52 protein-coding genes and 2 pseudogenes (2 of these 54 running past the window's edge) are annotated in these 56524 nt (G+C 68.7%); 30 read left to right on the forward strand and 24 right to left on the reverse strand.

What is annotated here, in order from left to right; genetic code table 11:
• The 8 genes from WMF17_RS04590 to WMF17_RS04625 form a co-directional block, all read left to right on the forward strand.
• Nucleotides 1-131, forward strand: the 3' end of a protein-coding gene (locus tag WMF17_RS04590; RefSeq protein WP_437648320.1) for an ERCC4 domain-containing protein. The gene continues 325 nt to the left of window position 1, outside the view; the window shows 131 of its 456 coding nt (coding positions 326-456); its start codon lies beyond the left edge, outside the window; its stop codon occupies nucleotides 129-131.
• Nucleotides 121-1866: a DNA primase family protein gene (locus WMF17_RS04595; RefSeq protein ID WP_437648322.1), complete on the forward strand. Its 1746-nt coding sequence runs from the start codon at nucleotides 121-123 to the stop codon at nucleotides 1864-1866. Before WMF17_RS04590 ends, WMF17_RS04595 begins: the two co-directional genes overlap by 11 nt.
• 322 nt (nucleotides 1867-2188) lie before the next feature.
• A complete protein-coding gene (locus WMF17_RS04600) occupies nucleotides 2189-2686 on the forward strand; it encodes a hypothetical protein (RefSeq protein WP_437648324.1) in 498 nt (165 codons plus the stop codon).
• Nucleotides 2687-3175: 489 nt separating this feature from the next.
• The gene (locus WMF17_RS04605; RefSeq protein ID WP_437648326.1) at nucleotides 3176-3748 is read left to right on the forward strand and encodes a hypothetical protein; all 573 of its coding nucleotides are present in this window, start codon (nucleotides 3176-3178) and stop codon (nucleotides 3746-3748) included.
• Between the two features lie 134 nt (nucleotides 3749-3882).
• Complete coding sequence (locus WMF17_RS04610; RefSeq protein ID WP_437648327.1) at nucleotides 3883-5268, forward strand: hypothetical protein; 1386 nt, start codon at nucleotides 3883-3885, stop codon at nucleotides 5266-5268.
• 20 nt (nucleotides 5269-5288) lie between these two features.
• Nucleotides 5289-5591, forward strand: a complete 303-nt coding sequence (locus WMF17_RS04615) for a hypothetical protein (protein ID WP_437648329.1) — start codon at nucleotides 5289-5291, stop codon at nucleotides 5589-5591.
• 3 nt (nucleotides 5592-5594) lie between these two features.
• Nucleotides 5595-6251 (forward strand): hypothetical protein, encoded by a 657-nt coding sequence (locus WMF17_RS04620; RefSeq protein WP_437648331.1) that lies wholly within the window; start codon nucleotides 5595-5597, stop codon nucleotides 6249-6251.
• Nucleotides 6252-6267: 16 nt separating this feature from the next.
• Complete coding sequence (locus WMF17_RS04625; protein WP_437648332.1) at nucleotides 6268-6873, forward strand: hypothetical protein; 606 nt, start codon at nucleotides 6268-6270, stop codon at nucleotides 6871-6873.
• Between the two features lie 14 nt (nucleotides 6874-6887).
• On the opposite strand, the gene WMF17_RS04630 is transcribed toward WMF17_RS04625, so the two are convergent.
• The gene (locus WMF17_RS04630; protein WP_437643758.1) at nucleotides 6888-7160 is read right to left on the reverse strand and encodes a helix-turn-helix domain-containing protein; all 273 of its coding nucleotides are present in this window, start codon (nucleotides 7158-7160) and stop codon (nucleotides 6888-6890) included.
• Between the two features lie 169 nt (nucleotides 7161-7329).
• Here WMF17_RS04630 and WMF17_RS04635 point away from each other — a divergent pair, with 169 nt between their 5' ends.
• The 5 genes and pseudogenes from WMF17_RS04635 (at nucleotide 7330) to WMF17_RS04655 (ending at nucleotide 10490) form a co-directional block, all read left to right on the forward strand.
• A complete protein-coding gene (locus WMF17_RS04635) occupies nucleotides 7330-8010 on the forward strand; it encodes a sigma-70 family RNA polymerase sigma factor (protein ID WP_437648334.1) in 681 nt (226 codons plus the stop codon).
• The gene (locus WMF17_RS04640; RefSeq protein WP_437648336.1) at nucleotides 8007-8312 is read left to right on the forward strand and encodes a hypothetical protein; all 306 of its coding nucleotides are present in this window, start codon (nucleotides 8007-8009) and stop codon (nucleotides 8310-8312) included. The genes WMF17_RS04635 and WMF17_RS04640 overlap by 4 nt, the downstream gene beginning before the upstream one ends.
• Before the next feature lie 646 nt (nucleotides 8313-8958).
• Nucleotides 8959-9405, forward strand: a pseudogene (locus WMF17_RS04645) (tyrosine-type recombinase/integrase); the annotation flags it as partial.
• Between the two features lie 184 nt (nucleotides 9406-9589).
• Nucleotides 9590-10084, forward strand: coding sequence for a hypothetical protein (locus WMF17_RS04650; RefSeq protein WP_437648338.1), 495 nt, complete (start codon nucleotides 9590-9592; stop codon nucleotides 10082-10084).
• A 184-nt stretch (nucleotides 10085-10268) separates the two neighbouring features.
• Complete coding sequence (locus tag WMF17_RS04655) at nucleotides 10269-10490, forward strand: hypothetical protein (protein ID WP_437648339.1); 222 nt, start codon at nucleotides 10269-10271, stop codon at nucleotides 10488-10490.
• A gap of 50 nt (nucleotides 10491-10540) precedes the next feature.
• On the opposite strand, the gene WMF17_RS04660 is transcribed toward WMF17_RS04655, so the two are convergent.
• Nucleotides 10541-10906: a hypothetical protein gene (locus tag WMF17_RS04660; protein ID WP_437648341.1), complete on the reverse strand. Its 366-nt coding sequence runs from the start codon at nucleotides 10904-10906 to the stop codon at nucleotides 10541-10543.
• Between the two features lie 35 nt (nucleotides 10907-10941).
• Between WMF17_RS04660 and WMF17_RS04665 the strand changes: the two genes are divergently transcribed.
• Together WMF17_RS04665 and WMF17_RS04670 are read left to right on the forward strand one after the other, a co-directional pair.
• Nucleotides 10942-11574 carry a DUF6151 family protein gene (locus WMF17_RS04665; RefSeq protein WP_437648343.1) on the forward strand — a complete coding sequence of 211 codons (633 nt, stop codon included), beginning with the start codon at nucleotides 10942-10944 and terminating at the stop codon, nucleotides 11572-11574.
• Nucleotides 11575-11714: 140 nt separating this feature from the next.
• The gene (locus WMF17_RS04670; protein ID WP_437600735.1) at nucleotides 11715-11876 is read left to right on the forward strand and encodes a hypothetical protein; all 162 of its coding nucleotides are present in this window, start codon (nucleotides 11715-11717) and stop codon (nucleotides 11874-11876) included.
• On the opposite strand, the gene WMF17_RS04675 is transcribed toward WMF17_RS04670, so the two are convergent.
• The gene (locus WMF17_RS04675; RefSeq protein ID WP_437648345.1) at nucleotides 11863-12438 is read right to left on the reverse strand and encodes a YceI family protein; all 576 of its coding nucleotides are present in this window, start codon (nucleotides 12436-12438) and stop codon (nucleotides 11863-11865) included. The two genes, WMF17_RS04670 and WMF17_RS04675, sit on opposite strands and share 14 nt — an antisense overlap.
• Nucleotides 12439-12589: 151 nt before the next feature.
• Between WMF17_RS04675 and WMF17_RS04680 the strand changes: the two genes are divergently transcribed.
• From WMF17_RS04680 to WMF17_RS04695, 4 genes are all read left to right on the forward strand, one after another.
• A complete protein-coding gene (locus tag WMF17_RS04680) occupies nucleotides 12590-13525 on the forward strand; it encodes a LysR family transcriptional regulator (protein ID WP_437648347.1) in 936 nt (311 codons plus the stop codon).
• A gap of 70 nt (nucleotides 13526-13595) precedes the next feature.
• On the forward strand, nucleotides 13596-14633 hold the full coding sequence (locus WMF17_RS04685) for an aldo/keto reductase (RefSeq protein WP_437648349.1): 1038 nt from the start codon (nucleotides 13596-13598) through the stop codon (nucleotides 14631-14633).
• Nucleotides 14634-14913: 280 nt separating this feature from the next.
• Nucleotides 14914-16215: an aminotransferase class V-fold PLP-dependent enzyme gene (locus WMF17_RS04690; protein ID WP_437648351.1), complete on the forward strand. Its 1302-nt coding sequence runs from the start codon at nucleotides 14914-14916 to the stop codon at nucleotides 16213-16215.
• 174 nt (nucleotides 16216-16389) lie between these two features.
• Entirely contained in the window at nucleotides 16390-16764 is a 375-nt protein-coding gene (locus WMF17_RS04695) for a hypothetical protein (protein ID WP_437648353.1), read from the forward strand.
• Nucleotides 16765-16794: 30 nt separating this feature from the next.
• On the opposite strand, the gene WMF17_RS04700 is transcribed toward WMF17_RS04695, so the two are convergent.
• The 4 genes from WMF17_RS04700 to WMF17_RS04715 form a co-directional block, all read right to left on the reverse strand.
• A complete protein-coding gene (locus WMF17_RS04700) occupies nucleotides 16795-17646 on the reverse strand; it encodes a ketopantoate reductase family protein (RefSeq protein WP_437648355.1) in 852 nt (283 codons plus the stop codon).
• A 97-nt stretch (nucleotides 17647-17743) separates the two neighbouring features.
• Nucleotides 17744-19267, reverse strand: a complete 1524-nt coding sequence (locus WMF17_RS04705) for an amidohydrolase family protein (protein WP_437648357.1) — start codon at nucleotides 19265-19267, stop codon at nucleotides 17744-17746.
• Between the two features lie 284 nt (nucleotides 19268-19551).
• Nucleotides 19552-19683: a hypothetical protein gene (locus tag WMF17_RS04710; RefSeq protein ID WP_437600743.1), complete on the reverse strand. Its 132-nt coding sequence runs from the start codon at nucleotides 19681-19683 to the stop codon at nucleotides 19552-19554.
• Nucleotides 19680-20105, reverse strand: coding sequence for a DUF6184 family natural product biosynthesis lipoprotein (locus tag WMF17_RS04715; protein WP_437648359.1), 426 nt, complete (start codon nucleotides 20103-20105; stop codon nucleotides 19680-19682). Before WMF17_RS04715 ends, WMF17_RS04710 begins: the two co-directional genes overlap by 4 nt.
• Nucleotides 20106-20505: 400 nt before the next feature.
• On the opposite strand from WMF17_RS04715, the gene WMF17_RS04720 reads away from it, so the two are divergent.
• Complete coding sequence (locus tag WMF17_RS04720; RefSeq protein ID WP_437648361.1) at nucleotides 20506-21408, forward strand: LysR family transcriptional regulator; 903 nt, start codon at nucleotides 20506-20508, stop codon at nucleotides 21406-21408.
• 97 nt (nucleotides 21409-21505) lie between these two features.
• Nucleotides 21506-21928 carry a DoxX family protein gene (locus WMF17_RS04725; RefSeq protein ID WP_437648363.1) on the forward strand — a complete coding sequence of 141 codons (423 nt, stop codon included), beginning with the start codon at nucleotides 21506-21508 and terminating at the stop codon, nucleotides 21926-21928.
• Nucleotides 21929-22263: 335 nt separating this feature from the next.
• On the opposite strand, the gene WMF17_RS04730 is transcribed toward WMF17_RS04725, so the two are convergent.
• The 5 genes from WMF17_RS04730 to WMF17_RS04750 all read right to left on the reverse strand — a co-directional run bounded on the left by WMF17_RS04730 (nucleotide 22264) and on the right by WMF17_RS04750 (nucleotide 27813).
• A complete protein-coding gene (locus WMF17_RS04730) occupies nucleotides 22264-23577 on the reverse strand; it encodes a hypothetical protein (RefSeq protein WP_437648365.1) in 1314 nt (437 codons plus the stop codon).
• 468 nt (nucleotides 23578-24045) lie between these two features.
• Nucleotides 24046-25770, reverse strand: a complete 1725-nt coding sequence (locus WMF17_RS04735) for a CotH kinase family protein (RefSeq protein ID WP_437648367.1) — start codon at nucleotides 25768-25770, stop codon at nucleotides 24046-24048.
• Nucleotides 25771-25966: 196 nt separating this feature from the next.
• Complete coding sequence (locus WMF17_RS04740) at nucleotides 25967-26347, reverse strand: PIN domain-containing protein (RefSeq protein ID WP_437648368.1); 381 nt, start codon at nucleotides 26345-26347, stop codon at nucleotides 25967-25969.
• On the reverse strand, nucleotides 26334-26594 hold the full coding sequence (locus WMF17_RS04745; RefSeq protein ID WP_437648370.1) for an AbrB/MazE/SpoVT family DNA-binding domain-containing protein: 261 nt from the start codon (nucleotides 26592-26594) through the stop codon (nucleotides 26334-26336). Before WMF17_RS04745 ends, WMF17_RS04740 begins: the two co-directional genes overlap by 14 nt.
• A 130-nt stretch (nucleotides 26595-26724) precedes the next feature.
• Nucleotides 26725-27813, reverse strand: coding sequence for an RNA polymerase sigma factor (locus tag WMF17_RS04750; protein ID WP_437648371.1), 1089 nt, complete (start codon nucleotides 27811-27813; stop codon nucleotides 26725-26727).
• 225 nt (nucleotides 27814-28038) lie between these two features.
• Here WMF17_RS04750 and WMF17_RS04755 point away from each other — a divergent pair, with 225 nt between their 5' ends.
• From WMF17_RS04755 to WMF17_RS04770, 4 genes are all read left to right on the forward strand, one after another.
• Nucleotides 28039-29148, forward strand: a complete 1110-nt coding sequence (locus tag WMF17_RS04755; protein WP_437648373.1) for a PEGA domain-containing protein — start codon at nucleotides 28039-28041, stop codon at nucleotides 29146-29148.
• Between the two features lie 16 nt (nucleotides 29149-29164).
• Nucleotides 29165-30757, forward strand: coding sequence for a hypothetical protein (locus WMF17_RS04760; RefSeq protein WP_437648375.1), 1593 nt, complete (start codon nucleotides 29165-29167; stop codon nucleotides 30755-30757).
• Between the two features lie 37 nt (nucleotides 30758-30794).
• Nucleotides 30795-32336 (forward strand): hypothetical protein, encoded by a 1542-nt coding sequence (locus tag WMF17_RS04765; protein ID WP_437648377.1) that lies wholly within the window; start codon nucleotides 30795-30797, stop codon nucleotides 32334-32336.
• Between the two features lie 288 nt (nucleotides 32337-32624).
• The gene (locus tag WMF17_RS04770) at nucleotides 32625-32987 is read left to right on the forward strand and encodes a transposase family protein (RefSeq protein ID WP_437648378.1); all 363 of its coding nucleotides are present in this window, start codon (nucleotides 32625-32627) and stop codon (nucleotides 32985-32987) included.
• Between the two features lie 43 nt (nucleotides 32988-33030).
• Here the strand turns inward: WMF17_RS04770 and WMF17_RS04775 are convergent, their stop codons facing one another.
• Both WMF17_RS04775 and WMF17_RS04780 read right to left on the reverse strand, forming a co-directional pair.
• Nucleotides 33031-33501 (reverse strand): hypothetical protein, encoded by a 471-nt coding sequence (locus tag WMF17_RS04775; RefSeq protein WP_437648380.1) that lies wholly within the window; start codon nucleotides 33499-33501, stop codon nucleotides 33031-33033.
• A 181-nt stretch (nucleotides 33502-33682) separates the two neighbouring features.
• Complete coding sequence (locus WMF17_RS04780; protein ID WP_437648382.1) at nucleotides 33683-34378, reverse strand: hypothetical protein; 696 nt, start codon at nucleotides 34376-34378, stop codon at nucleotides 33683-33685.
• Between the two features lie 318 nt (nucleotides 34379-34696).
• On the opposite strand from WMF17_RS04780, the gene WMF17_RS04785 reads away from it, so the two are divergent.
• A complete protein-coding gene (locus WMF17_RS04785; protein WP_437648384.1) occupies nucleotides 34697-35557 on the forward strand; it encodes a tyrosine-type recombinase/integrase in 861 nt (286 codons plus the stop codon).
• A 60-nt stretch (nucleotides 35558-35617) separates the two neighbouring features.
• A pseudogene (locus tag WMF17_RS04790) lies at nucleotides 35618-36699 on the forward strand (IS91 family transposase).
• A gap of 393 nt (nucleotides 36700-37092) precedes the next feature.
• Here the strand turns inward: WMF17_RS04790 and WMF17_RS04795 are convergent.
• From WMF17_RS04795 to WMF17_RS04810, 4 genes are all read right to left on the reverse strand, one after another.
• Entirely contained in the window at nucleotides 37093-38955 is a 1863-nt protein-coding gene (locus WMF17_RS04795) for an ATP-binding protein (RefSeq protein ID WP_437648386.1), read from the reverse strand.
• Nucleotides 38952-39452: an ABC-three component system middle component 2 gene (locus WMF17_RS04800; RefSeq protein WP_437648388.1), complete on the reverse strand. Its 501-nt coding sequence runs from the start codon at nucleotides 39450-39452 to the stop codon at nucleotides 38952-38954. Before WMF17_RS04800 ends, WMF17_RS04795 begins: the two co-directional genes overlap by 4 nt.
• Nucleotides 39449-40336: an ABC-three component system protein gene (locus WMF17_RS04805; protein ID WP_437648390.1), complete on the reverse strand. Its 888-nt coding sequence runs from the start codon at nucleotides 40334-40336 to the stop codon at nucleotides 39449-39451. The genes WMF17_RS04800 and WMF17_RS04805 overlap by 4 nt, the downstream gene beginning before the upstream one ends.
• Nucleotides 40337-40842: 506 nt before the next feature.
• Entirely contained in the window at nucleotides 40843-41757 is a 915-nt protein-coding gene (locus tag WMF17_RS04810) for a hypothetical protein (RefSeq protein WP_437648391.1), read from the reverse strand.
• Between the two features lie 1615 nt (nucleotides 41758-43372).
• Between WMF17_RS04810 and hcp the strand changes: the two genes are divergently transcribed.
• Nucleotides 43373-44674, forward strand: coding sequence for a hydroxylamine reductase (gene hcp / locus WMF17_RS04815; protein ID WP_437651286.1), 1302 nt, complete (start codon nucleotides 43373-43375; stop codon nucleotides 44672-44674).
• Between the two features lie 180 nt (nucleotides 44675-44854).
• Entirely contained in the window at nucleotides 44855-46570 is a 1716-nt protein-coding gene (locus WMF17_RS04820) for a delta-60 repeat domain-containing protein (RefSeq protein ID WP_437648393.1), read from the forward strand.
• A 69-nt stretch (nucleotides 46571-46639) separates the two neighbouring features.
• Here the strand turns inward: WMF17_RS04820 and WMF17_RS04825 are convergent, their stop codons facing one another.
• From WMF17_RS04825 to WMF17_RS04835, 3 genes are all read right to left on the reverse strand, one after another.
• Nucleotides 46640-48112, reverse strand: coding sequence for an endonuclease/exonuclease/phosphatase family protein (locus WMF17_RS04825; protein WP_437648394.1), 1473 nt, complete (start codon nucleotides 48110-48112; stop codon nucleotides 46640-46642).
• A 547-nt stretch (nucleotides 48113-48659) separates the two neighbouring features.
• Nucleotides 48660-50117, reverse strand: a complete 1458-nt coding sequence (locus WMF17_RS04830) for a glucose/sorbosone family PQQ-dependent dehydrogenase (protein ID WP_437600761.1) — start codon at nucleotides 50115-50117, stop codon at nucleotides 48660-48662.
• Nucleotides 50118-50534: 417 nt separating this feature from the next.
• Nucleotides 50535-51296 carry a DUF4339 domain-containing protein gene (locus WMF17_RS04835; protein WP_437648396.1) on the reverse strand — a complete coding sequence of 254 codons (762 nt, stop codon included), beginning with the start codon at nucleotides 51294-51296 and terminating at the stop codon, nucleotides 50535-50537.
• 264 nt (nucleotides 51297-51560) lie between these two features.
• Here WMF17_RS04835 and WMF17_RS04840 point away from each other — a divergent pair, with 264 nt between their 5' ends.
• Nucleotides 51561-52349, forward strand: coding sequence for a hypothetical protein (locus tag WMF17_RS04840; protein ID WP_437600763.1), 789 nt, complete (start codon nucleotides 51561-51563; stop codon nucleotides 52347-52349).
• Between the two features lie 48 nt (nucleotides 52350-52397).
• Here WMF17_RS04840 and WMF17_RS04845 read toward each other — a convergent pair whose 3' ends face one another.
• The 3 genes in view from WMF17_RS04845 to WMF17_RS04855 are tightly spaced (each overlapping or abutting the next) and all read right to left on the reverse strand, a layout consistent with a single transcriptional unit that may run on beyond the window.
• Nucleotides 52398-53633 (reverse strand): CheR family methyltransferase, encoded by a 1236-nt coding sequence (locus WMF17_RS04845; RefSeq protein ID WP_437648398.1) that lies wholly within the window; start codon nucleotides 53631-53633, stop codon nucleotides 52398-52400.
• Entirely contained in the window at nucleotides 53623-54570 is a 948-nt protein-coding gene (locus WMF17_RS04850; RefSeq protein ID WP_437600765.1) for a chemotaxis protein CheB, read from the reverse strand. The genes WMF17_RS04845 and WMF17_RS04850 overlap by 11 nt, the downstream gene beginning before the upstream one ends.
• Nucleotides 54567-56524, reverse strand: the 3' portion of a protein-coding gene (locus tag WMF17_RS04855) for a hybrid sensor histidine kinase/response regulator (protein ID WP_437648399.1). 205 nt of this gene lie beyond the right edge of the window; 1958 of the gene's 2163 nt are visible here — the last part of the coding sequence; the start codon falls outside the window, past its right edge — the gene reads right to left on this strand; the stop codon is at nucleotides 54567-54569. The genes WMF17_RS04850 and WMF17_RS04855 overlap by 4 nt, the downstream gene beginning before the upstream one ends.

Genomic DNA, 56524 nt, shown 5'->3' on the forward strand with positions numbered 1-56524 from the left:
CGCTCGCCATCCAGCAAGACTACGACATCACCACGACGTGGGCAGGCTCGCGCGACTCCGCCGAGAGGATCGCGGCGATGATGCTCTCGCGATACCACCGGAAGCATGTGGAGGTGCGGGATGCACGCTGAACCGACCTCGGCGCAGCCGTTAACGGCCGGACCGGAGCCGCACCACGACGACGAGGCGCGTGCGGCGAACGACGTCGAGCCGAGCGAGCCGAGCGACCACGGAGAGGCGAAGGCAGACGCCGACGAGGCCGGCGATGAGGAGCCGATCTCGCGCGGCGACGGGCTCTGGTCGGATGCGTGTGGCGCCTCGATGGTGCCCGCGGAGCCGTGCACCGGAGGCGGTGCCGCGAACGGCAACGGGTCGCGGCACGTCGTCGTGACGCTGAGGCAGGGCACCGCGTCGGACACCGACCTCGCGAACGCGGAGCGCCTCGTTGCGATGTACGGTCGCGATCTGCGCCACGTCGAAGCTCTCGGCGGATGGCATACATGGACCGGCTCCCGATGGTGCAGCGATCGGGCAAAGACGGCAGAGCTCGCGAAGGAGACGACGCGCCGCTTGCTGATGGATGCCGAGGTCGCGATGAGCGAGGCAGCGAAGCAGGTGAAGCGCGCGCACGACGACGACGAGGTGGCGAAGGCGAAGGCTCAGCACAAGGAAGCGTCCGCGCTGTTCAACTGGGCGAAGCGATCGCAGTCGGCGCGCGGCATCGATGCGATGCTCCGCCTTGCGGAAACGGAGCCGATCATCCGCGCCGAGCCCGGTGACTTCGATGCCGATCCCTGGCTGCTGAACTGCCGCAACGGCGTGCTCGACCTCCGCACGGGAGAGCTGCGGGACCACAACCGCCGCGACATGATGCGCCGGATCGTTCCGGTCGCGTTCGATCCCGACGCGGAACTGCCGGTCTGGGATCGCTTCCTCGCTGACGTCACGGGCAACGATGAGGAGCTGAGCGCCTTCCTCCGCCGCATCGCAGGCTACACGCTCACCGGTGACGTCCGGCATGAGGTGCTCTTCTTCGTCCACGGTCCGCCGGCCTCCGGAAAGTCGACGTTCCTCGAAGCGCTGAAGATCACCATGGGCGACTATGCGGCGAAGGCAGACTTCGAGACGTTCATCGCCCGGCGCGACGCTGGCGGTCCGCGCAACGACATCGCGCGGCTCGCGGGCGCTCGCCTCGTGCTCTCGATCGAGGTCGACGAAGGCAAGCGGCTCGCCGAAGGGCTGGTCAAGCAACTGACCGGCGGTGACACCGTGACGGCGCGGTTCCTCTACCGGGAGTCCTTCGAGTTCAAACCGGCGTTCAAGCTCTGGCTGGCCGCGAACGATGCGCCGCGCGTGCGGGACGATGACCCGGCGATCTGGCGCCGCATCCTCCGGATCCCGTTCGAGCACACCGTCGCGAAGGAGAAGCGCGACCCGCAGGTCAAGACAGCGCTGCTCGATCCGGCGGTCGGTGGTCCGGCGATCCTGGCCTGGGCGGTGCGCGGGTGCCGCGAGTGGCGAGAGCGCGGTTTGGACGTGCCCGCGTCGATCACGCGAGCGACCGAGGCGTACCGCGCCGAGAACGACCCCTTGCGCGACTTCATCAAGGAGCGCTGCGTCGTCGCACCGGACGCATGGGTGGAAAAAGCGGTGCTGCGTCGGGAGTACGAGCGATGGTGCCAGGACAACGGCAACAAGTACCCGCTCGGGTCCAAACGCTTCGCGGATCGGATCCGAAACCTCGGCGCGGGTGAGGGCACGAAGCGCGTCCAGGGACACAGAACCCCGCGGGACGTCTGGCGCGGCATCGGGCTCCGCCACCAGGGCGACGACCAGCCGGGAGGGGCCGGCGATGCAGGCTTGTAGGCACGTAGGCACTTGTAGGGATCAGATCCGGGTACTTCCTCCAGGTAAGCGGACGGGTCAGCACCAGAGGGGTTTATGGAAACAGCCCCCTCGTTCTGCCTACAAGCCTACAGCCGGTCGAGGTGAGCCGACGCCGCACCGCCCCGTCCCGGAACGCCGCGCGCGTCGGACTGCCGCTGCCCGCCGGCCGCCCTGGCATCGGGCCTGGCGTTCGGGCTGGCGCTGGTGTCCGTCGACCTCTTGGCCGTGCTGGAGCAGGACGGGCGCGGTTGCCGCTCGCCGTGGGGTCGATCGCGCTCGCGACCTCGACCTCGACGCCCTCGTGGTCGGCGGAGCCGCTCAGCAGGGCGCCCGCGACCTCGGCGGAGCTCAGCGGCGCGTTGCGCTGACACTTCGGCCTGACGATTCGATCGCGCAAAGCCTTGATTTGAAGGCGTTTCGGCGCGCTTTGCGTCCCATCCTATGGGGGGCAGCACATCGCGACACGTCGGCCAGCGGCGCGATCGGCACCTCCGCGCTTGTGCTCGCGGTGGTCGACCTCGGCGCCCACGATGCCCTGCGCGCGCTCGCTGGACGCCCACGGACGGGCCGGCTGGTCGAGGTCGACGTGCAAGCCGCTCGGCGCGCCTGCGGCCTCGTAGAGGGTGCCTCCGGCGGCTGCGCGGCGCTGGTCGAGGCCGCGATCCGCTCGGCGCTCGCCGTCACAGTGCTGGCCGCCCTCGCGGTTATGGCAGTCGAGATCGCGCTCGTCTCCTGGCGGTCGTCGTTGCCTCCCGCGAGCAGCCCGTCGCTGCTGACGACGTTCCGAACTCGGAGGTGACCCCCGTCACCTTGACGGCTCGCAACTGGTCTCCGCGACCAGTTGAGCAACGGCGGTTCGCCGCGATGGCCGTGAAGCTGGCCGTGCATGTTCGCGCCGGGGTGCGGCGCCCGTGAGCCGCGGCGTCGGGAGCGCGCAGCGGGCGATCGTCGTCGCGCTCTCAGAACAACCGGACGGGCTATCGCCGCGCCGCTCGCATCGACTGCATCCGCGGCATCTCCGCAGATCTCTTCGAGCGCTCGTCGCTCGTGGCGTCGTTGAAGAGTGCAAGAACACTGGTGAAACAATGGCTAGAATTGTGCTTCGAGAGAATCTTAACTTGCGAGTCGATGGAGAGCTCCGCACCGAGATCGAGGCGGTTGCGGAGCTGATGTCGCGGGATGGGTTGACCGTCAAGCGCTCCGCTGTAGCTCGCTCCGCCCTCGTGCGCGGGCTGCGTGCGATGCAGGACGAGCTCAGCCGCGCAGCCGCTACCGCTGAGGTCGCGTGATGGCGCTTCGATCTGGACATGGCCAAGGTCGAGGGCGCCCCCACATCGAGGTGCTTCCTCCGGACGAACTACCGGCGGCTACAGGCGCCAAATCGGTCCGTCCCGATCGGGGCTCGGATGGTCGATTCCTCCGCGGAAACACGGCGGCACGGGCGCGACGGCTCCGCGCCGGTCCGCTCGGCGGTGCCGGTGGGATCGACTCGACCTCCGACGTCTTCAAGCCCTTCGCGAGTTGGGGCAGGCGCTACGGCGCGCACCGTCGGCGTGAACTCGCCGCGGCGCACGGCGGGGAGATCTCCGCCGGCGTCGGCGCGCTGGTCGAGTCTGCGGCGCTCGCGCTCGCATCGGCGCGCTACCTCCAGAACCAAGGGGCCGCGATCGGCGATGCGGAGCTTCTGAAGCGCGCGTCCGCGCTCGCCGCTGAGGCGAGACAGAACGAGCTGGCCGCGTGGGAGCTCGCCGCACGCGAAGCAAAGGCGCGCAGTTCCAGCCGCCGCACGGCGCTCGATCGAGTTCGCGAGCGTGCTGCGGGTCGACTGAACGAGCACACCGAGAGCGACAGCGAGAAGTGAGCGATCACGGACGCCGCATCCTCGACCATCTCCGTGCCGTCGACGCTGAGCTTGTGGCGCAGGGCTTCCCCGCGATCTCTGCGTGGTGGTGGTCGACCCTCGAACGCTTCTATCTCTCCGGGCGGCGGACCCTCGTGCTGCGCGTCGGCCGCCGTGGTGGAAAGTCGTCCACGCTCTGCCGCGTCGCGGTGGTCGAGGCGCTCTTCGGTGACCACCGCATCCCGCCCGGCGATGTCGGGACGGTGCCGATCGTGTCGACGTCGCGGGACGAGGCAGCAGCACGCCTGCGGACCATCGAGGCGATCCTCCGCGCGCTCGGCGTCGACTATCGTAAGGCCGGCGAGGCGATCGAGTTGCAGCGCGACGACGGCGCGCCGGTCGCGTTCAAGGTGTTCGCGGCGTCGATCGCGGGGGTCTCGGGTTTCACCGCGATCGCGGCTATCTGCGATGAGGTCGCGAAGTGGCAGGACCGAGATACGGGAGCCAACCCCGCGAACGAGGTGCTCGCATCGCTGCGTCCGACGATGGCGACGCAGCCGAGGGCGAGGTTGTTCCTCTCGTCGTCGCCGCTGTCAACGCTCGATGCGCACTACGACGCGTTCGAGCAAGGCGAGACGCCAACACAGTGCGTGGCGTACGCGCCGACGTGGACCGCGAATCCGTCGATCTCGGAGCAGGACACGCGTGCGCTTGAGCCTGACGCGCGGGTGTGGGCGCGCGAGTACCGGGCGCTTCCCCAGGCTGCGATCTCGGCGGCGTTCGATCCGGATGCGGTCGATCGAGCCTTCCGCGACCCGGGCTGCTCGTACCACGCTGGCGAACGCGTCCTCGTGCTCGACCCGTCAAGCGGGCGCAACGACTCCTTCTCCTACGCCGTCGTCGGTTGGTCGTGGCCGCTGCTCCCTGTCACCGCGTACGCGATGACCGACATCACGGACGAATGGGGGCGCGTGATCGCGGGTAGCTGTGCCTACGAAGTCGACGCGCGCGGCAACCGGATCGTGCGAGACGACTACACCGGCCAGATCAACCCCTTCCTCCAGGTCGAAGAGATCGGCGGTATCGACGGCGCGTTCTGGCAGAACATGCGAGGCGATGACGTCGTGGATCGACTCTTCGGAGTCTGCGAGGAGCACGCCATTCGCCGCGTCGTGTCCGACCAGCGCGAAGCTCTCATGCTCGAAGCCGCGTTCGCGGCGCGCGGCTACAAGTTCACGGCGTACGACTGGACCAACAGCAACAAGACGGCCGCCGTCGGGCTGATCCGAGGGTGGCTTCGTGATGGCGTCATCACGATCGCACCTCACGAGACCATACGGAAACAGCTCCACGCGTTCTCGGAGAAGTTCACCGCGACGGGCGCGCTCACATACGGCGCCCGCACCGGACATGATGATTACGCCGCCCTTTTGCTCACCGCCGCGATCGCGGATTCCGATGGCGCACTGAGCATGTCCCCGCTCGCGACGCGCAAGCGGAGCGGGCGCAACTTCGTTACGTGGTCTGATCGCGGCCTTTGATGCCGCAGGAGATAAAATAGATGGCACTTCCCCATGGCATGACGCACCCGCGCCAGCGCGAGCATTTCTACCCGACGCCACCGCGCGAGCCGACCCAAGACTGGTCCGATGTGTACGATCGCTTCATCGAGATCCTTAACGCGCAGCCAGTGTCGCGGGACTATGGCAAGGCCTTCGGATACGTGCGAGATCATGGCTGCTTCGTTCGCCCGTCGGATGTCCCCGCCGAGCTTCGCGAACAGGCAAAGGCGTACGTGCGGCAGTACTGCAACCCAGTGATCTGGGACTGCTTTTACGACGACGCCGACGAGTCCTGGAGGTGATGTATGCTCACAACACGCACCTTTGACCTGCACCCGCTGGGCATCGACGCCGACGTGACGTGTGACGTCGTGGCGACGTCGAGCCCGACGATCGCGCGCGTGCCGCTCAACCAACACTTCGCTGCCCGCACGCGCGTTGACGAACTGATCTCCGAGGGCATCCGGCAGCTCGCGAGCGCTGAGCGCAACACCTGGGAGCAGCGGCAGGCGCGACAGAAGATGGAGGCATGCTTCATCGAAGCTCGGCGCATCATCTCGCTTGCGTTCTACGTCACGCCGTCGATGGTTGATCCGAGCTTCGCCGCATGGGTTCGGGCGGCGCACGCCGAGGTCGTTGCGATCGAATGGGCGCGCCCCGACGCTACGGGAGGCTTCTGGCCGAAGCCGAAGGAGCCACCGCGCACGGCGGTGCACCTCCGCGAGGTGCCGAAACGCTGGAGGGATTTTCAGCGGCTGATGGAGGATGAGGAGTTCGAGTCGGCTCGTCGGGTGACTGCCTCCACAACACCGGAGTACCCGCGCGGTTTCTACGTCCAGCCTTCCGACTGCTCCGAGTCCTTCATCGCGTGGGTCAAGGCGCATGTGGAGCCGCACGTCAGTGACGGGTTGCGCGCCGATCTCGACGAGAACGGGGCCCAGATCCGCGGCTTTTTCGACTGAGTAGGAGTAGCAGCACATGAGCGAGAACATCGAGAACAGCCCGATGGCGATGAGCGCCTTTCATGAACTCGTGGCGAACGGCCAGCCCGACGCCGCGGTGAAGTTCGCCCGAGACAACGGCTATCGCATCGAGCCGCACCTCGTCCCGGCGTCGCACCTCGATCAGCTGGAGAGGTTCAAAGCCGAGGGGAAGATGACCATCGCGACGATGTACGAGGCGATCCACGCGAGGGCGATCGAAGCCGAGCGCAGCGCACGCGTGCTCGCCACGGAGATCGCGAACGCCCGCACGCCGGCCATGGCGACGACGCCGATCGACACGCCGCACCTCGCGAGACTGGCTCAGCTGCGTGCTGCCGGCCAGCACGGTGCCGCGGATGTATACGCGGCGATCCACAGCGCGGCGATCGCGAAGGAGTGCGCCGGGCGCGACGAGCAAGCGGAGCGAGCCGAGCATGCTCGGCTCGTCGGCCACGCCTCCCCGCTCGCCGGACTCACGACCAGCGAGAAGATCGCCCGCATCATGTCGGGACAGCCGGGGATGTCCGACGACGACGCCGTTGCAGCGCTATCTCGGCTTGGAGCGGAGAGCGACGCGCGGAGGTACCAGCGGCGACCGTGAACGAAAGGCGCCTGTCACTTTGGCGCCTTTCGCGGACGACCTCGTTTGACCTCAGGCATTGTTGCGGGGCGGAGTAGAGTCGCCGGAGCGACTTCGAGGGCATTGGCGATCGCCAGGAGAGCTTCAATGCTCATCTTCTGCCGCCCGCTTTCTATCTGCTGAAGGTACCGCAGATCGAGACCCGCAGATTCCGCGAGTGCCTCTTGCGTCATGCTGAGTCGCTGCCGATTCCGCCGGATGTTCGCGGCGATGTAGAGAAGCAGCGTCTCGAGTTCCAGGGGTTCCACGCTGCCGGCGTAGCTGTGCGTTCCTTACGCAAAAACGTGTTGCTGTGCCGTATTTTCTTGACGGACAAAAATGCTGGAGCGTACGCTGGAGGCTGCAAAAAAAGTGCTCCCCGCGTCGGCGCCAACCGACCGGGGAGCGTGGCCGGAACCCCGTTGCGCGAGGTCCGACATGGGCAAGTTACGTCCGCAGCCCCAAAAGGGCCAAGAAATCGGGCTGTCCGTCGACAGCCCCACCCATCAACCCGATCGCTTCCTTCACCGCCGAGCACGGCGGTCCAGTACCGAAACCAGCCGCGGCGCGGGTGCCGAGCATGAGGACCCCGCGAGGCGGCATCCTGCGGCCCATCCGAGCATGGAGGCGATCCTTGCGGAGCGGTCCGTGATCGTCGCCGTGCTCATCGCGAGCGGCGTGCCGCAGCGCGACCGCCCGGACGTGGAGCAGCAGGTGCTCATGGGGGCGTGGAACTCCGTGCGTCGGGGCATGTACCGGCCGGACCCCACAGAGGACGCCCGCAAGGCGCTCCGGAAGTGGCTCTACGGCGTGTCGTGGCGCAAGACGGGGCACTACATCAACAGCGCGTGGGTGCGCCGTGCGGTGCTTCATGCGCAGCCTCTCGGCAGGCTCCGCGAACCCGTCGGCCCGAGCCTGGAAGCGCAGGTTGCCGCGCGCGAGACGCTGCTGGCCGTCGAGAGCCTGAAGCCCTGGCAGCGCGACATCCTGCTCGCGGTCGACGATCCCCGCTCGCTCGTCGCGTTCGCCAAGGCCAACGGCATGCGCCCGGGGACCGCGGCGAGCCGTCTCCGCCTCGCCCGCGAGGCGCTGGCCCTCGAACTCCGGAGGCGCCGATGAACGACCGAGCCAAGCGGAGGCGCGCCCGCAGGAAGCTACCGAAGCCGCCCACGCCGATCTTGACAGACGTCGTGCTCACCGAGGCGGACTTGAGCGCCGTCGCAGAGGCCGCGCTGGCGCTCCTCCCGTTCCCCGTCCGGCCATGGAACCGCGAGAAGCTCTGGACGGCCGTGCTTGACGCCCAGATGAACGCCAAGACGCACGCCGAACGCGTGCTCGTCGCAGAGGCACGCGGCGCCGTGCAGGTGCTCGACGCCATCGAGCGGTTCTTCGTGCGTCGCGAGCGGGACGAGACGCGATGAAGCGGCGGCAATATCCAACCGATATGAGCTTCCATATTTACAGGGAGTAGACAACATGGCACGTCAACGAACTGGCACGGTCTTTCGACATGGAGATCATTGGGACGTCCGGGTTACGCTGGATGATGGGAGTCGTCCCGTCTACCACCTTCCGGCTGGCTGCTCGGAGGCGATGGCGAGGGAGAAGGCGAAGTATTGGAGCGAGAACGCGAAAGGGCTGGAGCTGAGACCAAAGCACGGCGGCAACGCGTCGGCGGTCAGCCCTGGCGAGACTGTCTCCGAGTACTTCGGGCGCTGGAACGCCGCTCGCGACAAGCGCGGGCTCGTGACGATCAACAAAGACGCGTCCGCCTTCAAGACGCACATCGAGCCGACCATCGGCAAGAAGCCGATCGCCGATGTCAAGCGCACAGAGATCGAAGCGGTAGTAGAGACGCTGGACGCCAAGGTCTCCGCAGGCTCGCATTCCTGGCAGACCATGCAGCGCGTGTGGATCATTATGAGCAAGATGTTCAAGGACTCGCACCGCTCCAAGATCGCTGCGCTGCGCGTGCGTGATGACAACCCCTGCGCTGATGTGGTCGGTCCGGACCGCGGCGTCGAGCGGGCGAAGAGCTATCTCTACCCCTCCGAGTTCCTGGCCCTCATGAATAGCGATCGAGTGCCGCTCCACTGGCGCCGGATCATCGCGCTGGCCGTCTACCTCTACCTCCGCGCCGGGGAGCTCGAAGCACTGCGGTGGAGCGACGTCGACCTCGACCACGGCGTAATCAACGTGAACCGCGGCATCGATCGGCTGCGCGCGAAGGAGAAGTCGACCAAGGGCAGGCTCGCCCGGAGGTTCGCTATCGAGGCGAACCTGATGCCGCTGCTGCGCGCGATGAAGGGCAAGGCCGACCCGGACGCGCGGGTGATCCGGATAGTATGCGGTCAGTCCTTGGCTGCGAGGCTGCGCCGCTTCCTGGCGTTTGCGGGCGTCACCCGGCCCGAGCTCTTCGCGGATGACGCGACACGGAAGCCCATCACGTTCCACGACCTCCGCGCGACAGGCGTGACGTGGATGGCCATCCGCGGCGATGACCCGCTCAAGATCATGGGCCGGGCAGGCCACGCGGCCTTCGTCACGACGCAGCGCTACGTCCGGGAGGCCGAGCAACTCGCCGGCCGGTTCGAGCCGGTGTTCCCTCCGCTACCCGCCACCTTGCTGGGCGACGACGGCCACGACGATTCGTCAGGCAATCGTCAGGACGACGCAGAAACCCCGGAAAATGAAGCGAATGCGTCTCCTTTCCAGGATGATGACGGTCACGGTGGTCGCCCTCGCGGCGGTCGCAGGCGGCTACGGGCTCCTGAGCTCGCGCGGGTCGGACCCGAAGACGCTGGTCGGCCGCGTCTGGATCGAGCGACTTCCGAGGAACGACACGGATCAGGTCGAGCTCATCGCGCTGCTCGCCGACGAGCCGATCGGCATCTTCCGGCGTGCGTCCCAGTACGAGGGCTCGTTTGCCCTGTTCCGCTACGAGCTCCGCGGCAACGACAAGGTGCAGCTGCTCTTCCCGCAGGACAAATCGAAGCACGAGGCCGCCTTCGATGCGCGGCCGTGCGACGTGAAGGGCTTCGACTACTGCCTCGATCTGAGCGGTGCTCCGCGGGGCGCGGCGAAGTACTACAGCCGGAAGGAATGGGAGATCGAGGGGAGCGACCCGCCCGCGCTGGAGAGCGCGCTGCGGGCGCTCGGCGAGGAGCTGCTCGCGTCTCCGCCGGAGCCGTGACGGGGCAGGGGACGAGACGCCAGCAAGGACCTTCGCCGGCCACGCCCCGCACGGGGGTGACGAACAGCGAAGCGATGAGAGAACGTCAGGGGCGAATGCGTCGCGCGCGCGTCCGTCCGCCCCGCTGGCACGGCCGCATGCCGCCGCCGCTGCCAGCGGGGCCTCCGCGGCGGTCGCCGGAGACGTGCTCGATCCCGAGCAGGTCTACCTTGCCGGGACGCTGCACGAGGGGATCTGCGGGCAGGACGCGGTGGTGCACTGGGGCTCGCCGGGATCGGCCGCGGTGGGGGTCGACTGCGATGTCAACGAGCGAAGCGCCCAGAGCCTCCCCGCCGGCGGACGGCTGCTCCACATCAACGTCCTCGAGGACCTGCTCCGCGAGTTCCGCTGCGACGGCTGCCCGTAGGATGGCGACGCCTACCCGGCAGCGCCGCTCGAGGACGATGCCGTCCTGTTTCACGGGGCCGTGATCGGGGGGCCGTCAGCCGCCGTCCGCCGCGCGGCGGGTCGCTTCAGCGTGGTTCGTGCCGACGCGCCCTGCGGGCGAGCGACGCGCTCGAGCGGATACGGCGCGGCCTCGCGCTCGGTCATCGTGAAATACCCGGATCCTTCAGCCTCGTACGCGATGGACTCACCCTGTCCCTCGACGGTGTCCGTGAGCGCTACGGGCGACGCCTCGAAGGCCGCTCCCACCGGCGCTCGGTGCTCGTAGACCGCCCGGTGGGCGCGCAGCAGGAGCCGGCTGGCGCACGGGTGATTCGCGGGGTCGGCGCCGCTGAACGCCACGATGCTCCCGGCGGGCACGAGGGCGGCGAGAAGCACGCGCGTCGCGCGTCGAGGCGTGATACGCAAGCTTCATGTTCCGAGACGTCGAGCTCCAGTGTCGTTGCGGAAAGCTCCACGGATGGCTGCGCGATGCGGCGCCGAGCGCGGTGAACCGCGTCGTCTGCTACTGCGACGACTGTCAGGCATTCCTGCACCATCTCGGCTGCGCGGATCTGCTCGACGACCACGGCGGCTCGGACATCGTGCAGGTTGCTCCTTCGACCGTCTCGTTCGACCGCGGCAGCGAGCTCGTCGCCGCCGTACGTCTCACGCCGAAGGGCACCTATCGCTGGTACGCGAGCTGTTGCAAGACGCCGCTCGGCGACACGTGGACGCCGCGACTGCCGTTCGTCGGCCTCGCCACCGAGCTGTTCCAGCAATCGCCGAGCGCAGTCCCGTGCGACGAGGTCTTCGGCGCGCCGCGCGGCTGGCTCTTCGGCAAGTTCGCGATCGGCGAGCCGCCGCCTGGTTCGGTGAAGCCGAACGTGCGTCTCATCGCGCGCACGATCCGGAAGGTGCTCGGCTGGAAGGTCCGCGGCAAGACGTGGCCACATCCGTTCTTCGACCGCGCGAGCGGCAATCCAGCGTGGCCGGTCACTGTACTGTCCACGGCCGAGCGCGACGCGCTACGCCCGCTGTGCGGCCCGCGTCCCGCGCGCGCATGACGGCCGGCTCGAACGAAGGAGACGGCGGCGATAGGGCGCGAGCGCGGCGCCGCGCTCCTGCGTGGCCCATGCCTCGAGGCGATCTCGCCCTGCCGCGGGTCGTGGATCGACGCGTCGCGCCCCACACCGAGGAGAGATCGATGGGAAAGATGACGACCCACGATGAGGTGAAGGTGCGCCTGCCGCGCGACGCCGCGTGCTGCTCGCCGGGCGCGGCCGGGCGGCCGCGGGAGCAGGCGAGTCGCCTGCTCGTGGGCGCCGGTGCCGGGCGGATGGCCCTGCCGGCGCTCACGCCTGCTTGAGCAGCTGGATATCGAGGGTGATCGAGATCTCGTCGCCCACGAGGACGCCGCCTGTCTCGAGGACGGCGTTGAAGCTCATCCCGAAGTCGCTGCGGCGGATCTTGGTCGTGGCGGTCGCGCCCAGCTTGCGGTTGCCGTACGGATCGCGGTGCTCGCCCGAGAGCTCGCTGACCGCGAGCGTCACCTCGCGCGAGACGCCGCGGATCGTCAGGTCACCCACGATATCGAGCCCGTCGCCGCGACGGCGGACGCTCCTTCCGGCGAACGTGATCGTCGGGTACGTCTCGACGTCGAGGAAGTCGGCGCTCCGGAGGTGCGCGTCGCGCTTCTCCTCGCGGGTGTGGATCGACGCCGCGTCGATCGTGGCGGAGATCTTCGACGCCTCGGGGAGCCGCGGATCGTAGAGGACCTCGCCGGCGACGCCCTCGAATTCGCCGCGCACATTCGAGATCATCATGTGGCGTACGGAGAACGAGACGCTGGAGTGCGCCGCGTCGATCGTCCAGCGGGCAGCCTGGGAGGGGGTCGCGGTCGGGGTGGTGGTGCTGGTCGTGGTGTTCATGGCGGGTTGTCCTTCGTCGAAGAGGTCCGGGCTCGCCGCACCCGGGTCATCCGGGGCGAGCTGGCCGTGGGTCACAGGAGAGAAGATGCATCGTTGCTCGTGAACGCACTAGACAGGCGTTCGAGAACGGTCTGTTCTCCAGGGACGAACAATGGACCTCAACCGCATCGCCGTCTTCGTCCGCGTCGTCGATGAGCGGGGCTTCACCGCGGCGGCCAGGGTCCTGGGGCTGCCGAAATCCTCGGTCAGCCGCTCGGTCGCGCTCCTCGAGCAGGCGCTCGGAGCGCGGCTCCTGCACCGCTCGACGCGCAGCGTGAGGCTCACCGAGGCCGGCGCGGCGTTCTACGAGCGGGCGTCGCGCGACGTCGCGAGCCTCGAGGAAGCCGCCGCGATGGTGGCCGATCTCGAGGCCGTGGTGCGCGGCACCATCCGCATCACCGCGCCCGTCGACCTCGGCGTCGCGATGCTCGAGCCGGCGGTCGCCCGGTTCGTGCGGCGCCACCCGGCCGTCCGCATCGACGTCGTCCTCACCGGGCGCGTCGTGGATCTCGTGGAGGAGGGCTTCGATCTGGCGCTGCGGGCCGGGCCGCTCCGCGACGGCTCGGTCATCGCGCGGAAGATCGGGCAGGTGGAAGATGCCCTGTACGCCTCGCCTCGGTACCTCGAGCGCGCCGGGGTCCCCGGCAGCCTCGGCGACCTGGCAGCGCACCGGTGCGTCATCTTTCGCGCGACGCGCGGCCGCGCCGCGTGGACGCTCCAGGGGCCCGCGGGGGACGAGACGGTGGAGGTCGATGGGCCGCTCGCCGTCGACGAGCTCAGCTTCGCGCGGCGCGCGGTGCTGGCGGGCGTCGGCGTCGGCCTCCTCCCGGCCGTCCTGTGCGCCCGCGAGGTCGCGCGAGGCCGCCTCGTGCGCGTGCTGCCGTCGCACGTGGCCTCGGGGGCGCCCTTGCACCTCGTGTACCCCTCCGCGCGGTACCTGCCCCATCGCATCGCGGCGTTCCGTGACTTCCTCGTCGAAGCGCTCACGCCGCGACTCCAGCGCTCGTTGATCGCAGCCACGCCGCCCGGGTGCGTGTCCGCCATATAAGATATAGTGTCCGTTATGGTGGACGACGCCGCCGCTCCGTGCTACTGGACGCCCCACGGACGGAACAGCGATGAACTACCGACAGCTGGGTGACAGCGAGCTCCGGGTCTCGGAGCTCTGCCTTGGGACGATGACGTTCGGCGAGCAGAACACGCTCGACGACGCGAAAGCGCAGCTCGACCACGCGTTCGACGCGGGCATCAACTTCGTCGATGCGGCCGAGATGTACCCCGTGCCGACCCGCGCCGAGACGCAGGGGCGCACGGAGAGCTACGTGGGCGAGTGGCTGAGCCAGAAGCCACGCGACAAGGTGGTCCTCGCCACAAAGATCGCGGGGCCGGGCCGCCCTATCCCGTGGGTCCGCAACGGGTCTCTCGCGGTCAACCGCGCGAACGTGCGGCGCGCGGTCGAGGACAGCCTGCGGCGCCTCAGGACCGATTACATCGATCTCTACCAGATCCACTGGCCGGATCGGTATGTGCCGCAGTTCGGCGCGACCGCCTACGATCCGGCGAGCGAGCGCTCGAGCACCCCGATCCCCGAGCAGCTCGCGGCGTTCGCGGAGGTGATCCGCGACGGCAAGGTCCGATATCTCGGGCTCAGCAACGAGACCGCCTGGGGAGTGACGCAGTTCAGCCGCATCGCGGAGCACCTGGGGTTCCCGAGGCCGGTGGCGATCCAGAACGCCTACAGCCTCGTCAACCGCACGTTCGACTCGGCGCTCGCGGAGGCCTCGCGCCGCGAGAACGTGTCGCTGCTCGCGTACAGCCCGCTCGCCTTCGGCCTGCTCACGGGCAAGTACCTCGGCGGACCGCCGCCGGGCTCGCGCCTCGCCCGGTTCGAGACCTTCGGCCAGCGCTACCGGAAGCCCAACGTGGAGGAGGCGGTGCAGGCCTACGTGAAGCTGGCCCGCGCGCACGGCCTCACCCCGGCGTCGCTCGCGCTCGCCTTCGTGCGCAGCCGCTGGTTCGTGGCGAGCACCATCCTCGGGGCGACCACGCTCGATCAGCTCGACGAGAACGTGAAGAGCGCGGGCGTGGTGCTCAGCAAGGAGGTGCTCGCCGAGATCGACCAGATCCACGCCCGCTATCCGAGCCCGGCGCCGTGAGCGCGCGGGGATAGCAGTCCTCACGGCGAGCCAGGAATCTCGCGCTGGTGCGGCGTGACGGGACGGAGCCGACAGCGCGGAACACCGCGATCCGCCCCTCGCTGCGCGCTGTAAAAAGCTGAATCCTTGCAGTTGGTTACTGCTCATTCGCGGCGCCCGTGCATACTCGCGGTCGGCGCGGCGAGGGAGAACATCCCTGCTCGCGGCATCGGAGCGCTCGTGGGCGAGCGATCCTGCGGCTCCGGAGGGGCTGCGCCGGCACGGAGGGAGGAAGCTGCAGATGACGACCAAGCTACCCAGGCGAAGCCTGCTCGAAGGCCTGCTGGCGCTCGGCGCCGTGGGCTGCGCGGCCCCGGAGGCGGTAAAGGCCGCGGGCGATCGGCCGCGGGCGCCGGCCGACGCATGGCAGCGCGTCCGGGACGAGATCGAGGTGTCGCCGGCGTGGATCCACATGGCGAGCTTCCTGCTCGCCTCGCACCCGCGGCCCGTGCGCGAGGCGATCGAGGCGCTGCGGAGGGAGCTCGACGAGAACCCGGTGGACGCGCTCCACGAGCACGAGGATCCGGCGCCGGTGCGGGAGGCCGCCGCGGCGTACATGGGCGCCCGCGCCGAGGAGATCGCGCTGACGGACAGCACAACGATGGGGCTCGCCTCGCTGTACCTCGGCCTGCCGCTCGGGGCCGGGGACGAGGTGCTCACGACGGTGCACGATCACTATTCCACGCACGAGTCGCTCCGGTTCGCGGCGGAGCGGACGGGCGCGGCGGTGCGGAAGATCGCGCTCTACGAGAGCAGCGGCGCGGCGACGGCGACGGCGATGGCGGGCGCGATCGAGCGGGCGATCACGCCGGCTACGCGGGTCGTGGCGATCACGTGGGTGCACTCGAGCACAGGGGTGAAGACGCCGGTGCGCGCCGTCGCGGAGGTCGTCGCCAGGGCAAATCAGGGGCGGGCGCCGGGGGATCGCGTCGTCTGCTGCGTGGACGGCGTGCACGGCTTCGGGGTCGACGACGTCACGATGGCCGACCTCGGCTGCGATTTCTTCGCGGCCGGCTGTCATAAATGGATCCTGGGGCCGCGGGGCACGGGCGTGCTCTGGGGCAGGGCCGAGCTCTGGCCGATGCTCCGCCCGAGCATCCCGCACTTCGGCCGTGACGGATACGGCGCCTGGCTGCGGGGGCAGCCGGCGCCGCCGACGACCGCCAACATGATGTCTCCCGGAGGGTTCCACTCCTTCGAGCACCGCTGGGCGCTGCCCGCGGCGTTCGCGTTCCACCGGCGCATCGGCAAGGGCAAGGTCGCGGACCGCATCCACGCGCTGAACCGGCAGTGCAAGGAGGGGCTCAAGGGCATGCGCCACGTCACGCTGCACACGCCGCTCGACGACGCGATCTCCGCGGGGCTCGTCTGCTTCGAGGTGGCGGGGATGACGCCGGCGGCCGTCGTGGGGAAGCTCCGCGAGCGGAAGATCATCGCGTCGACGTCGCCGTACGGGATCTCCTATGCCCGCGTCGCGCCGAGCCTGCTCAACTCCGAGGCGGACGTCGAGGCGGTGGTGCGCGAGATCCGGGCGCTCGCGTGATGTGCCGGCTCCGCCCAGCGGCTCACGGCGCGGACGCGTACCACGAGGCCGCCTGAGCGTCGATGTCGCTCGGGGGGGCGGCCGAGGGCCCCGGGGGAGCGGCCTGCCGGGCGCGGACGCAGGAGCTCGCAGGTGAGGGTGGAAGCTCGTGTTGATCCGTGAGAGAGCACGCACATGAGACACATCATCGCGCGCTCGATGGGGCTCCTCCTGGTCACCGTGCTCTTCTGTGCTGCGTGCGGGGCGTCGTCGCACGATCCCCCCGGCTCGAAGACGCCTCCGGTGCAGGATCCGGCCACGCCGCCCGCGGCCACCCCGACGGACGAGACGATCGTCGCGGGCAGCGACCCGTGCCAGAGCGACGCGGACTGTGTGCCCGTCTGCGGGTGCCACCCGGCCGCCTGCGTCGCGAAGGCCACGGCGCCCGCGTGCGAGGAAGGGCTGATGTGCACGCAAGAGTGCCGGCCAGGGACGATGGATTGCGGCGGCGGCTGCCTCTGCAAGGACGGCCGGTGCGCGGCTCGCCTCGTCAACGCGCCGGCGCGCTGAGACGCGGCTCGGCTGCCCCTCTGGCTGTCTTCAGGGCCTGATGGCAAGCAGCGCCGGCGTCTGGCCGGGGGCCGCCGCGGCCATCTCGTCGATCAGCGTGCGTGGCTCGCCGGGCCCAGCGGCGCCCGTCTTGCGGACGGTCTCGAGCCTGCTGAGCGTCCACAGGAACGTGGCGAGCATCGGCTGGGGCAAGCGGCTCAGCCACGCCATCGGCTCCGGGGTGATGGTGTTTCCGAGCTGACGCACCAGGCGAAATCCTTCAACCATGGCGCGCGCCAGGTTCATCGATTCGGTCCACGACACGCCTGCCCTCCGCGTATGGGACGTGACGATGGCGACCATCGAAGGCACGACGAGAGCCGCGTGCGTCCGCAGCCAGCTTTCCATGTCGGAATGCACGACGCTGGGAATGCCTGCGTCGGTGAAGACCTTCGCCCAGGCTGCATCCGTGACCGTGGTGACCATGCCCCGGGAGACGATCTTCGACGTCAGCTTGCCGTCATCGAGGGTCGCCAGGATCGCGGGGAAGCCAAAGGCGAAGCGCGCCGAGCCGACCGCACCCTGGAGCCGGCCGAGCGACTCGAAGGTGTTGAACATGAACATCACCGTCCTCGCCGCGCTGGCGGCCAGCGCGGGCAGCACCGCGTCCACCTGCGACGCGAGCACCGTCACGAGCACGAGGTCCCACGCCGCCGTCGTGTCGAGCGCGGCGCTCACGTTCACCTCGGCACGCTGGCCCGAGGCGTTCACGATGGCCTGGTCTCGCTGCAGGTGATCGAGCCGCTTTCCACGAGCGACAACCGTCACCTCGTGCCCCGCTCGCGCGAGCTGAAACGCAAACGTGCTTCCGATCCCGCCAGGTCCAACGATGGCGATCTTCATGCAGCGGACGGTAACACCCGTCGATCGACCCGGCAACACGCGCTGGCTGCGTGCGGAGGCGCCAGGTCGAGCTGCGCGGGGGGTCGGGCTACCGCTCTCAGAAGAGCTCGCGCTCGACTCCCGCCGCGTCGAAGATGTAGTCCCTGGACGCCTCGAGGGCGGCGCGGAGATGGTGCATGTGCACGTCGACCAGGTGCCCTCGCCATTTCCGGATCCGTCCCGCGACGATGACGGTGTCCACGTTGCTGCGGTCCATCAACGTCACGACGGCCCCCGGCACATTGTTGAGCGGGGCCACATTGATGGCATCCGCCCGCAGCAGGATGATGTCTGCCTCCTTGCCCGGCGTCAGCGTGCCGATCTTGTGAGAGAGCTGGGCCACCCGGGCCCCCTCGATCGTGGCGAAGCGGATCACGTCGCGGCACGTGAGGAGCTCGGGCAGACCCGTCTCTCCGGCCAGCGCGCGCTCGTTGACGAGCGCCCGCTGAAGCGTGAAGACGGTCCGCATCTGGGTGAAGAAGTCCGCGGTCATCGTGCACTCGACATCGGTGCTGAGCGAGGGCTGGATGCCGAGATCGAGCGCGGCCTGGATCGGAGGCATGCCGTGCCGCATGGTCATCTCGATCGGGGCCGCGACCGAGACGTTCACTCCTGCATCGGCGATCGCCTGCCAGGAGCCGGCCGAGATGCCGCTGGCGTGGATGAACTCGAGATCGGGCCCGAGCAGGCCCTCGCTGTCGAGCTGCTCGATGAGCGTCTGCTGGCCGAGGCCGCCGACGAGGTGAGTCACGATAGGCAGGCCATTCTGCCGCCCGATCGCCCAGTAATCACGGAACGCGGGGTCGAACAGCTCCCCGCCCATGGCCAGGGTCAGGAGCTGGTCGCTCGAGGAGAAGTAGTCGCTTTGCAGCCGCGCAAGGTCGTTCGGAAAGATGTTGCCGGGGCCCGCACCCGGTGAGTACACGAACAGCGCGCGACGGCCCGATTCCTGCAGCGCCTCGATGACCGCATCGGTGTGCTCCGGAGTATGACCCACCTGCGACGTGTCGACGACCGTGGTCACCCCGGCGTCCAGCTGGCTGAGCGAAGAGGCGAGGACGGCGATGAAGGCGTCCGCCGGCCTGAAGACCGGCGTGATGGTGGAGTGGATATAGTCGAGGTAGTTCTTCTCGCCGTGCGGCAGCCCGTCGTCGGCGAGCAGGCCGTCCGACAGGAAGCTCCGCAGCGCGGTCTGGTACTGGTGGTGATGGGTGTCGACGAACCCCGGCATCACGATCATCCCCCTTGCGTCGATGATCGTCGCGCCTGGGGCGTGCAGGTTCGGCCCGACCGCGATGATCTTCGAGCCCTGGACGAGCACGTCGCCGCGGGCGAAGTCCCCCACGTTCGGATCCATGCTGAGAACGGCGCCCCCTTTCAGGAGGTAGCGCCGGTGCCCGGTGCCGGTGTGCCGCGGCAGGTCGTCGTGCTCCGCCGGCCCCCGCGCTGACGCGGGAGCCGAAAAGGTCGCCGCGGCGCCGAGGGCTGAAGCCCCCACCGCGAGAAACTGGCGACGAGAGGCGCCCGGCTTCGCCGGCTCCTGGTCGTGGATCGAGTTATTTCCGCAGAGCTTCTGACACATCTTGCGTTCCTCCTGCTGAGTTCACGAGTGCCATGGCGTGTCGCAACGCCGCGAGACACGACGCCGTGCTCGGTTCGGATCAGCAAAGGATAACCCGGGACGGAACCCAGCGTCGAGCCTCGCGGTATGCAGCGGAGCTCCAGGCCCGTACGGCGGACGTGTCTTCGGTATCGTGGATTGCTCTTTTTTGAGAGTCATGGGGATCCACGAGCCCGGCGCGACCTCGCCGGAGGGGGAGGCCACATTTCGTATGTGGGTCACCACGCGACATCGAGGTCTGCGCGTCAGGGGCAGCGGAGCGCGGTGTGCTCGCGGTTGGCGTCGAGCTCGTAGGTGTCGGTGCGTTCGAGTCTGACCACGACTTGCCTCTCGGCGGGCTGCCCGTACAGCAGCAGCCCGCCGAGAGGGGGCGTCACTTGTCGGCGGGATCCGTGCACACGCTCCCGGCGCTGCACTCATCCAGCGCGGCGATCGCGTCGAAGATACCCTCCGAGCAGGCGACCGCCTTTGCGCGCTCTTCGCAGACGTCGTAGCGGCTATCGTTGATCTGTCCCGAGCCGCACTCGGTCGCGGGCCAGAGCTCGCCAGCGCGATCCTCGAAATCGCGCTGGCAGTCCTCTTCCGTCGCGTAGGTCTGGTCGTCGGTGCCGTAACCGGGGCAGCCCGCCTCGGTGTCGGCGTACCGGTCGCACGCCGCCTCGGCGATCTGTGTTATGCGCGCCTCGCGCGACGCCTCGCCGGGCAGCACGTCGTTCACGGCGTCCGCAGCGTCGTCACAGCCGGCGGCCCCAACCAGGAAGATTGTCGTGGCCAAAGAAGCCCAGAGACACTTTTGCATCGTTGTTTCCTCTCTCGCAGCTCGCCAGAATTTCGGATGGCGGCCTCACGCGTAGCCCGATTCGCAGCAATGCGCCGCGGGCCCGCTATCGAGCACGACGCTCAAGCACCGTCCATGCCAGGTCGCACTGCGCCGCTTCCACGGACGCTCGGAGGCGCTCTGCGCTGAGGATCGCACGTGTCCTCTCCGGCGCGCGGCGATGCGCCGGGCGCGCGGTTGTGGCAGATTGCGACGCTGCGTGCGCGCTTGTACCAGGAGAGGTGCAGAACGTCTCGCCGGCCCGTCGCGGCGGCCGCCTCGCCGCCTCCGTGGCGCTGCGCTCGTCGAGGACTGCCGTCCTCGCCGTCGCGGACGGTGTTCTTCCTTGCGAACAATCCGTCCCGCCGCGCACAGTGGGGGCATGATCGACCCGCTCTTCGACGACCTGCCTGGCCTGCTGTGCTTTGCCCGTGTCGTGGAGCGCCGCTCCTTCACCGCGGCCGCGGCCGGGCTCGGGGTGTCGAAGTCGATGGTGAGCACCCGGGTCGCGCGCCTGGAGGAGCGCCTCGGCGAGCGGCTGCTCGTGCGCACCACGCGCAAGCTCACCGTCACGGACGCCGGCATGAACCTCTACGCCCGCTGCGCGCGCGTGCTCGAGGAGGCCGCGGCGGCGGTGCGGGGCGCGTCCGACGCCGACCGGGGCCGCATCCGGCTCAACGCGCCGGTCAGCTTCGCGCAGATGTACCTGGCGGAGCCGCTCTCTCGGTTCCTGCGGGCCAGCCCGGGCGCGCACGTCGAGCTCGTGCTGAACGACCGGCTTGTCGACCTCGTGGAGGAGCGCGTGGATCTGGCCATCCGGATCACGAAGCTCAAGGACTCGAGCCTTGTCGCGCGCCAGCTCGCCACGACGGCGCTGCTCGTGGTCGGCGCGCCGGGCTACCTCGAGCGGCGGGGGCGGCCCGAGCAGCCGGGGGATCTCCTGCGCCACGACTGCCTGCGTTACCTCCACCTGCGCGTCGAGGACGAGTGGCGCTTCCACGGCGCCTCGGGGCGCGTCTCCGTCCCCGTCTCCGGCCCGCTCACGGCCAGCAACGGCACGGCGCTCCGCGAGGCGGCCGTGGCCGGGATCGGCCTCGCGGTGCTCCCGCGCTTCATGGTCGACGAGGACCTCCGGGCGGGGCGCCTGGTCACGTTGCTCGACGCGTTCGCGCCCCGGCCCATGGGCATCTACGCGGTGCACGCGGCCGGCCGGCGCCCGCCCGCGCGGGTGCGGCGGCTCATCGAGCACCTCGCGGCCGCGTTTCGCGGGACCTCGTGGGCGTAGCGACGCATCGTTCTCCCTGAAGAACAGTTCGTTCCCGGGCGCGCTCTACCGTCGCGCGGCGCCGGGGCTTACTCCTCGGGTCATGGAGGCATCACCCATGAGCCGTCTCGACAAGATCCTCTCCGTTCCCCGCTCGGCCGAGCTGGCCGCGCTGATGTTGCGCGTCGGGCTGGGCGCCGTGTTCCTGGCGCACGCGCTCGCCAAGCCGCTCGTGTACACGCTGCCGGGCACCGTGGCGTTCTTCGCGGCGAGCGGCTTCCCGGGCTGGACGGCGTACCCGGTGTTCCTCGCCGAGCTGCTCGGCGGGGCGGCGCTCCTGGCCGGGCTCAGGACGCGCCTTGTCGCGCTGGCGCTCCTGCCCGTGATGGCCGGGGCGCTGCTCGTGCACCTCCCCAACGGCTGGATGTTCGCCGGCCAGGGGGGCGGCTGGGAGTATGTCGCCTTCCTGATGATCGCGCTCGGCGCGCAGGCGCTCCTCGGCGACGGAGCGCTCGCCGCGGGCCGGCTGCAGCGCCGCTGACATGCAGTGGCGGCGGCGTACGGAGCCCTCCGCGCGTGACATCGCGCAGCTCGGCGCTGTGACCCTCACCTGCGTAGCCCCAGCGGGTCCGAAGCTGCCGGTCTCCTATGAGAGGAGGCGAAGGAGCGAGGATCGGAGGTCTGACCGCTCCGCTCAGGCGAGCCGCGCTGCGCGGGCGGCGCCGGCCCCGACGCGGATGATCTTGCCCCTCGTGAGGCGCAGGAGCCGGACGACACGAAGGAGCAAGCGATGGCGAGGAGAGCGGCGTGGGCCCCGCAGGCTGTGGCTGGCGCGCCGTGGTTGCGCAGAGGGCGAGGCCGGCGCGCGGTGGCTCTTCAGGGGGCGAGCTTCGCCAGGAACATGTCGAATCCATCCGCGCTCGTCAGCGGCCAGCCGCCGCAGTCCAGCGTGCCCGTGAACGAGCCGCCGACGAACACCCTGCCTCCAGGAGCGACCGCGAGCTCGGGTCGGGACGTCCTGGCCCAGCTTCGACTCCACACGTGATCGCCCGAGGAATCGAGCTTCAGGACGAGGGCGCCGACCGGCAGCGGCCCTCCGCCGAGATCGATCGTCAACCGCGACGACAGGCTGAGTCCGGTCGGATCGGTCGCCACGACCACGTTGCCCTCCGCGTCCGTCCCGATGCTCCTGCCGGGCCACGCGCCGGCGGGATCTCCCAGCTCCTCGGGCGTGCCCCAGTAGAACCGGCTCCAGAGCACCGCGCCGCCCGGGGCCACCTTGAACACGCTCAGCGCCCTGCCGCTCGCGCCGCCGCCGCCGTCCCAGCCCGTGGCGACGATGTTGTCGGCGTCGTCGATGGCGAGGGCGCCGAGGCTCGAGTTGTACCCGCTGTCGAACGGCAGCATCTGGCTCCAGATGTGGAACCCTCCGGGGTCGAGCTTTGCGAGGAACGCGTTCCGGGAGCCATGCGAATAGAGGTCCTCGCCTCCGAGGTAGATGCGCGGGCTGAAGTCGCCGGCGAGGACCACGTTGCCCGCGCTGTCGGCGGCGAGCGCGCGCGCCTCCTGGTTGCCTTCCGCTCCGAAGCGCCAGCTCGAGAGGGTGGTGCCGTCGGCGTCGAGCCGCGCCACGAAGATGTCGGAGCCGAACGCCGGCATCGGCCCGAGCCCCAGATCCGCGAGGTCCGTGTAGGTGCCGGCCACCAGGACATGGCTCGTGCCGTCCACCGCGAGCGCGGTCGCGACCGCGCCCAGGCTGCGGCTCCAGACATGGCCGCCTGTGGCGTCGAGCTTGACCAGCGCTGCAGACGCGGTCTCGACCGGCCCACCGCCGAGATCGACCGGCTGACTCCCCACCACGTGGATCACCACATCACCCTGGCCGTCCACTGCCGCGAGCGTCGCCCCTTCGTCGGCAGCGCCGCCGAAGCGCCGGCCCCAGAGGGGGACGCCCCCCGCGTTGATCTTCACGGCGAAGACGTCCGCGCCGCCCGCGCTGGTCAACACGAGGCCGTCGAGCACCAGGCTCCCCGAAAAGCGCCCCACCACCAGGAGGTTTCCCTGGGGATCGATGGCGACGTCCTCCGCGAGCTGATCGAGCGCGCCCCCGAACCGCCGGCTCCAGATGTGCTCGCCCGGGCTCGCTGTGAGCGCCTTGGCCGACGTGCCGGCAGGTTCCTGCTCTTCCAATGCGTGCGATGGGTCCGGCGCGTCCATTGCGCACCCCGCCAGCCCAAGGGTGCACAGTACGGACACGAGGCATCGTGATCGGCTCTCCAGCATCGAAATTCCCTCCTTGAAGCGGCCGCGCCGCGGGGCGTCGTCGTGTCGAAATGACAGGTATTGACGTGCTGCACAAAGCACGTTGCAAAGCACGTTGCAAAGGCCCGTGCCCGCCGGGCCACGTCGCGCCCGTCGAGCTGCACGGTCCAGAGCTCGTAGCTTCCCGCCATAGATGCGGCAGGGTTTGCCAAAATTCACCGTCCGGTGAGGATTGCCACGACGGCGTAGCTGGAGGCTGGGAGCCGCGTCGTCCGGGCGGGAGCGAGGCGGGGCGCCCATGATCTCCGAGGGCAAGGTCCAGGAGGTGCTCGCGACGTACGCGATGCCCTCGGAGCAGCAGGGGCCTGCGCGAGCCGCGCGGCGGCTCGCGCCGTGTCAGGGCAAGTTGGCGTCCATCCAGGCGAGTCGGGCCATCATGAAGTCGCGCATGACTTGCAGCTGCCCCTCCCACGTCGGCGCGGTGGGGCCGCCGAGGAAGCCCTCGCTCGACTCGATGATGTCCGACACCGGCCACCTGGCGAGGTCGCGGGCCGCGGCCTGCGCGAGCGGCGCGCTCAGCTCGTTCATGCGCTGCTCGATCGCGGCCTCGGACAGGAGCGTCTGGCGAAGCGCCGTGTAGCGCGTCCTCACCTGCGCCATGAAGGCCGGATCTGCGGTGAGCTTCTGATACCAGTTGTTGACGTTCCTCTGGCCGCTGAAGCGCCAGCCGGTCTCGCCGTTCGATGCCGGCGTCGGGCTTTGGGCGCCCACGCCGCCGAGCGCGAAGTTGTAGTCCCAGAGCGGGCCGGCCTTGAGCTTCTGATCGCGATCCTTGTGGTAATAGCAGCTCCGCACGTACGCATCCACGTTGAACGTCAGCTCGCTGATGATCAGGTAATCGATGAACGACGGCACGTCGATGTACGCCGAGTAATCGCCGATCGGCGTCTGATGGACGGTGTCGTGGAACTGCTGGATGTACTGCGTCAGCCAGCTCGCTTGCTCGTCGTTCAGGGGATCGGGATCCACGACCTCGAGATCGATCCAGCACGTGCCGCTTTCGTCGGGGCGCGGGCCTCCGCCCGGGCCCCCGAAGCCTCCGAACGACGGGAGGGGGTCCGCGCCGGTGCAGGTGAGCTTCGGCTCCTCGGCGGCCGCCTGGTCGAACTTGAAGATGTAACCGCCGCTGATATCGGGCAGCGCCCGGTCCGTCTCCTCGAGGCTCTTGAGGTCGGTGCGGACCTTGTTGTTCTTGATGGTCTCCGAGATCCAGTAGATGCCCTGGTAATCCGCCTCGCCGATGGAGCGCGCGTCGTAGTTCAGATAGACCTCGGCGAACTCGTTGCGCGGCGCCTCGAGGCCCATGTCGCGGCCGAGGGTGAAGGTGAACGGATTACGGATCAACGTGCGGTCGTAGTAGGGCGGGATCAGCGCCCAGTCCGAGTCGGCGGGCATGCCCAGCACCGGGTAGTCGAGGTCCTTGTCGTCGTTGTCCCACAGCTCGAGCTTGTAGGGTGTTTGCGGGAAGTTCCGCGACGACTGGCCGCGCACGTGATACCCCCCGCGCATCGCCATCGTGGGCAGCGAGGCGATCGAGGCCACCCCGTTGACCGGCTCCCAGATCATCACCGCCGCATCGAAGTAGATCTCCTTGTCGGTCGGCTTGCCCTCGCCGTAACCGTCAATGATCATGATGGGGAGGTCGGAGGTCGCGTCGACGGTGCGCGCGATGTAGATGCCGGTGCTCACCGCGCCGCTCGCGGCGCCCCCCACGAACACCTGCGCGCGGACCTGCGTCGTGGTGGTGAGGGTCACGGGCTCGCCCGTGTACAACGTGGAGGCCGCGGTCGGTCGCTGCCCGTCCACCGTATAGCGGATCTCCGCCCCCGCGACCGTGGTGGACATCTCCACCTGGATCTGATCCCTGAACGTCTGGCTAGGCGTGGAGAACGCGACATCCCCGTTCAGGGACGGGATCTCCGCCGTGGTGCCGTCGCCATTCGGTCCGCCGGCATCGGGCGGCGCCTGGCCACAGGCAACGCACAGAGCGATAAGGCCGAGCGAGATGGAGTGGCGAAGCCGGGCGAAGCGCGGACGTATAGTCTTAGGATAATTTTTCACTACAGCCTCATTCAGAGTTCAAGATTCCGTCATTCTATCGACACACAGGGCTGCCGCGCTACCGGTTTCTCGCGCGGCGCGGAAGGCGGGCCTCCTCGACGCACGTAGAGGTTATCGGTACGGCGTCGCTTTCCCAGGAGGGTGGACGGATCGCATCGGGAATCGTCCGGCTCTCTCGGCCGAGCGAGCGAGCAGGTCATAGCTTTTGAGCACCTTTCAGCTTCCCGAGGCCGCGATCGAAGGTTCCAAGTGGAACGTGACCCGCCGCGCGTGCGACTTCGAGGATGAGACAATCGGAGAAGCCAAGGCCCGGGTGCTCGCGGTACTGCGCGACGGCAGCCCTTACCACGTCAGCGTCCTGCACCACCAACTGGTTGTGGTCGAGCAGCATCTCTATTCCGATCCCGATCTGCTCCGGCTTGATGCTGTACACCGAATCCAGGACCCAAACGGCTTCCATGAGCACGAGATGGGAGATCCATGCACCCGTGTGCACGAAGGCCTCGGCAGCAGCGAGCTGCTTTGCGTCATCGCGTGCCAGCAAACGAACAAGGACGTTGGTGTCAACGGCGCGCATGGCGGGCCCTGATGTGCTGTCTGACGCCTTCCTTGAGATCTTCGAGGCTTCGCGGCTGGGGCTCCTGCGGGAACAGTGCCTGGTGAACATCTTCAAAGGTGTGCCGACCGACACGCCGCACGGTGATTCGATCACCTTCGGCATCCCATTCCAAGATGGATCCTGGAACGAGTTCGAGGCGCTTGCGTACCTCAGCTGGGACCGAGATCTGTCCCTGCGCCGTGACCCTGGATTGCGCGAGCTTCATGCTGACACAGTACCACGGTAATGTGCCCCGAGCAAGGGCTGCCGCAGGGCCGCATGGATCAGCCCGGTGGGAAGCGATGAGCCACATCCGCGTTCAAAGAACGCCGCTGGCGACACCGTCAGCCGACGGTTCAGCGGAGCTGTCTCAGCAACGCCTCGCGCTCGGCGGCGAGCCGCCCTCGCGGAAACTGCTGCGCATGGGTCTCGAGCAGCCGGCGCGCCTCGACGTCGCCGATGGCGCTATGGGCCTCCATGGCCCTCCGGGCCTGGTTGACCAGGCTCCTCTCGCGCTCGCTGACGGCTGATCGAGCGGCGCTCGCCGGCGACTCGGCCCGCGGAACTGTCGTCATCGAGGGAGCGGGGGTGCTGCTCACCACCGCCTCGGCATGCACACTTCTTTGCTCCGTCGGAGACGGGCTCGGTGGCGTGGTTGGCGCGGCCAGTCCGGCGGCTCGGTGCGCTCCGTTTCCTGCGGTGGGCGCCGTGGTGGCCTGCGCCGCCGGCGCGGTACCAGGTGAGCGCGCCACCGCCGGCTGCTGCCACGAATTTAGGCGAAGCGACGGCGGCACCGCAGGGACGAGCGCGCCGGTCAGCAGGACGAGCGCACCCTGGACGAGGATCCTCAAGTCCACACGGCGCAGCCAGGCCGTCCACGACCCGCCACCGTGGAACCCGAACGCGAGCGGCACGCAGGCGCTTTCATCCCATCCGTGAGAGCGCTGCCGCGCTGCCCACCGTCGCCTGTGCACCTCCAGCTCCTCGCGCGCCCGCCGGTGTTGCGTCTTCACCGTCGCCAGCGGGAGCCCCAGCTCGGCGGCGATCTCGGCGAGCGGCGTCTCCTCGAGCTCATGCCGGATCAAGAGAGCCCGGTACTTGGGGGAGACCTGGTCGATCAGCTGCCGCGTGAGCGCTTCCCGCTGCCGCCTCCGGAGCAGCTCCTCGGGCGTGGGGCACTCGTCGCAGACCTCGCGCTCGTCGAACGACGTCAGCACCTCTCCGCTGCGGCGCGCGTCACGGACGTGATTTCGCGCCTGGTTGATCGCGATCGTGACGCGGTATGGCGCCGGGTCGCCGCCAGGCTCGATCCGTCTGTCCGCTTCCAACCAGCGCAGCAGCGCTTCCTGGGCGACATCTTCGGCGTTTCGCTCCGGGACACCGTGGCGCCTGGCGAGGCGCCGGAAGAGCTCGAATCCGGGGGAGCCGGTGGCTGGCTTGTCCACGCGGGGAGCACACTTGAGCCGGCCAAAAGGGTTCAGGAAAATGAGTCGCGGGGCAACTTCGGTGGGATAATGTGTGTATGTGTGGTCTCGGTGGCCGCATCCAGCCGGTCCCTGAGGATGAAGCGACTCATTCCGGGATCGGGCTGTTCTTTCTCGTTCCAGAGCTCGTTTGACAGCGATCCATGGCGGTTGACGCCGTGCAGCTGGCGTACGTACCGTCCATCAATGCGTCGCGTTGCACGTTCACTGTTGGTTTGCATGATGCTTGGAGCCGGAACGGGCTTTGCGAGCTCGGTCGGCGCTCAGGACATCGATGCGACGCCACGACGGATCGATAGCGCGACAGTGAAGGACCTCACTCGGCGCGGCCGGAAGGCGCGAGAAGCCGGTCGCTGGACCGAGGCGCACGCAGCTTACGACGCGGCTTTCAAGGCCGCAGACCCTGCGTCCACCACGGCGCGAGAGCGAGCGGAGCTCGCCGGAGAGCTGGGGCTCTGCGAGCTCGCGCTGCGGAGGTACCGTGACGCAGCCGAGCACCTGGCCTGGAGCCTCGAACAGCGCGAGGCGCTCCCTCCCGCGCTTCAGCGACGGTTCGAGGAGGGCCAGCGCAAGGCTGCGGCACACATTGCGTTGCTCTACCTGGCGGTCGATCCGCCCGATGCCGAGGTGCTCGTCGATGGCGAGCGTGTCGGTCGCGCAGCGCGGACCCACACGCTGTTTTTCGACCCCGGCCAGCACATGGTGCGGGCCCGAGCGCCGGGCCGAGAGGAGGTGCTCCATTCACTCCGCGCCGTGGCGGGCGCCGAGCACGAGATCTCGATGCAGTTGCCGCACGCGTCGGCGGCGCGCAGCGCTACGCAAGCAGCGCGGCCGGTGCCGGCGCCCTCGATGTCGTCCTCCACTGCCACTGCGCGCGCGCAGGCTCCCGGGCCATGGGCCTCGTGGCCGGGGACGCTGCGCATCGCCGGCATCGGCCTCACCACGGCGACAGCTTCCTTCGGCGCCCTGTTCATGATTCATGCGAGGGTAGCCGACGGCGATCTCGAGGAGCACAACAGCAAGCTCGACGAGCTCGGGGTGACGCCGTGGGCTTGCCGGGAGCCATCGCCGCCTGCAGCGTGCCCTGAGCTTTCGCGTCTCAGACGACAGCGAGACCAGTTCGCCGCGCTCGGCACGGGGATGATGGTTGCGAGCGGCGTCATTGGGGCCGCGACCGTGGCATCGTTCTTCACGGATCTCGCCTTCACCCGGTCCGAGCCCGTGAGCGATCGCGTCGCGTTCTCGCCGGTGGCAACGCCACAGCAGGTTGGCCTCGTGGCGCACGGCGCGTGGTGATCAAGGAGCCAACGACATGCGTTCTCTCCAGTGGCGACATGTGCGGCGCCTGTGCGCCTTGGCTGTCTTCTCGACGAGCGGCGCGGGAGGGCTCTCCGGCTGCATGTACGCGGAGGACTGCGGCGAGGAGCGGATGTGCCTCGCACCCCCGAAGTCGCCCTGTGAGGTGCTCGAGCCCGGCGTGGGTCCCGTGATGGATGAGTGCGGGGTGTTCGTCAGCGCCAGCGCTGGTGGGGACGGCCCGCGCGCGGGCACGCGGCTTGAGCCGTTCACGTCGCTGCAACAGGCGATCGTGGAGGCGCGAGCGCGAGGCCTCCACCACGTGTACGCCTGTGGCGAGACGTTCGAGGAAGAGGTGACCCTGATCTCGGGTGTCCACCTCTGGGGGGGCCGCCGCTGCGATGACGGCGGCTGGTCGTACGGGTGGTCGTTTGACGGGGCCAGTCACCCGACCACCATCGCACCTGCGCTGGGGATCCCGATGCGGGTCGTCGGGGAGGAGGACGCGACGTCGGTGATCTTCGGCGTGCGCGTCCTGGCGGCGGATGCGTCCGCGAGCGATGGTAAGTCGTCGATCGCGATGATCCTGAGCCCGGGAGCCAAGGTGAAGGTGGTGTTGAGCGAGGTCATCGCGGGGAACGGCAAGGACGGCGAGGCGGGCGAGGATGCGCCCAGCGTTCGGGCCAAGGATGGTGAATTCGGGAATGTTGGCGCGAACGCCTGCACGGCGGACTTCGCGACGGGTGCCCTGCCGGTCGTGACCGTGTGCGACGATGGTATCGAGTCGACGGGTGGATACGGCGGCGATGGCGGGATTGAGGTGGGAGGCGATGGCGCCCGGGGCCAGCCCGAGCCGGCGGAGAATGAGGAAGATTGGGGTCGCGCAGGCTCCGGCGCGAACCTCACGAGATGCAGCTCAGGGAAGTCTGGCGACAAGGGCGACGACGGCGGCCGCGCTGGTGGCGCGCTTGGAATTGGCTATCTGGGCGTCAATGGCTGGATCGGCGCCCGGGGTGCGGACGGGAAGAGAGGCGGCGTCGGCCAAGGGGGCGGTGGGGGTGGCGGCAGCAAATCGCGTGGATCCATGATCACTTGTCCGGCAGGCGGCCCCCAAGGGGGGGCGGCTGGCGGCTCGGGAGGGAGCGGCGGATGTGGTGGTCTGGGAGGTAAGGGCGGCGGCTATGGCGGTGCGAGCATCGGTGTTGTTGCGCTGGAGGGCACTGAGCTGACGATCGAGGCCAGCGACGTGTTCGCTGGGAACGGCGGCCGTGGCGGGGTTGGCGGAACGGGTCAGCTGGGCGGCGTTGGTTATGCGGGCGCTCCAGGGGGCCTGCGTCCGGATGAGATGTGGCACGCATGCAGCGGCGGCCGCGGAGGCGACGGCGGTCGAGGAGGCGATGCCGGCGGCGGACTCGGAGGCGCATCCATCGGCATCGCGTATGTGGTTCCCAACGTGGCCATTCGACCCGGTACCACCATTGAGATCGGAAGCGGCGGTGAGGGCGGCCTTGCGGGAAACGCCCGCATGGACGGCGAGGTTGGGCGCGGGGGGGCCGGCCCTGTCGGTCATTTATATCCATTCAGTGCGGCGAGCGAGCCGCCCCATTGATTCGCGCCCTGCGAGACACTGCCGCCGAGGGATGCCCATGCGCCGGAATTCCGCGATCCTCCTGTTCTTCGTTCTGCCGCTCGCCGTGACCGGTTGCGGGACCGCACCGGGGGTGAACGACCCTGACGGCGCGCCGCCATGCGGCGATCCGTCATCGTGCACAGGCGACGCGGTCCCTGAGTCGGTATGTCTCGAGCACCTCGCCACGGCTCAGGTGATCGATGGCTGCGGCGTGTTCGTCAATGGGCCGTTTTTCGGCGGCGACGATGCGAACCCCGGCACGAAGGACAGGCCGGTTCGTTCGATCCAGCGCGGAATCGAGCTCGCACGCACCGGGCGCGGTCGAGTGTTCGTAACCAGCGACGGCTTTGACGAGTCCGTCACACTGCCCTCCGGCGTGGATATCTTCGGAGGTTTCCAACCCCTCGGATGGGAACGCCTGGCGGGCGACACGACCAAGATCGGTCCCCGCTCGGGTGCTCGCATCGCGCTGACCGTCGAACCAGCACGCGCCAGTGACACGGGGGCTGCGGACGGGGTCTCGACCATCGACCACGTGACGACCAGCAGCACGGCGCCTATCGGTATTCTTGTTCGGTCCAACACCGCGGTGGAGATTGCCCGAAGCGAGATCAGAGCGACCTACGGATGGGCGGGCCGGGCGGGCGAGGAATGGCCCGGGATGAACGTGGCGGCGACCGGCCCGGATGGGTTGTATGGCGGGGACGCGTGCTCGGCGGCCACCGTCCCCGGCGGTCCAGCGGTGGTGAGCCCGTGCGACGGTGGAACCCCGAGCATCGGCGGCAAGGGGGGCGACGGGCTTGCCAACGGCGCTGGCGACGGGGACGACGGGCAACCCATCACGACATCAGACCCGAGTGACGGACGGGGGGGAGACGGCGACGTGCCAGGCACCAACTGCGAAGACGGGTTCTTCGGGATCTTCGGCGCGCAAGGCACCGTCGGCGCAACTGGCGAGGGGATCGGGCGCATCACCGAGACCGGATGGGAGGGCGACAAGGCAGGCGACGGCGGCAGGGGCATGCCGGGTCAAGGCGGCGGCGGGGGCGGCGGCCGTCGCGGCGGGCTGGCGGTGTGCGGCGTGGCCTCCAAGGGAGGCGCCGGCGGCGGCTCCGGCGGCGCTGGCGGCTGCGGCGGCCGAGGAGGCCGAGGGGGCGGTAACGGGCACCCGACCATCGGCATCGTTGCGCTCCACGCCAGGGTCACGGTGCGCGACAGCGTAATCGCGACGCTGGACGCGGGTCAGGGCGGCGCCGGTGGGCCGCCCGAGCTAGGCGGCGAAGGCGGCCGAGGCGCACCGGGCGGCGCTGTGGGGGATGGCACGTGGTCCTGTGGCGGCGGCAGCGGCGGCTTGGGGGGCGACGGCGGCTACGGCGGCCCCGGGCGCGGCGGCGACTCGATCGGCATCGCGTACCTCGACGAGGACCAGCTCACCCTGGAGGGCGTCACGTACGAGCTGGGGCCGCCGGGCAAGGGCGGCACCAGCTGGGATTGGTATGGCGAGATGGTAACGGGGCCGGACGGCATCGCCGTGGAGACGCTGCGTTTCGCTGAATAGGATCGGCGCACATCAGGTGAGCGCTGTGGATCGTGTTCAGCATATGCGGCTCGGGAGATCCTCTGTAGCGAGATCCCGGTAACATCCGCCGCCGGCGAAGCCCGCGAGCGCCGCACCCCAGCCGTATCCGTTCTATAGAGCCCATCCTGACGTCGAGCAGGCCAGCGGCATAGGCTTACAGAGCCGGCGCATCAAAATCCATAAAATTACAATGAGTTAATTTTGCTCGTACCCGTCTGATCGTTTCTGGCGACCAAACACATCAAGGCGTGTGGCAGAACTCGGAGCATGGCACCGTTCATCGAGCATTTTGCGTCGCTGCCTGACCCACGCGTAGTCGGCAGCTCCGATCGCAAGCTGCTGGACATCATCGCCATCGCTATCCTCGGCACGATCTGCGGAGCGGAGGGCTGGGACGACTTCGCCGTCCGACTCGGGGTTCGCCCCTTTTGTGGCCTATGGAGAGCCTTGATTTTGGCTTCGATCGCGCGGCTGACGGTCGATCTTACGCCTCTCCGGCGGGGGGAGAACTTGGTAGAAACTCACTTCAACATGCTGAGTTCGGCCAAATTTCCAGGATCACATCCGCCAACTCCCCGCAAAAAAGCGAAACATGAGTCTGAGTTAGACATCAGGTGGACCCGTCGATAACGATACGAAGCGTTCGGCGAGGCTGATGCAGCGAAGGAGCAACTCAGAGCGAACGCCATGCTTTCTTGAGGAACGTGACAATACCTAGGCCTGGGTTGTACCGAGGATAACGCGCGGCGAAGGCCGCCCTCGCCGCCTCGTATGTCTCGCTTGGAATAATGCCAAGATCCTTCGATAGGAACAGGAGTGCGAGAGAGGGGGCTCGTGACTCTCCTTGGTTGCAGTGAATCACAAGCTCGCGTCCGGCGTTCCACTGTTCTGCGGCAAAGATTCGAAATTCACGAAATGAATCTTGTGTGAAAAGCGGAACCGGTGGATCAATTAAATTAAGGTAGAGGTGGTCGTTGCGTCGAAATGTCAGGTAGTGCTTGTGTGAGCCTAAAAGGCTGCCTGTGTAACCAACGGCACGTTGGTGACAGGGTGACTTGCACGCGTGGACGTAGGCTCGTTCGGTGACGGCATCAGAACAGCAATTGATGTCTCCAACATAGATCCGCTCATGCACGTTGAGCATTGTTGTATCCTGGCGCTGTTGATCTTGCGTATCTAAAGAATGAAGCTCGGGGACGAGGCCAGCGCATCTGCCGTCGCTACTATTTCGGTTAGCCAGGTGCACTTTGGGGCTCTCTCATCGTTAATGATGAGCTTCTGACGACTTGGCTGCGGAGTGGCTCGTTAGCCTGCCGGAAGAGTCTTCACACAGCGGGCCACCAAAGGGCCACCTCTTGACATGCAGCTGCGACGGAGGTGCGGCGCAACCGAAAGGCTGTCGGGGCCCGATACCACCTCTTCGTGAAGACGTCCAGCACGGCGCAGTGCCTGGGGCTGGCGGCATCTCCGGCCGCGAGCAGGTGTGCCTCGACGTATTGGTGCATGACGGTGGCAACGTTGAGTCCAGCATCCTCCGTCAGCACGTTGGTTTTGGAGAAGTGAAACTTCATCGCACCGACAACGCTCTTCCCTCGATACGTCCCACGGAGAACAACGTCCGGGCGAACGCTTACGTCAACGCCAGCAATGGACAATTTAGGCGCGGCGTGTGCGCCGGCGGTAGCAACAAGCCCTTCAAGGTCGAAATCGTCACAGATATCGAGGAAAGCCTCCAGCGCTTCGGAGGAAAGTTGAAGGTCTTGTCCACTCCAGTCCGATGATGGGATCGTCGAGGCGAGCGTCCCGACGACGTCTACTAGAGGATTCGGATCTGTTGCTCCGGCGGCAAAGAACTCAACGAGCGCGGGACGCGCTCGCTCGTATCGAAGAACGATGAATCCCTTTGGATTACGTTGCTCACGAACGATAGCTCGGCGACGTGCCGGTGTCGCGACTGTATATTCGCCGAGCTTTGTAACAGAAATCCGCGGGCTTGACCGAGGAGGTCCTCCGAATGTCATGATCAAGGTCCTTTCAATTGTGAATGGTCATGAAAGTCGCTTCCGCTGAGGAATAGCAGCTGGTTCGGCACTGGGTCTGGCTAACGTTGCGGCCTGACGCGGGCGCGCAGCGCCCGTCGGCAGCAGCGCTAAGTTGAACGAAACCGCGCAAGCGCGGTAGCTCCAGACTGCGGCACACGCCGATAGGAGCGTTGGTCGCTGCGCGCGCTCACCATGTCTCTCGTGGGATGGCTGGCCTGTCGCCAGCCCGTATCGGTACCTGGCACTCTTGTCCTCGCACGGTGACGCAGTGTCGCCGCGCGTTCGACGGAGACGACCATGGTGACGCTTACGACCTGGCGGGAGCGGATGAGTGAGGACATGCGGCTGCGCGACTTTCGACCACGGACGCAGGGGGGATACCTGCTCGCGGTGCGGCAGTTCATCGATCGGGTAGCGCGGGAGCCGGAGGCGCTCACGGACGAGGACGTACGCGCATACTTCCTCTACCTCCGAGAGGAGAAGAAGCTCGCGCCATCGAGCATCAACATCGCCGTGCACGCGCTCCGCTTCTTCTCCATCCACACCATGCAGCGCGACTGGAAGGTGTTCGACTTGCTTCGAGTCAACAAGCCGCGCATCTTGCCGGTTGTCCTGAGCCAGGGCGAGGTGCGCGCGGTCCTCTGCGCCGTGCGGCATCCCGTACGGCGCATGGCCCTGACGACGATCTACGCCCTCGGCCTGCGGCTCGGAGAGGGCCTTTCGCTCGAGACCGGACACATCGACGGCCAAAGGCTCGTCGTCTGGGTGCGCGACGGCAAGGGCGCCAAGGATTGCGGCGTGCCGCTGCCGCGCCCGCTGCTCGCGCGTCTGCGCCAGTACTGGAAAACCGAGCGGCCCCGATCCTCGGCACCGTACCTGTTCGTCCCGCAGGACGGCGTTGCTCCCATACATGAGACGACGCTGCAGAAGACGTTCTCGGCGGCACGCGCGGACGCCCGCATCGAGAAGGACGCGACGATCCACACGCTGCGCCACAGCTACGCGACGCATCTGCTCGAGGCGGGCGTCTCGCTGCGCACCATCCAGCAAGTGCTCGGTCATAAGTCGCTGCGCACGACAGAGCTCTACATGCATGTCACGCAGCCCGGCGCCGAGCGCTTGCAAGAGACGCTCGACCGGCTGATGGTCGATTTGTAGCGCGGGCCCCGAGCGATGCTCCGGCTCGCCGACGTGGTGCGGCGGCACGGTCCAGCGTACATGGAGCGCCATGGCGGCTCCATAGTGCCGAGTCATGTGCGCGCCGGAAAGGCCATTTTGCACTGCCGCACGCCGACCATGGGCGACCATGTCGCGGCGTGCCCGCAGTGCGGGCGCGAGCACGTTCTTTATCACTCGTGCCGGCATCGCGCCTGTCCTCAGTGCGGACACGACACGACGACGCGCTGGCTTGTCCAGCAGCGCGAGCTTCTCCTGCCGGTCCCGTACTTTCATGTCGTGTTCACGCTCCCCGCCGAGTTGCGGCGGCTCGTGCGCTCGTGCCGGTGCTCTTCCAGGCGGCGTTCGAGTCGCTGGCGCGCCTGTGCGCCGATCCGCACTTCCTCGGCGGGCGGATCGGCGCGCTCGGGGTGCTGCACACCTGGACGCGCACCCTCGAATGGCATCCCCACGTCCACCTGCTCGTGCCGGGCGGCGGCCTCGCGCCCGACCGCCGCACCTGGCGCGCAGCACCGCCGCGGCGCACGCGCTACCTCGTCCCGGTGCGTGCGCTCTCCAAGTTCTTTCGAGGGCGCTTTCTTCACCTCGCGCGGCGCGCCTTGCCCAGGGTCGCCGTCCCCCAGATCCCGTGGAACAAGTCCTGGGTCGTTTTCGCCAAGCCAGTTGTGCAAGGCGTGGAGAAGGTCCTCGAGTACCTCGGCCGCTACGTGCACAAGACGGCGATCTCCGATCAGGGTCTCGTCGGCTTCGACGACCGCACGGTGACCTTCCGCTACCGGGACAGCCGGGATCATCGGCGCAGAACCATGACCCTTCCGGCCCACGAGTTCCTCCGCCGCTTCCTCCAGCACGTGCCACCCAAGGGGCTGCATCGCGTCTGCGCCTTCGGCCTGCTCCATCCGGCGCACCGCGACACGCTCCAGCGGCTCCAACTCTTGCTGGCGCCGCGGCACCCTGATTCGTTCACGCCGGGGCCGCGGACACGGTCGCGTCTCTTGTGTCCGCATTGCAGGCAGGGGTCCCTGAGCCTCGTGCGCCGCCTCTCTCCGGCGGAGTGCGCCGCGCTGGCCAACGCACTCGCCGACGATTCCGTGGTGCACCCTCCTGCGCGTGCGCCACCGTGACCCCGGTGCTCGCGACAGGAGCGGTGGAGCCATGACCTCCCCGCCGGCACCCCACGGCAAAAACGCCCCGCGCGTTCCCAGGCACACGTGCGCGCATGACCCAAAAAGCATCACAATCGCCGCCTCTCAACCCCGCCGAGATCGCCCGTCCGCGGCCATGACCTCCCCGCAGATCCTCGCTCGCCCCTCCACACGCCGCTCTCGCAGGGGGGCCGCCGTGCCTCTGCCGGCGTGAAATCCCCAGTCACCTGCTGCTGCCGTCCAGGCGGGTTTGTTCAACCAGCGTTTTTACGCCGGTCGGAGCACCGCTCCGCCGCCGCGAAAACGCTATTTCGTTGGACCGAGCAGGGTAGTTTGTTAGGCCCGATCCCAGACCACCGTGCTCCCTCACCCTCATCCCGCCCCCTTCCGATCCGGAATGAACCCTCTTCTCCCCACCCCAGCCGTGCCGCTGAAATGAATTTGACGAAACGCCCCCAGCAATGCAGCCGGAGGCTCTTTGTTCTCGAACACGATCACCTGCTGGTGTTCGGGCAGTTCCGAGAGCGCCCTAAAAAAACCGATCTGAATGTCCTCATCAACCTCATATTGATCATTCTCCTTGTAGGATGTGAGCGGCGAGTCGAGCAACACCAGCCCAGTGTGCTTTAGGTTCTGGGCGTCGCAGTGAGTCATGACCGCGATCGTGAACGCCGAATGTAACACAGCGCGGATGCCTTTGCCGCGGTTCCGCCTGGGCTCGCCTGCCACGACTACATCCATTTCGCCATCGAAGTCTACCCCCCCTTCCTTCAGGTATCGCCACGCTCTTAGGATGGCTGCGATCTCATCAGCGAACAGGCGCAGAATCGCCGGGGCCGGATTTGGCGAAGGCTTGGCCGGGTTTGCCCTCCGCTTCGGTTCCCTGCCAAGCGCTGCCTGCCCAGTGGTCATCTGCGCCAACCGCTGCTGCACGAACTGCTGAGTCAGCATTTTCATGCGCGATTCGACCAGGGCGGCCAGCTCCTTCCGGTTGGCACCGAGACGCGGCTCCAACTCCTGGCGGATAGCCTTTTCGGCGTTTGAGAAGGCTTCCTGCCGGATTCTAATCTCTTTGTCGAGCACGGCTTGTTCAACGTCCAGAGCGGCTTGCGCCTTCTCGAGGTCCCTCACGTTGGTGGCGATCTTCTTCGCTTCCTCGGCCGCCGCTTCCTGAAGGCTGGCTCTATTCGCCTCCTCGCCTAGCTGGTCCACCGTGTGATCTGCCAGTACCTCGCCGCACAAAGGGCAATGGGGCGTGCCCAATTGAGCCAGAAAAAATTCGCCGTCCGAGATGAATCGTAGCCGATCCAGATCGGACCCATACTGTTTCTTGAGCAGTTCGAAGCGGTCACGAAGTTGCTCCACTACGAGCAGTCTGGAACGGGCCTTCTGCGCTCGTTCCCACTCGTTCTTTCGCGTGCCCATCGCCTGGGCGACGACCTTGCTACTCTCCTCGACTTTGGAAGAGACCTCAGTGATTTTCAGAGCATTGACGGCAATCGCTTTCTCCAACTCCTCTAGGGAGAGTGGATCCTCACCCGCTTCGCGCTTGAGCTCCTCGATGAGCTGCTCGTACAACTCTTTCTTCCCTCGCCAGGTTGCTTTCTCCAGTTTGACGTCTGGGTTAGCGACGACCCCACTCCAATCCGTTCCCGAAATGAGGTGCGTGAATGTGGCCATTTCTTCAGTCTTCTTTACGTGCTGCCCGCTCGGGTAAATCGGCGTCCGTTCCGCAATAATCCGCTCTTCATGGATTAGTGTCATGTGAGCGATGTCACGAAAGCTGAGTTGCCGCGTCGCACTCTTGATGACACCGGACAAGATGATGGCATCCTCAATGCCAGCGGCGGAAAGGAGCAGGTGCGAAATGGTATCGGTGCGCGTGGGATCATGCTCCGGGTGGAGCAACTGCGGATTCGAAAGCGTCCATTCTCTCCCTTGGGCTGCGAAGAGTCGAAAATCCCCCCCTTGGAGGCCACGTTCGAGGACGCGCTGCTTACCCGAGCGCTCGGTAAACGCCAGCCAGGCGGTCGTATAGCCGTCAAGCTCCGCAATTTTCTTTGGCGGCGCTTCTCGGCCCAGCATGAAGTCGATGCAAGAGAAGATGAAGCTCTTTCCGGTTTCGGAAGCGCCCCAGATTACGTTCAGGCCTGGTTCGAAATCGATCTGAGCCGGTCTTACGGCGGGGCCCGTCAGTCGGAGCCAGGATAGGCGAAAACCACTTCGCGTAGTCATTCGACGTCCTCCCACAGCACAGGCTCACGGGTGAACTCGGCGCCCCAGCGGCCAAGGTTCTCGTCAATGAGATCCTTGAGTTGCTCGTCCGAAAGCTCATGAAACCGCCCCGCGATCCACTTACTAATCTCCGCGCACCGTATGGCGTACGAGGAGTTTAGATAGGCAAGAAACGCCCCTGCAATCCCCGTTGCCGCATAGACGATGCCGCTTTTTGCGAATGTCTTTGCCACCAGCCCTTTGCGAAATAGCAGGTGAAGGCCTCGCTCGACTAGGTTCCTTCGGACGAACAGTTCACCGGAGCGAAGCGGGGTCGGAGGGTGCAAGGACTCAGGGCCGAAAATCACATCGTTCGAATGAACCAGTAGGTAGTCGTAGATTACCAGTCGCTGAAGGTCACATGACTGCGGCTTGACGGCCTCGAGAATAAAAAGCGACCGCAGGCCGGACTCGATGGGCGTATTAAAGAGATGGTCGCTGCGACGTGTCTCGCTCATTTTAGCACCCACTTCAGCCGGTCAGCGTTGGCTAGCTGGTGGCAAATTCCCATCAGCAACTTAGACTTCATATACGTACGCAGCGGGTGATCCTGCAACTGGTATAGCGACGCCTTGTCGGTGACGACCTTGACACGAACAAATCCGCTGGCGTGTCCGCTATCTTCCGCCGTATCAATAACAGTCTCGTGGACTTGATCCTGAACTTGCTCAAATGTGACGCCATCGGGCAGATTGTCGCGCACATCACGCCTGAGCCCCTCTGCGCAAAAATAGCGTTCGCGGGACCGGAGAAAGTGACGGTTAAACTCGTCGTGCGAAGCCAACGTGGCTAGGGTGATGGTGGTGGCGTTGTGGTCCTGATAGGCCTCGATCAGTTGCTCCACGTATCGCTGCTCATGAGATTCGATCATCGCCGGTGGAATAGGGTCGGGTTGGCGGGGAATCACTAGGCCCCCGCCAAAGCGCGGTGCATACCGGGTCGTCTTCTTGTGCTCTTCGATGATCTCGTGAATTGGTTTATAGCCGACCCGCGAAAAATCGAACGCCTCCACATGTTCTAGGAGCTTGCCTTCCAGCTTGACCTTGGTCTTCTTGACAATCTCGCCTTCGACGTGCTTCGCCCATTCCGCGATCAGTCTCGTCCGCAATTCGTCCGACTTCTCCAGCAGCCGGCCCAACTCGGGGCCGACATCCTCGGGGGCTACGAAACGGTATACCTCCGGCACCGCGAAGGCCTTGATGAACGTATAATAGCAAAGCTTACCGAGTTCGGTCCAGACGTCGCCAGGGTGCAGAGGGTGCCCGTAGTGCTTGCACTGAAAGATGTCGAGCCTACCGCCGGAGGAAGGTGTGTCGATGTATCCAACGACATCGCGACCCATGTCACCGGCTCCTCCGAATCGGCCAACTTGAGCGTACCTTTTGAGGCGCACCTGTTCGTGGTGGAAGGCCCACTCACGGATGAAGTTCTCAAACTCGTCTTCCGAGTAGCCCTTGATTCTGTGCTGAGGGTCGACTGGCGGGCCGAAAAGGATCTCCTCGGGAGTGCATGGCGCGCTCGGAGCCGCTGGTAGCACCCGAACGAAAGGCGGCGCAGCTACCGGAGATGGTGCGCTCCGGCCCTTCGGTTGGCTGCTCGCGTGCGGATCACTTGGACTCATTCGACCTCCCCTAACCGTTGCATTGCTTGACGTCTATCAGGATGTGGCGCGGATCAACTGTCGGCCCAACGACTGACGATAAGCTGCCGGCGAAGCCGGCCAGATTCATCGGCTTGTTGGCCCGCAGTACCTCTGTGCGACATGATATGGTAGGCATGGCAGACCTGCGGCGATTGAGCACGAATCGATGCCGGGAACAATTTGGTGCGCTATACTGGCGGCTAGTTCTAGCCCGAATCATCCGGTTTTCGAAGCTTCTTTGGATTCTTAACGGCCCGTTTCGGGGCTGCAGGTGCGACCACCAGGATCGGCTTCCAGTTGTGAGGCACGCCAACGAGTTCCCACTCGGCATCAATCTGATGTCGAGTCAGCCAATGTTCCGTTGCATAGAATACCGCAATAAACTCGGTCCAGTCTGCGGAGCCCGCATACCCTTTGATGTCTTCGTACACGCCGCCAATCTGGGTCCGCAGGTCGGCTGCCGATTGGGCGAACTTATATTCGATCGCTGTCTTCAGGTTTCTGATGCCAATATCTGGCCTATATGTCTTGGATACCTGGGCAATGGGCACCTCTCGCACTGTGCCCGGAAACACGTGGAGCAAAATGGAATATATGGTATCTCGGACCTGTTGCTCCTTTTCCGGAAGCACACCTCGGTCTGCCAGAACCTTGCCTGTGCCTTCCAGGATGCGTTCCAGCAGCACTCTCATATTGGTCTCGGGATTAAGGTTGCCTGCTTCGCCCGGAATGAAGGACGATAGGGCCTGGGCTGCGTCGCGTAGAAAGTCGAGCGCCGGACAGTGGAGAACTCCAAGCCAGGGCAGGTGTTCAACCTCTGTGGGTTCTTTGAACGTTAACCACTCCGCGGCAAGCATGTTGGCAAACCCAGTCGCTCCGAGGAGATCGGCAGCCAGGGTGATGCGGATGCGCAAGCGTTGAAGAACCCAGCCGAGTTCCCGAGTCAGCATGTCAGATTCTTCTTCGTGCCAGGCAACCGCCTGCTCTGCGTTGCCAGCGTACATCTGGCCGTGCGCCATCTCTTCAAGGCGTTGCACGATAGCGCTCGCGCGTTCGCTGCCTTCGCGAATCTGCGACCAGAAATTGTCGGGGGAGAAGTGGATCGTTTCAGATCTGTTCATGGTTCACTTTGGCGTAACTCGCGCGGCCGACGGGCCAACGTCGCAATCAACTGTGACGTACGGCCAATTTCCGTGGCCCAGCATGTAGATTGCGAGCCGCTGCGGCCCATCCTCGTATTCCAGCGGATGAGCCGCATCTTCCGGCAGCTTATCTCCGTATTCCCGCAGATAGGCCGCGACCTCGGCGACCTACCAGCATATATCCGGAGATGGACCGCCGGTGCATAAACACGTATTCCCGTCGCTAGGTCGCCGACGTCTCGGCCGATCGCCCCGCAAGAACCGTACCGATGGCGCCGCGCACCGTGCGACCGGGAACCGGTCGGAATATCCTCCGGTCGCCGGAGCTTATGCACTCCCGTGCCGACGGGTGATTCCGGGAATTCGGCCTCGCTTGTTCCGGAGCGTCTGGCCGGGTGATCGACCTGGCTGGGGGCGGCGTCCCTGGACCCCGCGGCTCGCCACCGATGGGTGCCCGCGCGCCCGGCGCCGTCGGTCTCCTGAGGGCCGATCGAGTTAGAGGGGACACATGCGCTCGGCCGGCCCGTCGATCCGCAGCGGGCGCGCGCGCGCGTGAGGATGCGGTCATGGCCATCCTCGGTCGCGGGCAGCTGGGCCTCATCAGCCTCCGGGTCCACGGACCGGCGCTCCCGTGTGGACCGCCGATACATCCGATCCTGCCCATCGTGCCCCTCCTGCGCATTGTGAGGAGGTAGCGTAGCCGAGGGCCAACCCGACATGTCAAGCCTTCGGTACGCGGCGATCAGGCGACTCGATTGACGCAACGTTGCGACGCGTTGCAGGCGGCGGCGACGTTGCCGGAGGCGGCGACGTCAGCGGACGGCCGATGCCTCTTCGGTCACGGGGCGGCGTCGCCTCGCCGGCGCTGGAGGAGCACCCAAGCCTTAGAAACGGCCCGAGGGACGCCATCTTGCCCCGCCGCCGCGTACTCCGACGTGTTCCGAGCAGCCTTTCCGACGCGACCCGAGCGCTCGTTCCGACGGCACCTGGGCAGCTGTTTCAGTGACCCGAGCGGTCGTTCCGGCGACACGCGAGCAACGGTACCGGAGACCGGGCGGCCTCCCCGAGTGCACCAGGGCGCTGCGACCGGCGCAGGTGACGCGCGAGCGAGGGACGCGCGAGCGGGGGACGCGCGCGCCGGGTTGGCAGGGCTGCGCGATGACCGTCAATCGGCTGGTCACAAGGCGGGACACGGCGGCGTGCACAGGCCGCGCGGCGACGGCGCACTGACGGCCGCTCGCGCGCAGCTGCACGATTCCCCGATGAGGCCGTCGAGCGCCGGCTCCCCGGAGGAACGACAGACGGGAGAGAGGCGAAGGCAAGCCGCTCACGCGCACCGTTTGCGCCCGCGCGCCCTGATTGCGCCTCCCTCGGCGCGGGGCAGCGCCGGAGAGCCCGGTCTCCCCCGGCGCTCGGCCTCTCGAGACCCGGCGCGAGCCGGCGGCACGATCGTTGATTGGTCTCGTGGCCCGTCGAGGACGCGCCCTGCGCGGCCGCGCGGCCGCGCCGCTGCGTGGCGGCGGCGGCGGCGCGCTCTCCAGCCCGAGCCTGCGCAGCGCGCGTGGGCCCACACCCCACGAGGTCGACCATGACCATGTTCTGCAACCAGTGCGAGCAAGCATCCCACGGGACCGGGTGCACCACGGCCGGCGTCTGCGGCAAGGACGAGGACGTGCAGTCGCTCCAGGAGATCTTGATCTTCGGCCTGAAGGGCGTCGCCGCCTACGCGCATCACGCGCGCAAGCTCGGCATGCGCGACGAGCGGGTGAACGCCTTCATCGAGGAGGCGCTCTTCTCCACGCTGACCAACGTGAGCTTCGATCCCGAGGCGCTGCTCGAGCTCTGCCTGGAGTGTGGCCAGGTGAACCTCCAGGTGATGAAGATGCTCGACGAGGGCCACCGCCTTCGCTTCGGCGAGCCGCGGCCGACGATGGTCCGGGAGGGCACCGTCGCGGGGCCGGGGATCCTCGTCTCGGGGCACGATCTCGCGGACCTCGCCGAGCTGCTCCGGCAGTGCGAGGGGACGGGCGTGAACGTGTACACGCACGGCGAGATGCTCCCGGCGCACGCGTATCCGAAGCTCGCGAGCCACCCGAACCTCGCCGGCCATTACGGCTCTGCGTGGCAGCACCAGAAGAGCGAGTTCGCGGCGTTCTCGGGGCCGATCCTGATGACCTCGAACTGCGTGCTCATCCCGAAGGAGGCCTACCGCGATCGCCTCTTCACCGCCGGCGTCACCGCCGTGCCCGGCGGCCGGCGCGTGTATGGCGGCGATTTCTCCGAGGTCATCCGGGCGGCCCTCGCGAGCCCGCCATTGCCCGACCATTTCGTCCGCGAGACAGAGGTCGGCTACCATCACGAGGCGATCCTGGCGCACGCGGGCGCCATCGTGGACGCGGTGAAGGCCGGGCAGATCAGCCGGTTCTTCCTGATCGGCGGCTGCGACGGCCCGGAGGCGGCGCGCAGCTATTACACCGATTACGCCGCGCAGACGCCGGCGGACTCGTTCATTCTCACGCTCGGCTGCGGCAAGTACCGCATTCGCAACCAGGACCACGGCACGCACCTCGGCTTGCCGCGGCTGCTCGACATGGGGCAGTGCAACGACGCTTACGGCGCCATCCGCGTGGCCGGCGCGCTCGCCCAGGCGTTCGGCTGCGGGGTGAACGATCTGCCCCTCACGCTGGTGATCTCGTGGCTCGAACAGAAGGCCGTGGCGGTGCTCCTCACGCTGCTCAGCCTGGGCGTGAAGGGCATCGTGCTCGGGCCGCGCCTGCCGGCCTTCATCTCGCCGAACGTGCTGCGGCTGCTGCAGCAGCGCTACGACCTCCGGCTCACAAGCCGGGCTCCCTCCATGGACCTGCTGCAGCTGCACCGGGCTCCCGCGAGCGCCTGAGCGCCCGCGCGCAAGCGCCTGAGCGCCCGCGCGCAAGCGCCTGAGCGCCCGCGCGCAAGCGCCTGAGCGCCCGCGCGCAAGCGCCTGAGCGCCCGCGCGCAAGCGCCTGAGCGCCCGCGCGCAAGCGCCGCGGCCGCCGTCTCGACGCGGTGCGGCCGGTGGCCTAGCCTCCTCGATGCCGTGAACAGCACACCCCATCGAACCACCGCCGCCCTGGCCCGCATCACCGCCCGCGCGGCCCTCCTCGGGGGCGCCGTGGCGCTCCTCGGCTGCGAGGCGCTCCTCGGCATCGAGGACGTGTCGCTCGACCCGGGCGCGGGCGCGGGGGGCGGCGGCGGCGCAGGCGCGTCGTCGTCATCCGCCTCGACCTCGACCTCGACGCACGGCGGGGGGGCCGCCGACGGGGGCGGCGGGCAGGGGGGCCAGGCCGAGGGCGACTTCACGTTCGCCATCCAGTCGACCGGGGTCAACGTCCCGTACAACGGCGTCAACCATGTCGACGTCGCGATCACCCGGATCGCCGGCTTCGACGGGCCCGTCGAGGTCGACGTGCAGGCGCCGCCTCCGGGCCTCGTCGCGGCGGCGATCACCATCCCGCCGGGCAGCAGCGCGGGCAGGCTGGAGGTCGGCGCCTCCGGCGCGCTCACGCTGGGCACCGCGTTCGACCTCGATCTCATCGCGACCTCCGGCGGGACCGTGCGCACCGACTCCGTGCGCGCCGTGGTCACGGGCAAGCCCGGCACGCTCGACGAGAGCTTCGGTCAGGCGGGCATCGCCGCCTGGAACCTCGGATCCGACGGCGGGGGGCTCTACGACATCCGGCAGACGGCGCAGGGGAAGATCCTGACCGCCGGCAACGGCATCGGCGGCCTCGGCGGGGCCACGCTCAAGGGCTTCCGCCTGCTCGGCAACGGCGCGGCCGACGCGTCCTTCGCGGGCGGCAGCGTGGCCGACGCCTTCTGTGGGTGCACGAAACCCCAGCAAATTCGCTGGATTACGCGCCTCCTGAACGGCGCCGTCTTCCTCGTCGGGTACGCCAGCGGAGATACCACGGACGACATCGCCTTCCTGCGCTACCGCGACGACGGGACCCGGGACGGCGTCGACTCGGGCAACACGGGCAAGGACCTGATCGATCTCGGCGGCGACGAGCATGTGGCGGCCATGGATCTGTCGGCCTCGGAGCGGCTCTTCGTGACCGGCGAGCGCGACGGCGAGCTCTTCGTCGCGGCCATCAACCCCACGTACGGCTACCTCGATCGCGACTTCGGCACGACCGGGTGGACCGCGCCGTTCACGGGCAGCGCGAGCGCGGGCACGGCGCTCGTCGCGGACGCGGGCGGCTCGACGCTGGTGGCGGGCTGGATCGAGGTGGACGGCGATCGGGACATCGTGCTGCTGGAGCTCACGTCGGACGGCGCGGTCCGCGGGCAGCAGCAGGTCACGAGGGCCGGCCATCAGGAGCCGGTCGCCATGGCCGTCCAGCCCGACGGTCGCATCCTCGTGGGCGCCCGGAGCGCCGAGGCGGGATCGACCGACTTCCTCGTTGTGCGCTTCGAGCCGGACGGCGGGCTCGACACGACCTTCGGGGAGGACGGGTACGCGCTCGCCGGGCTCCCGGGCGGCGTCGCGGTCGACATGGCGCTCCAGGTCGACGGCCGCATCGTGGTCGCCGGCAACGTGGGTGAGCGTGCGGCCAGCCGGCCCACGCTCGTGCGCTTCTTGCCCGACGGCGCGCTCGATCCGACGTTCGGCGACAAGGGGGTGCAGGCGCTCTTCCTCGGCGAGGAGAACGCCGTTCAGTCGATGACGGTCGCTGGAGACGGCAAGCTGCTCGTGGCCGGCACGCGACAGACATACCCCACGTACGGTCTTGTGGCGCGGCTCTGGAACTGAGCGCAGGCGTCCCGTCGCGGCGGCTGCCTGTCGGGCGCGACGGACGCGGCGCCGACAGGCAGCTTCGGATCAGAACGGCGACCCGTCCACGCGCGTGCCGGGCGAGCAGTCGATCGCGGAGAGCGCGGTGTGCAGCGCGAAGAACTCCTCGCTGCCCGGCTCGTTCGCGAGGATCTCGTCGAGGATCACGGCGGCTGCGTCCGGCGTCGGATCGACGGGAGTCGTCGTGTCCACGGGGATCAGGAAGTCGCGCACGACCCCCATGTGCTGCATCTGGCTGGCGCCGCTGTCGTCCGCGAGGGCGGGGCTGAGCTCCTCGATCGGCGCGTAGACGCGGGTGTCCGCCACGAGGCCGCTGGCGAAGCTGCTCTCGCCGATCACGACGGCGGTCTCGTGCGCGTCCAGGTCGCCGTCGACGAGCACCCAGTCGTACGGCCTGCTCCTGCCGGCGTTGGTGTCCGTGTCGCCGTTCCTGTCGGCGGGGTAGGGGCCGGACGTGACGACGACCTCCGACAGGGTCGAGATGCACGGCTCGCTCCGGTTGTCGGTGTTGAAGTCGCCGCCGATGACCAGGTAATCGCCCTCGGGCAGGCTCTCGCGGATGCTCGCGACGAGCTGCCGCGCCTCGGCCTGGCGCTGGCTCGAGCCGGCGGTCAGGAAGTGGACGCTGACGGCCCAGAGGTCGATCGGGCCGGGGATGTCGATGCGGGCCCAGGCGAAGTCCCGGTTGGGCGCCGAGCTGTCCTCCCACTCGCCGGCCTCGAGGATCGGATAGCGGCTCACGATCCCGTTCGGGATCTGCGCGCCTTCTTCGCGGTAGTAGCTGAAGGTGCTGTCGAACGTGGCGTCCACGAAGGCGCGGAGCGCGTCCGCGCCGTTGTCGCCGTAGTTGAGCTCCTGGAGCAGGACGATATCCGGTCCGACCCCCTGGATGATGCGCTGTCCGTGGCCGGGGTCGTAGCTCTGACGCGTGCCGCTCGTGAGGTTCGCGGCCATGAGCCGGACGCGCACGGGGGGCGTCTCCTCGCCGCCGCCGGAGCCGCCGTCGCCGCCGGAGCCGCCGCCGCCGGAGCCGCCATCGCCGCCGAAGCCGCCCTGGCCGCCGAAGCCGCCGTCGCCACCGAAGCCGCCCTGGCCGCCGAAGCCGCCGTCGCCGCCAGTGCCGCCGTTGCCACCGAAGCCGCCGTCGCCGCCTCGGCCACCGGAGCCGCCCTGGCCGCCGGAGCCGCCCTGGCCACCGGAGCCGCCGTCGCCACCGGCGCCGCCCCCACCGGGGCTATCCCCGCCTGAGCCACCCCCACCGCCGGTGCCGCCAGCGCCGCCGGTGCCACCCCCATCGCCCTCACCACCGGCGCCTCCCCCGCCGCTGGCATCCCCGCCGCCGCCCAGCCCGCCGGCGCCCGCGGTGCCGCCATCCCCGCCGGACGAGGTCGACGACGAGAGATCTTCTTCTTCCACTGGCGGCGAATCGGCTCCGCAGGCGGCTCCGGCGAGCGCGGACAGGAGCAGGAGCAGGTGTCTCACGGTCAAGGAAGACGACACACGCATCTCGTAGCACCTGACCTTTCTTGGCTTCCTTTTATGAGAGCACGAACGCGGGCGCGACAGGTACCCTGATCGCCGGCGAGGCCCCGATCTGCGGGACGGGTAGCCCCCTTGTCGAAGACGAGCACCGAACACGCGCACGCGCATTGGGGACGGAACGCGGGCGCTCCCCGCCGCCGACGTGCTTCTCGTCTTTCGAACGCGTCCCGTGCCCTACGCTGGCGCCCTTCGCGAGCGCGCCGGAGGAAGCGTCATGGAGAGACCGTGGGCCAAGACGGTGGGTCCGCGCGCGTGTCGTCGCGGGCCGCGTGGAGCTCGCGCCGGACGGCGCGCCCTGCGAGCGCGGCACCGTCGGCCTGCTGAGCTCGTCGCAGGGCAGGATCGAGAGCGCTGTCATCGAGGCCGACGGCTCGATGCTCTTCGACGCCGTACTCCGCGGCTCCTACCAGGTGCACGTGGCCTGCGCCGACCACGTCGCAAGGTCGCTGAGCTCGGCTTGGGGGACTTCGCGCCTCTGGACGAGGCGAGCCCCGAGCCGGCTGGCTCAGTGCGATCCCGTGTACTTGAACTCGAGGATCGCTCCCGGGTTCTCCAGGGCCGTCGTGGCGCCGCCGTTCGGTGAGCTCGCGTTCCCGGCGGTGTCCGTGATGATGTAGAGTGTCTTGCGGTCCGGGCTCATCGCGAGATCGCGGTAGCGGTTGGTGCTCTGGAAGTGGACGACGGGCTCGCCGACCACGGATTTCCCGTTCGCGCTCAGCTTCACCTGGTACAGCGCGCCCTTCTTGAGGGCCGTCATCAGGAGAGTGTTCCCCCACCCGGGGATGCCGTGCCCGGAGGGGTAGTAGTGGAGCGAGGAGGGCGCGATCGTCGGCCAGCAGATGTACTGGAGGAACCCGCACGCCGGGTCGAAGAAGTCGTAGTCGTTGTCGACGGTGAAGAAGGTGAGGAGCGGCTCCTTGAAATACGGGTGGCTGAAGGCGCTCTCCAGCTGCCGCGGGACGGAGGGAGGGGGCACGTAGTCGTTCCACGCGAGCGACTCGCAGGACGCCGGGCTCGAGGCCGACCAGTTGTCGTACGTGTAGGCCTGGTCGTCCCGATAGCCCGCGACGTGGGGCCAGCCGTAGTTCTTGCCGGGCTTGATGAGGTTCAGCTCGTCGTCGCTCTTCGGCCCATGCTCGTTCGCATAGAGCTTGCCATCGCGGCCGAACGTGAGGCCCTGCGGGTTGCGGTGGCCGTACGAATAGACATGGCTGCGGACCCCGCCGATCCACGGGTTGTCGTGCGGGATCGAGCCGTCGACGTTCAATCGCAGGACCTTGCCGACGTACGTCGACCAGTCCTGCGCCGCGACCTCGGCCGCCGTGGGCAGCGCCTGCGCGCGGATCGGGAGGCACTTCCTGGCGAACTGGTTGTTCCCCTGATCCCCCACCGTGTAATAGAGCTTCCGATCGGGGCCGAACAGGAGCCGCGCGGAGTTGTGATCGTCGCTCCCCGGCAGGCCCGTGATGACGTCGAAGGGGCTCCCGAGGGTCTCGGTCGCCGGGTCGTACGTGTAGCGGCGGATCTTCGTCCTGCGGTCCACCGCTGGACCTGGATCGACGTCATAGGTGAAGGAGACATACACGTAATCCTTCCCCTTGCCCTTCAGCAGATCCGGGTGCAGGGCCAGGGCCAGCAGCCCGTCCTGGCCACCCGACTGGAACACCTCCGAGAGGGTGATCGCGGTCGTCCGCGCGCCGTCCTCCGGCCTCACGCGCACGACGCGCTTTCCGACGCGCTCGGTCAACCAGAGATAGCCATCCGGTCCCCAGACGATCCGCATCGGAAACGAGAGATCCCGTGTGATCTCGCGCGAAACGAACGACGCTTCCTCATCCGCGCAGTCCTCCTCGTCATCGCCAGGATCCCCGGAGACGATGGCCTGGCCGTGCGATTCGAGCGGATCGTCCGGGAGATCCGCGTGGCCGCATCCGGCGAGCGTCCACGAAGCCGTGGTGAGCAAACCAACTTGAATCAGGAAAACAGCTGGGCCGCGTGCGATAAATAGCGACATACAACTACCTCACTGTTTCTTTTCAAGTGACGGTGCTGATCGAATCCAGCCGCGTCAGGGCGCGGCGGACGTGCTGGGCAAGCCTCGGCGTGAAACCGGGGACCGCATCGCGTCCGGTAAGTCGTCCCCCGGTCAGAGTAAGGTCTTTACTATAGCAAGCGCAGAGCTCGCCTGCACCATCAAGGTTGACTTACGGCGTCATGAGCTGCCGAGTTGCCAAGGAGCCCGAGAAGAGAACCCTTCTGGGGCCTGCTGGCGTGCTTGGCGCCCTGGCGGTCTTCCTGTCCGGATCGCTGTCTCAGGACGGGTGAACGTCGCGACGTGGCGTGTCGCGCAGCCCCGCGGGGATGCCGGAGCGCGGCGTGCTTACTTGGCGGGCGCCGGCGCCGAGGAGACGCCGAGCTTTTCGATCGAGCGCGGGGTCCCGAACCCGGGGCCGCCGAGCGCCGTCTCGATCTGCTGATACACACCCTCGCGCCCCGCGGAGCGCGCGGCGTCGAGGAGGACGTCATTGCGGTAGAGCGTCACCGTCAGCCCCGCCACGACCGACAGCGCGAGCATCAGGCGCTGCGCCCGGCCCGTGTCGCGCGCGCGAGGCGCCGCGGCGGTCACCTCGGTCACGTCGCGCTGCAGCAACATCGGCGCCCGTAGATCCGGCGCCCGCAGCTCCGGCACCCCCGGCGGCGCGGTGGGCCGAGACGCCGCGAGCATCGCCGCCGGCGGCGCCTGCACCTCGGTCCGCGTCACGAGGTGCTGCGGCGAGCTGTCCAGCGCCTCGAGCGTCATCGTGCCCGCGAGCGGCATCGTGGACGGCAGGCTCGACACCACCGGCGTCGGATGATCCGACTCCATGTTCCGCGACGCAGGAACGGCCGGGGGCGGCGGGCGCGGCGGGTCCCGACGCGACGCGCTCGGCGGACCCTGGACCCGCGCCGACTCGGCCGGAGCCGCGTCGATGCCCGCCACGACGCCGAGCGGCTGCCAGGCGGCCATCCCGGGCCGCCATATCTTCGTCGTCTCGTCGATGAGGTCGAGCCGAAACAGATCGTCGAGCTTCTCCAACGTGAGCACCTTGATGTCGTCCGGCGTGACCGCGACGTGCCAGAGCGTCTCGCGATCATCGGTCACAGGAACGGGCGGCGCTGGGCGCCTGGCGGGAACGGGCGGCGCTGGGCGCCTGGCCGGAAGGGGCGGCGGTTTCATACAAAGTCCTCCCTTGCGCGCACGAGGATGCCACGGCACGAGCGCACCTGTACACACCGACATGAGGCAGGGCGCGCTTTCGAGACGGTGCGGATTTTTGCAATGAATGAGGTGCGATCCGTGGCGCTGGCAGGATCCTCGCCATGTCGGTATTCTCGCCGCCGATGGGGGCGGAGCATGGAGACATTCATGAGCACAGCGAATGAGGCAGTCGCGGCCAGCAACAGCGCTGGAGCCTCCGGCTTCCGGCGCTGGGTCCGGCTGGTGCCGGCGCTCCTCCTCGTCGCGAGCGCGACGTTCGTGGCGGCATATTACGTTCCGCTTCGCCGCGCTCACGTGCTCCTGCTCGAGGAGCAGCGAAAGTCGAACGAGAAGGGCAAAGACCTCGAACAGACGCTGAGCCAGGTGCGCGGAGAGCTCCAGGCAAAGACGGCGCAGGTCGAGAAGCTCGAAGCGGAGCGGCAGCAGACCGAGGACGCGAAGAAATCGGGCCTGGAGCGGGTCGAGCAGCTCAAGACCGAGCTCGCAGCGAAGCTCGACAAGCAGATCAAGAAGGGGGTCGCGGCGCTCGCCGTCGCGGACGGACAGGCGTTCGTCGTGCTCCCGGAGACCGCGGTGTTCCTTCCGTACAAAGTCGACGTGAGTCCGCAGGGCCGAGCCCTCTTGTGCCAAGTCGCGAGCTCCGTCGCGGCGGTCGGCCCGGCGCCGATCCGCGTCGGCGCGGTCAGCGGTTCTCCGGACCTCGTGCCGCCCGTCCTGCAGCGCGACTATCCGACGCCGTGGGCGCTCTCCGCGGCCCGGGCGGCGAGCGTCGCGCAGGCGCTCCAGGAGGCGTGCGCGGTGCCAGGAGCCCGGCTGTCCGCGGTCGGTCACGCCGAGCACGACCCCGCCGGCGCCGCGCTCGGAGAGACGAAGCTGCCCGCGGAGCGGGTCGAGATCTCCATCGCGCTGCCGGGCGGGCCGCGCGACGTGAAGTGACGGCCGCGGGGGGGCCCGGCGCGCAACGTCTCCCGCGTCGTCAGCGATTCAGCGAGGGTCGCGCAGCGCCTCCGCCCGGCGCACCGCCGCGCGCCGCAGCGCGTCCGGGTCGACGTTGCGGGCGCCGGCGGCCGAGCAGCGGAGCACCCGCTGGAACGCCGCCCGCGCCTGCGCCCGCTCGCCCCGCGCCAGCAGCGCCTCCCCGAGCAAGAACCACCCCTCCAGGTGCTCCGGATCCGCGTTGAGCAGCGCCGACAGCACCTGCTCGGCCTCCGCGGCGCGCCCGGCGCTCAGCAGCCTGGCCGCCGCCTCCGCGCGTCGATCCTGCGCGACCGCGGCGCCGGGCGGCTGCGCGACCGCGGCGCCGGGCGGCTGCGCGACCGCGGCGCCGGGCGGCTGCGCGACCGCGGCGCCGGGCGGCTGCGCGACCGCCGTGCCCCCTCGCGCCGAGACAGGCCCGCTCGCCTCCTCGACCTGCGCGACGGGCGCCCTCGGGCTCGCCGGCTCCGGCCCGACATCGCCCTCCGGCAGCCGCAGCCAGCCCGGCGCAGGACCCCGCCGGAGCTCCGGGGGCAGCGGCAAGATGCCCTCCGCCGGCGAGAGGATGACGTGGCCGTCAGGAACGAGCTCCGCGGCGAGCCGACCGAGCAGGCGCGGCACCTGCTCGCGATCGAAATAGATGAGGACGTTGCGGCAGAAGATGACGTCGAACGGCCCCGCCCCGAGCGCCGGCTGCGCGTCGGTCAGCGACGCCACCTCGAAGCGCACGCGCCGCCGCAGCGCCTCGGGCACCCGCTCGGCCCACGCCGCCGGCAAGGGCGCGCCCACCGACCGCCGCTGCGGCAAGAGGCCGCTCCGCGCCACGGCGATCGCGACCGGGTTGACGTCGGTGCCCAGCACCGCCGCGTCCACCCCCGCCGCCTGCGCGCTCTGGGCGGCGCTGTACGCCTCCTCGCCCGTCGAGCAGCCGGCGCACCAGATGCGCAGCGGGCCCGGCCGCCTCGCCGCGAGGCCAGCCAGCGCGCGCTGCAGGCGGTCGAACTGCTCCGGGTGCCGGTAAGCCGCCGTGTGCCCGATCGTCGCGGCGTCGAGCAGCATCGCGAGCAGGGCCGCCTCCCCGGCCTGGCCCACGCGCTCGACGTACTCCGCCTCGCCCTGCCCGGCCCGCTGAGCGCGCTCCCGGACGTGCAGGTAGAGCGTCTCGGGCCACCGCGAGGGCACGTGGCCCAGCCGCGGCGACAGGACGCGCGCGAGGGCGCGCTCCAGCGAGCGATCATCCTTCACCGAGCACCCACCTCCGCGCGAGCGCGACGAAATCCACGACGCGGATCGGCCGCACGCGCGGCGACGAGAGCAGCGCCGCCCGCGGCATGCCCGGCGCGCTGCACTCCGAGGGCTCCTGCGCGAAGCAGAGGCCCCCGCCGTCCGAGAGCCCCGGCAGCGCGCGGACGCCGTCGTCGCCGAGGCCCGACAGCACGAGCGCGGCGACCCGCCGGGCGAGCGGCACCGCCGACGCGAACAGGACCTCCGCCGAGGGCCTGTGGCCGCTCACGGGCAGGTCGCCCGTCAGCTGGATCCGCTCGCGCGCGTCGATGGCCATGTGAAACCCCGACGGCGCGAGCAGGAACCCCGGCGAGAGCGCGTCCCCGGCCCGCGCCGGCCGCGCCCGCGCGCCCAGCCCGCGGAGCGCCCGCGAGAGGTCCCGCTCCCGCCGATCCGGCAGGTGCTGCACGATCAGCACCGGCACATCGAGGGGCCCGAGCCCCCGCGCCAGCGCCTCCAGCGCGGGGATCGCCCCGGTCGAGCCCGCGACAAGGATCACCCGCCCGCCCCGCGCCGCCGCCGGCCGCCGGGCCGCGCGCAGCACCGCGGCGCGCAGCCGCGCCCGGGCCGGGGCGCCGGCGAGCTCGCGCTTCTCGACGGTGGCGCCTGCGCCCTGCGCCAGCGCCTCGCGGACCGCCGCCGAGCCGCGCGGGAGCGAGCTGACCACGATCACGCCGGCGCGGGCGGCGAGGGGCCGGATCACGGACAGGCCGTCGAGCTCGGGCATGAGCAGATCCACGAGCACCACGTCGGCGATCGCGACCGCCGGCAAGGACAGGAGCTCGGCCCCGGTCCGCGCCCGGCCCACAACGCGGATCCCCGCGTCCTCCTCCAGGATCGCCTCGAGCAGGGCCGCGGCGATGTCCGAGTCGTCGGCGATCACGACCCGCGTGGTCACGCGCCTCCGAGGCTCTCCGCGATGATCCGGCGCAGCTCCTCCTCGACGAACCGCTGCTTCGACAGCACCGCCCGCACGCCGAGCCCGCGCAGCGCGGCGACGTTCTGCGCGTGCGTCGCGGTCGTCTGCGTGGTCAGCACCACGACCGGCACCCGGGCGAGCGCGGGCGTGCGCCGGAGCTCCGCCACCATCTCGAGGCCGTTCATGTACGGCATCTCGATGTCGGTCAGCACCACGTCCGGCGGCGTCGCCCGCGCCCGCGCGAGCCCCTCCCGCCCGTCGCTCGCCTCCTCCACGCGCAGGCCGAGCGCCCGCAGGATGCCGCAGAGCAGCTCCCGCGCGACAGGGGCGTCCTCCACGACGAGCGCGAGCGGCTCGCGCTTCGGCTCGGGGGCCGCGGCGAAGGGCGCCTCCCGGGGCGCCTGCCGCGCGCACGCGAACACCCGCTCGACGTCGAGGAGCAGCATCGCCTCGCCGTCCGCCGTCGGCGCCACGCCGCGCACGAGCGGCGAGCTCCACGGCAGCTCCTCCGACCGCACGAGGGCGCAGAGCCGCGGGTTCTCGTAGCCGTCCACGCTCACCGCGAACAGGCCCGCGGCGTGGTGCAGCACGAGCGCCGCGTCCCCCGGCTCGGGCGGGCCCCCGTCGCCGAGCACCGCCCCGAGCGCGTAGACCGGCACGAGCTCCGCGCTCGGGCCGCTGGTCAGGCGCACGCGCGGCCCGTCCGAGGTGTGCAGCAGCTCGTCGAGCAGCATCACCGAGTGCACGGCGTGCGTCGGCACCGCGCACCGGAACCGCCCGCAGGAGACGGGGACCACCTCCTCGCCATGGAGGTTCTTCGGCACCACGAGCAAGATCGTCGTCCCGTGCCCGGGCCTCGAGTCGACCCGGACCTGCCCGCCCAGCGCGCCGATCTCCCGGGCCACGACGTCGAGCCCGACGCCCCGGCCCGAGATCGCGCCGACGCTGCGGCTCGTCGTGAGCCCGTGCGCGAACAGGTACGGGATCAGCGCGGCGTCGTCGAGGGACGCGGCGGCGGGGTCGGCGACGCCCGCCTCCGCGAGCACCTCGCGCAGGCGCGCGAAGTCGACCCCGCCGCCGTCGTCCTTCACCTCGACCCGCACGGCGGCGTCGGTCTGGACCACGGTCACCGCCACCGTCCCGCGCGCGGGCTTGCCGCGGCGGGCGCGGACGTCCGCCGGCTCGATGCCGTGATCGACGGCGTTGCGCACGAGGTGCAGGAGCGCCGGCTCCAGGCGGCGCTCCACCGCCGCGTCGAGGAGCCCCGTCCCCTCGACCCGCGCCTCGACGTCCTTGCCCAGCATGCGCGCCGCGCTCCGGGCGGCGAGCGACACCTGGTTCAGGAGGCGCTCGGTGCGCACCACCGACGCCGCGCGGACCACCTCGTCGAGCTCGCCGAGCGCGCGCCCGGACGCGAACTCGTTGCTCGACCAGTCCGCCCGCACGGCGCCGAGCAGGCGCTCGATCTCCGCGCCGTAGCCGAGCGTCTTCGTGATGCGCTCGGCGACCCGGTCCGCCGCCGCCCCCCGGGGGTCGATCTCCACGAGCAGCGCGCGGAGCATGCGCTGGGCCTCGCGGAGCCTCCGCTGGAGGACCTCCCGCTCGCCGTGGAGCCGCTGCAGCTCGTGCAAGCGCGCCCCGACCGCCTCCGCGTCGAGGACCGCGGGCCGGGCGGCCTGGTCCGGCGGCGCGGCCGGGTCCAGCCGCGGCGGCAGGGCGCTCTCGGTCATGGGGGCCGCGGGTACCCCGGTGGGCGAGCGCCCGCTCGTGAGCTCCGCGTGTGCCGCGCGGAGGGTCTCCTTCACGACGTCGAGGTCCGGCGCGGCCTCCTCGCCGGCGCTCGCCGACAGGAGCCCGAGCGCCTCCAGCGCGCCGAGGACGCTGTCGCCGGTGAGCTGCGTGGGGCGCCCGCCGCCCCGCACCGCGTCGATGA

Origin of the sequence: Sorangium sp. So ce362, assembly GCF_051519845.1 — a bacterium.
In the GTDB taxonomy this organism is placed as follows: domain Bacteria; phylum Myxococcota_A; class Polyangia; order Polyangiales; family Polyangiaceae; genus Sorangium.

What these genes read in the sequence shown, in the direction of transcription:
- WMF17_RS04595 (WP_437648322.1), top strand. Translation starts at nt 121, where the DNA reads ATGCACGCTGAACCGACCTCGGCGCAGCCGTTAACGGCCGGACCGGAG.
- WMF17_RS04605 (WP_437648326.1), top strand. Translation starts at nt 3,176, where the DNA reads ATGGCGCTTCGATCTGGACATGGCCAAGGTCGAGGGCGCCCCCACATC.
- WMF17_RS04615 (WP_437648329.1), top strand. Translation starts at nt 5,289, where the DNA reads ATGGCACTTCCCCATGGCATGACGCACCCGCGCCAGCGCGAGCATTTC.
- WMF17_RS04620 (WP_437648331.1), top strand. Translation starts at nt 5,595, where the DNA reads ATGCTCACAACACGCACCTTTGACCTGCACCCGCTGGGCATCGACGCC.
- WMF17_RS04625 (WP_437648332.1), top strand. Translation starts at nt 6,268, where the DNA reads ATGAGCGAGAACATCGAGAACAGCCCGATGGCGATGAGCGCCTTTCAT.
- WMF17_RS04635 (WP_437648334.1), top strand. Translation starts at nt 7,330, where the DNA reads ATGGGCAAGTTACGTCCGCAGCCCCAAAAGGGCCAAGAAATCGGGCTG.
- WMF17_RS04640 (WP_437648336.1), top strand. Translation starts at nt 8,007, where the DNA reads ATGAACGACCGAGCCAAGCGGAGGCGCGCCCGCAGGAAGCTACCGAAG.
- WMF17_RS04650 (WP_437648338.1), top strand. Translation starts at nt 9,590, where the DNA reads ATGCGTCTCCTTTCCAGGATGATGACGGTCACGGTGGTCGCCCTCGCG.
- WMF17_RS04665 (WP_437648343.1), top strand. Translation starts at nt 10,942, where the DNA reads ATGTTCCGAGACGTCGAGCTCCAGTGTCGTTGCGGAAAGCTCCACGGA.
- WMF17_RS04670 (WP_437600735.1), top strand. Translation starts at nt 11,715, where the DNA reads ATGGGAAAGATGACGACCCACGATGAGGTGAAGGTGCGCCTGCCGCGC.
- WMF17_RS04675 (WP_437648345.1), bottom strand. Translation starts at nt 12,438, where the DNA reads ATGAACACCACGACCAGCACCACCACCCCGACCGCGACCCCCTCCCAG.
- WMF17_RS04680 (WP_437648347.1), top strand. Translation starts at nt 12,590, where the DNA reads ATGGACCTCAACCGCATCGCCGTCTTCGTCCGCGTCGTCGATGAGCGG.
- WMF17_RS04685 (WP_437648349.1), top strand. Translation starts at nt 13,596, where the DNA reads ATGAACTACCGACAGCTGGGTGACAGCGAGCTCCGGGTCTCGGAGCTC.
- WMF17_RS04690 (WP_437648351.1), top strand. Translation starts at nt 14,914, where the DNA reads ATGACGACCAAGCTACCCAGGCGAAGCCTGCTCGAAGGCCTGCTGGCG.
- WMF17_RS04695 (WP_437648353.1), top strand. Translation starts at nt 16,390, where the DNA reads ATGAGACACATCATCGCGCGCTCGATGGGGCTCCTCCTGGTCACCGTG.
- WMF17_RS04700 (WP_437648355.1), bottom strand. Translation starts at nt 17,646, where the DNA reads ATGAAGATCGCCATCGTTGGACCTGGCGGGATCGGAAGCACGTTTGCG.
- WMF17_RS04705 (WP_437648357.1), bottom strand. Translation starts at nt 19,267, where the DNA reads ATGTGTCAGAAGCTCTGCGGAAATAACTCGATCCACGACCAGGAGCCG.
- WMF17_RS04715 (WP_437648359.1), bottom strand. Translation starts at nt 20,105, where the DNA reads ATGCAAAAGTGTCTCTGGGCTTCTTTGGCCACGACAATCTTCCTGGTT.
- WMF17_RS04720 (WP_437648361.1), top strand. Translation starts at nt 20,506, where the DNA reads ATGATCGACCCGCTCTTCGACGACCTGCCTGGCCTGCTGTGCTTTGCC.
- WMF17_RS04725 (WP_437648363.1), top strand. Translation starts at nt 21,506, where the DNA reads ATGAGCCGTCTCGACAAGATCCTCTCCGTTCCCCGCTCGGCCGAGCTG.
- WMF17_RS04740 (WP_437648368.1), bottom strand. Translation starts at nt 26,347, where the DNA reads ATGCGCGCCGTTGACACCAACGTCCTTGTTCGTTTGCTGGCACGCGAT.
- WMF17_RS04745 (WP_437648370.1), bottom strand. Translation starts at nt 26,594, where the DNA reads ATGAAGCTCGCGCAATCCAGGGTCACGGCGCAGGGACAGATCTCGGTC.
- WMF17_RS04755 (WP_437648373.1), top strand. Translation starts at nt 28,039, where the DNA reads ATGCGTCGCGTTGCACGTTCACTGTTGGTTTGCATGATGCTTGGAGCC.
- WMF17_RS04760 (WP_437648375.1), top strand. Translation starts at nt 29,165, where the DNA reads ATGCGTTCTCTCCAGTGGCGACATGTGCGGCGCCTGTGCGCCTTGGCT.
- WMF17_RS04765 (WP_437648377.1), top strand. Translation starts at nt 30,795, where the DNA reads ATGCGCCGGAATTCCGCGATCCTCCTGTTCTTCGTTCTGCCGCTCGCC.
- WMF17_RS04770 (WP_437648378.1), top strand. Translation starts at nt 32,625, where the DNA reads ATGGCACCGTTCATCGAGCATTTTGCGTCGCTGCCTGACCCACGCGTA.
- WMF17_RS04775 (WP_437648380.1), bottom strand. Translation starts at nt 33,501, where the DNA reads ATGCTCAACGTGCATGAGCGGATCTATGTTGGAGACATCAATTGCTGT.
- WMF17_RS04780 (WP_437648382.1), bottom strand. Translation starts at nt 34,378, where the DNA reads ATGACATTCGGAGGACCTCCTCGGTCAAGCCCGCGGATTTCTGTTACA.
- WMF17_RS04785 (WP_437648384.1), top strand. Translation starts at nt 34,697, where the DNA reads ATGGTGACGCTTACGACCTGGCGGGAGCGGATGAGTGAGGACATGCGG.
- WMF17_RS04795 (WP_437648386.1), bottom strand. Translation starts at nt 38,955, where the DNA reads ATGACTACGCGAAGTGGTTTTCGCCTATCCTGGCTCCGACTGACGGGC.
- WMF17_RS04800 (WP_437648388.1), bottom strand. Translation starts at nt 39,452, where the DNA reads ATGAGCGAGACACGTCGCAGCGACCATCTCTTTAATACGCCCATCGAG.
- WMF17_RS04805 (WP_437648390.1), bottom strand. Translation starts at nt 40,336, where the DNA reads ATGGGTCGCGATGTCGTTGGATACATCGACACACCTTCCTCCGGCGGT.
- WMF17_RS04810 (WP_437648391.1), bottom strand. Translation starts at nt 41,757, where the DNA reads ATGAACAGATCTGAAACGATCCACTTCTCCCCCGACAATTTCTGGTCG.
- hcp (WP_437651286.1), top strand. Translation starts at nt 43,373, where the DNA reads ATGTTCTGCAACCAGTGCGAGCAAGCATCCCACGGGACCGGGTGCACC.
- WMF17_RS04840 (WP_437600763.1), top strand. Translation starts at nt 51,561, where the DNA reads ATGAGCACAGCGAATGAGGCAGTCGCGGCCAGCAACAGCGCTGGAGCC.